This is a genomic window from Burkholderia sp. Bp8986, from assembly GCF_003854225.1.
Classification (GTDB): domain Bacteria; phylum Pseudomonadota; class Gammaproteobacteria; order Burkholderiales; family Burkholderiaceae; genus Burkholderia.
Genome location: NZ_QTQM01000018.1, coordinates 56725 through 111992, shown reverse-complemented (window position 1 = coordinate 111992; position 55268 = coordinate 56725). Strand labels below are relative to the sequence as shown.

General features: G+C 68.2%; 56 protein-coding genes (1 of these 56 running past the window's edge). 20 read left to right on the top strand and 36 right to left on the bottom strand.

What is annotated here, in order from left to right; genetic code table 11:
• Positions 1–163 precede the first annotated feature (163 nt).
• The 4 genes from DID99_RS18220 to DID99_RS18205 form a co-directional block, all read right to left on the bottom strand.
• Positions 164–619 carry a biopolymer transporter ExbD gene (locus tag DID99_RS18220; protein ID WP_044844159.1) on the bottom strand — a complete coding sequence of 152 codons (456 nt, stop codon included), beginning with the start codon at positions 617–619 and terminating at the stop codon, positions 164–166.
• 22 nt (positions 620–641) lie between these two features.
• Positions 642–1310 carry a MotA/TolQ/ExbB proton channel family protein gene (locus tag DID99_RS18215; RefSeq protein ID WP_044844160.1) on the bottom strand — a complete coding sequence of 223 codons (669 nt, stop codon included), beginning with the start codon at positions 1308–1310 and terminating at the stop codon, positions 642–644.
• A 19-nt stretch (positions 1311–1329) separates the two neighbouring features.
• A complete protein-coding gene (gene dapB / locus DID99_RS18210; RefSeq protein ID WP_044844161.1) occupies positions 1330–2127 on the bottom strand; it encodes a 4-hydroxy-tetrahydrodipicolinate reductase in 798 nt (265 codons plus the stop codon).
• 65 nt (positions 2128–2192) lie between these two features.
• Positions 2193–2999, bottom strand: coding sequence for an outer membrane protein assembly factor BamE (locus DID99_RS18205; RefSeq protein WP_124488264.1), 807 nt, complete (start codon positions 2997–2999; stop codon positions 2193–2195).
• 142 nt (positions 3000–3141) lie between these two features.
• On the opposite strand from DID99_RS18205, the gene fur reads away from it, so the two are divergent.
• Complete coding sequence (gene fur / locus DID99_RS18200; RefSeq protein WP_011350926.1) at positions 3142–3570, top strand: ferric iron uptake transcriptional regulator; 429 nt, start codon at positions 3142–3144, stop codon at positions 3568–3570.
• 210 nt (positions 3571–3780) lie between these two features.
• On the opposite strand, the gene DID99_RS18195 is transcribed toward fur, so the two are convergent.
• The 3 genes from DID99_RS18195 to DID99_RS18185 form a co-directional block, all read right to left on the bottom strand.
• Positions 3781–4305: an ureidoglycolate lyase gene (locus tag DID99_RS18195; RefSeq protein WP_124667258.1), complete on the bottom strand. Its 525-nt coding sequence runs from the start codon at positions 4303–4305 to the stop codon at positions 3781–3783.
• A gap of 14 nt (positions 4306–4319) precedes the next feature.
• The gene (gene alc, locus DID99_RS18190) at positions 4320–5327 is read right to left on the bottom strand and encodes an allantoicase (protein ID WP_124488263.1); all 1008 of its coding nucleotides are present in this window, start codon (positions 5325–5327) and stop codon (positions 4320–4322) included.
• Positions 5328–5430: 103 nt separating this feature from the next.
• A complete protein-coding gene (locus tag DID99_RS18185; protein WP_124488262.1) occupies positions 5431–6750 on the bottom strand; it encodes a C4-dicarboxylate transporter DctA in 1320 nt (439 codons plus the stop codon).
• A gap of 202 nt (positions 6751–6952) precedes the next feature.
• On the opposite strand from DID99_RS18185, the gene DID99_RS18180 reads away from it, so the two are divergent.
• The gene (locus DID99_RS18180; RefSeq protein WP_185733788.1) at positions 6953–7675 is read left to right on the top strand and encodes a FadR/GntR family transcriptional regulator; all 723 of its coding nucleotides are present in this window, start codon (positions 6953–6955) and stop codon (positions 7673–7675) included.
• A gap of 57 nt (positions 7676–7732) precedes the next feature.
• On the opposite strand, the gene cynR is transcribed toward DID99_RS18180, so the two are convergent.
• Positions 7733–8623, bottom strand: coding sequence for a transcriptional regulator CynR (cynR, locus tag DID99_RS18175; RefSeq protein ID WP_124488260.1), 891 nt, complete (start codon positions 8621–8623; stop codon positions 7733–7735).
• 314 nt (positions 8624–8937) lie between these two features.
• On the opposite strand from cynR, the gene DID99_RS18170 reads away from it, so the two are divergent.
• Positions 8938–10137 (top strand): MFS transporter, encoded by a 1200-nt coding sequence (locus DID99_RS18170; RefSeq protein WP_124667256.1) that lies wholly within the window; start codon positions 8938–8940, stop codon positions 10135–10137.
• A 95-nt stretch (positions 10138–10232) separates the two neighbouring features.
• On the opposite strand, the gene DID99_RS18165 is transcribed toward DID99_RS18170, so the two are convergent.
• Positions 10233–11291: an L-idonate 5-dehydrogenase gene (locus DID99_RS18165; protein WP_124667255.1), complete on the bottom strand. Its 1059-nt coding sequence runs from the start codon at positions 11289–11291 to the stop codon at positions 10233–10235.
• Between the two features lie 15 nt (positions 11292–11306).
• A complete protein-coding gene (locus DID99_RS18160) occupies positions 11307–12080 on the bottom strand; it encodes an SDR family NAD(P)-dependent oxidoreductase (protein ID WP_124488257.1) in 774 nt (257 codons plus the stop codon).
• A gap of 162 nt (positions 12081–12242) precedes the next feature.
• Here DID99_RS18160 and DID99_RS18155 point away from each other — a divergent pair, with 162 nt between their 5' ends.
• Complete coding sequence (locus DID99_RS18155) at positions 12243–13133, top strand: LysR family transcriptional regulator (protein ID WP_124667254.1); 891 nt, start codon at positions 12243–12245, stop codon at positions 13131–13133.
• A gap of 78 nt (positions 13134–13211) precedes the next feature.
• Here DID99_RS18155 and gap read toward each other — a convergent pair whose 3' ends face one another.
• Together gap and tkt are read right to left on the bottom strand one after the other, a co-directional pair.
• Positions 13212–14222, bottom strand: a complete 1011-nt coding sequence (gene gap, locus DID99_RS18150) for a type I glyceraldehyde-3-phosphate dehydrogenase (RefSeq protein WP_044844172.1) — start codon at positions 14220–14222, stop codon at positions 13212–13214.
• 87 nt (positions 14223–14309) lie between these two features.
• Positions 14310–16382: a transketolase gene (gene tkt / locus DID99_RS18145; protein WP_044844173.1), complete on the bottom strand. Its 2073-nt coding sequence runs from the start codon at positions 16380–16382 to the stop codon at positions 14310–14312.
• Positions 16383–16597: 215 nt separating this feature from the next.
• On the opposite strand from tkt, the gene speE reads away from it, so the two are divergent.
• The 3 genes from speE to DID99_RS18130 all read left to right on the top strand — a co-directional run bounded on the left by speE (position 16598) and on the right by DID99_RS18130 (position 18851).
• A complete protein-coding gene (gene speE / locus DID99_RS18140) occupies positions 16598–17455 on the top strand; it encodes a polyamine aminopropyltransferase (protein WP_044844174.1) in 858 nt (285 codons plus the stop codon).
• A gap of 194 nt (positions 17456–17649) precedes the next feature.
• Complete coding sequence (locus tag DID99_RS18135) at positions 17650–18066, top strand: glyoxalase/bleomycin resistance/extradiol dioxygenase family protein (RefSeq protein WP_044844175.1); 417 nt, start codon at positions 17650–17652, stop codon at positions 18064–18066.
• A gap of 17 nt (positions 18067–18083) precedes the next feature.
• The gene (locus tag DID99_RS18130; RefSeq protein ID WP_124519989.1) at positions 18084–18851 is read left to right on the top strand and encodes a 16S rRNA (uracil(1498)-N(3))-methyltransferase; all 768 of its coding nucleotides are present in this window, start codon (positions 18084–18086) and stop codon (positions 18849–18851) included.
• 191 nt (positions 18852–19042) lie between these two features.
• Here the strand turns inward: DID99_RS18130 and DID99_RS18125 are convergent, their stop codons facing one another.
• From DID99_RS18125 to DID99_RS18115, 3 genes are all read right to left on the bottom strand, one after another.
• Positions 19043–19606: a barstar family protein gene (locus tag DID99_RS18125; RefSeq protein ID WP_044844247.1), complete on the bottom strand. Its 564-nt coding sequence runs from the start codon at positions 19604–19606 to the stop codon at positions 19043–19045.
• A gap of 16 nt (positions 19607–19622) precedes the next feature.
• Positions 19623–20054, bottom strand: a complete 432-nt coding sequence (locus DID99_RS18120; RefSeq protein ID WP_006760307.1) for a ribonuclease — start codon at positions 20052–20054, stop codon at positions 19623–19625.
• A gap of 375 nt (positions 20055–20429) precedes the next feature.
• Positions 20430–22772, bottom strand: a complete 2343-nt coding sequence (locus DID99_RS18115) for an NADP-dependent malic enzyme (RefSeq protein ID WP_311767495.1) — start codon at positions 22770–22772, stop codon at positions 20430–20432.
• A gap of 100 nt (positions 22773–22872) precedes the next feature.
• On the opposite strand from DID99_RS18115, the gene thiL reads away from it, so the two are divergent.
• From thiL to DID99_RS18100, 3 genes are read left to right on the top strand one after another with little or no spacing between them, the layout of a single operon-like run.
• Positions 22873–23907 carry a thiamine-phosphate kinase gene (thiL, locus tag DID99_RS18110; protein WP_124667252.1) on the top strand — a complete coding sequence of 345 codons (1035 nt, stop codon included), beginning with the start codon at positions 22873–22875 and terminating at the stop codon, positions 23905–23907.
• Positions 23897–24442, top strand: a complete 546-nt coding sequence (locus DID99_RS18105) for a phosphatidylglycerophosphatase A (protein WP_124667251.1) — start codon at positions 23897–23899, stop codon at positions 24440–24442. Before thiL ends, DID99_RS18105 begins: the two co-directional genes overlap by 11 nt.
• Before the next feature lie 31 nt (positions 24443–24473).
• On the top strand, positions 24474–24974 hold the full coding sequence (locus DID99_RS18100) for a CinA family protein (RefSeq protein ID WP_044844180.1): 501 nt from the start codon (positions 24474–24476) through the stop codon (positions 24972–24974).
• A 42-nt stretch (positions 24975–25016) separates the two neighbouring features.
• Here DID99_RS18100 and DID99_RS18095 read toward each other — a convergent pair whose 3' ends face one another.
• From DID99_RS18095 to mpl, 18 genes are all read right to left on the bottom strand, one after another.
• Positions 25017–26075 (bottom strand): hypothetical protein, encoded by a 1059-nt coding sequence (locus DID99_RS18095; RefSeq protein WP_044844181.1) that lies wholly within the window; start codon positions 26073–26075, stop codon positions 25017–25019.
• Positions 26076–26283: 208 nt separating this feature from the next.
• On the bottom strand, positions 26284–27111 hold the full coding sequence (gene pyrF / locus DID99_RS18090; RefSeq protein WP_044844182.1) for an orotidine-5'-phosphate decarboxylase: 828 nt from the start codon (positions 27109–27111) through the stop codon (positions 26284–26286).
• 39 nt (positions 27112–27150) lie between these two features.
• On the bottom strand, positions 27151–28215 hold the full coding sequence (locus tag DID99_RS18085; protein ID WP_124667250.1) for an aldose 1-epimerase: 1065 nt from the start codon (positions 28213–28215) through the stop codon (positions 27151–27153).
• Between the two features lie 74 nt (positions 28216–28289).
• Entirely contained in the window at positions 28290–29105 is an 816-nt protein-coding gene (locus DID99_RS18080) for an SDR family NAD(P)-dependent oxidoreductase (protein ID WP_124667249.1), read from the bottom strand.
• A 23-nt stretch (positions 29106–29128) separates the two neighbouring features.
• Positions 29129–30145: an L-arabinose ABC transporter permease AraH gene (gene araH, locus DID99_RS18075; protein WP_044844185.1), complete on the bottom strand. Its 1017-nt coding sequence runs from the start codon at positions 30143–30145 to the stop codon at positions 29129–29131.
• Positions 30146–30225: 80 nt separating this feature from the next.
• On the bottom strand, positions 30226–31746 hold the full coding sequence (araG, locus tag DID99_RS18070; RefSeq protein WP_124667248.1) for an L-arabinose ABC transporter ATP-binding protein AraG: 1521 nt from the start codon (positions 31744–31746) through the stop codon (positions 30226–30228).
• 67 nt (positions 31747–31813) lie between these two features.
• Positions 31814–32809 (bottom strand): arabinose ABC transporter substrate-binding protein, encoded by a 996-nt coding sequence (locus tag DID99_RS18065; RefSeq protein WP_044844187.1) that lies wholly within the window; start codon positions 32807–32809, stop codon positions 31814–31816.
• A 102-nt stretch (positions 32810–32911) separates the two neighbouring features.
• Positions 32912–33691, bottom strand: a complete 780-nt coding sequence (locus DID99_RS18060) for an SDR family oxidoreductase (protein ID WP_124520043.1) — start codon at positions 33689–33691, stop codon at positions 32912–32914.
• A complete protein-coding gene (locus DID99_RS18055; RefSeq protein WP_044844188.1) occupies positions 33691–34368 on the bottom strand; it encodes a 2-dehydro-3-deoxy-6-phosphogalactonate aldolase in 678 nt (225 codons plus the stop codon). The genes DID99_RS18060 and DID99_RS18055 overlap by 1 nt, the downstream gene beginning before the upstream one ends.
• Before the next feature lie 22 nt (positions 34369–34390).
• Positions 34391–35416 (bottom strand): 2-dehydro-3-deoxygalactonokinase, encoded by a 1026-nt coding sequence (locus DID99_RS18050; protein ID WP_124667247.1) that lies wholly within the window; start codon positions 35414–35416, stop codon positions 34391–34393.
• The gene (locus tag DID99_RS18045; RefSeq protein WP_044844190.1) at positions 35413–36312 is read right to left on the bottom strand and encodes an IclR family transcriptional regulator; all 900 of its coding nucleotides are present in this window, start codon (positions 36310–36312) and stop codon (positions 35413–35415) included. Before DID99_RS18045 ends, DID99_RS18050 begins: the two co-directional genes overlap by 4 nt.
• A 347-nt stretch (positions 36313–36659) precedes the next feature.
• On the bottom strand, positions 36660–37064 hold the full coding sequence (locus DID99_RS18035; protein WP_044844191.1) for a hypothetical protein: 405 nt from the start codon (positions 37062–37064) through the stop codon (positions 36660–36662).
• An 84-nt stretch (positions 37065–37148) separates the two neighbouring features.
• The gene (locus DID99_RS18030) at positions 37149–38759 is read right to left on the bottom strand and encodes a S10 family peptidase (RefSeq protein WP_124667246.1); all 1611 of its coding nucleotides are present in this window, start codon (positions 38757–38759) and stop codon (positions 37149–37151) included.
• A gap of 428 nt (positions 38760–39187) precedes the next feature.
• Complete coding sequence (gene mtgA / locus DID99_RS18025) at positions 39188–39925, bottom strand: monofunctional biosynthetic peptidoglycan transglycosylase (protein WP_124520003.1); 738 nt, start codon at positions 39923–39925, stop codon at positions 39188–39190.
• Positions 39926–39939: 14 nt separating this feature from the next.
• Entirely contained in the window at positions 39940–40806 is an 867-nt protein-coding gene (gene aroE, locus DID99_RS18020) for a shikimate dehydrogenase (RefSeq protein ID WP_124667245.1), read from the bottom strand.
• Complete coding sequence (locus DID99_RS18015) at positions 40803–42893, bottom strand: RNB domain-containing ribonuclease (protein WP_124520005.1); 2091 nt, start codon at positions 42891–42893, stop codon at positions 40803–40805. The genes aroE and DID99_RS18015 overlap by 4 nt, the downstream gene beginning before the upstream one ends.
• Before the next feature lie 81 nt (positions 42894–42974).
• Positions 42975–43544 carry a YqiA/YcfP family alpha/beta fold hydrolase gene (locus tag DID99_RS18010; protein WP_124571469.1) on the bottom strand — a complete coding sequence of 190 codons (570 nt, stop codon included), beginning with the start codon at positions 43542–43544 and terminating at the stop codon, positions 42975–42977.
• Positions 43541–44926: a UDP-N-acetylmuramate:L-alanyl-gamma-D-glutamyl-meso-diaminopimelate ligase gene (gene mpl, locus DID99_RS18005; RefSeq protein WP_059689100.1), complete on the bottom strand. Its 1386-nt coding sequence runs from the start codon at positions 44924–44926 to the stop codon at positions 43541–43543. Before mpl ends, DID99_RS18010 begins: the two co-directional genes overlap by 4 nt.
• 232 nt (positions 44927–45158) lie before the next feature.
• Between mpl and DID99_RS18000 the strand changes: the two genes are divergently transcribed.
• The 10 genes from DID99_RS18000 (at position 45159) to DID99_RS17955 (ending at position 53414) form a co-directional block, all read left to right on the top strand.
• Positions 45159–45803 (top strand): UDP-N-acetylmuramate--alanine ligase, encoded by a 645-nt coding sequence (locus DID99_RS18000; RefSeq protein WP_124667244.1) that lies wholly within the window; start codon positions 45159–45161, stop codon positions 45801–45803.
• 7 nt (positions 45804–45810) lie between these two features.
• Entirely contained in the window at positions 45811–46365 is a 555-nt protein-coding gene (locus tag DID99_RS17995; protein WP_124488238.1) for a TlpA disulfide reductase family protein, read from the top strand.
• A 194-nt stretch (positions 46366–46559) separates the two neighbouring features.
• On the top strand, positions 46560–47012 hold the full coding sequence (gene aroQ, locus DID99_RS17990; protein ID WP_040143361.1) for a type II 3-dehydroquinate dehydratase: 453 nt from the start codon (positions 46560–46562) through the stop codon (positions 47010–47012).
• A 64-nt stretch (positions 47013–47076) separates the two neighbouring features.
• The gene (gene accB, locus DID99_RS17985) at positions 47077–47550 is read left to right on the top strand and encodes an acetyl-CoA carboxylase biotin carboxyl carrier protein (RefSeq protein WP_044844199.1); all 474 of its coding nucleotides are present in this window, start codon (positions 47077–47079) and stop codon (positions 47548–47550) included.
• Between the two features lie 85 nt (positions 47551–47635).
• Positions 47636–49003: an acetyl-CoA carboxylase biotin carboxylase subunit gene (gene accC / locus DID99_RS17980; RefSeq protein WP_044844200.1), complete on the top strand. Its 1368-nt coding sequence runs from the start codon at positions 47636–47638 to the stop codon at positions 49001–49003.
• A 2-nt stretch (positions 49004–49005) separates the two neighbouring features.
• Positions 49006–49908 (top strand): 50S ribosomal protein L11 methyltransferase, encoded by a 903-nt coding sequence (gene prmA / locus DID99_RS17975; RefSeq protein ID WP_124667243.1) that lies wholly within the window; start codon positions 49006–49008, stop codon positions 49906–49908.
• Between the two features lie 45 nt (positions 49909–49953).
• Complete coding sequence (locus DID99_RS17970) at positions 49954–51312, top strand: DUF3426 domain-containing protein (protein WP_124667242.1); 1359 nt, start codon at positions 49954–49956, stop codon at positions 51310–51312.
• 72 nt (positions 51313–51384) lie between these two features.
• Entirely contained in the window at positions 51385–51888 is a 504-nt protein-coding gene (gene tpx, locus DID99_RS17965; protein WP_044844203.1) for a thiol peroxidase, read from the top strand.
• A 94-nt stretch (positions 51889–51982) separates the two neighbouring features.
• Positions 51983–52921, top strand: a complete 939-nt coding sequence (locus DID99_RS17960) for a carbohydrate kinase family protein (protein ID WP_044844204.1) — start codon at positions 51983–51985, stop codon at positions 52919–52921.
• 19 nt (positions 52922–52940) lie between these two features.
• Positions 52941–53414: a glycine zipper 2TM domain-containing protein gene (locus DID99_RS17955; RefSeq protein WP_011883213.1), complete on the top strand. Its 474-nt coding sequence runs from the start codon at positions 52941–52943 to the stop codon at positions 53412–53414.
• Between the two features lie 215 nt (positions 53415–53629).
• Here the strand turns inward: DID99_RS17955 and DID99_RS17945 are convergent, their stop codons facing one another.
• The 3 genes from DID99_RS17945 to DID99_RS17935 form a co-directional block, all read right to left on the bottom strand.
• Positions 53630–54340, bottom strand: coding sequence for a histone H1-like DNA-binding protein (locus tag DID99_RS17945; protein ID WP_124667241.1), 711 nt, complete (start codon positions 54338–54340; stop codon positions 53630–53632).
• Positions 54341–54368: 28 nt separating this feature from the next.
• Complete coding sequence (locus DID99_RS17940; RefSeq protein WP_082088468.1) at positions 54369–54695, bottom strand: hypothetical protein; 327 nt, start codon at positions 54693–54695, stop codon at positions 54369–54371.
• An 83-nt stretch (positions 54696–54778) separates the two neighbouring features.
• On the bottom strand, positions 54779–55268 hold the final stretch of the coding sequence (locus tag DID99_RS17935; protein WP_044844206.1) for a ribonucleotide-diphosphate reductase subunit beta. Its footprint extends 722 nt past the window's final position; the window shows 490 of its 1212 coding nt (coding positions 723–1212); its start codon lies beyond the right edge, outside the window; its stop codon occupies positions 54779–54781.

Here is a 55268-nt window from a genome sequence, read left to right as displayed (position 1 = left end):
GGAGGGTCTCCAGGTTACCCGGCGAAACCCTGCCAACCGGGCGAAAACGACGATTATACCGTTCGTGGCGGGCGGTACGGCCGGTCTCGCCGGCCGGCCCGCATTCTTGCCTGCGGGACGACACGGATGGCGCGAGCGCCCGGTGCGTCAGCCGGTCAGCCGGTCAGCGGGTCGCGCCCGCGGCGGCCGGCGCGGCGGCGCCCGCCGGCGGCACGTCGGTGACGAAGCCGATCCGCGTGAGCCCGGCGGCCTGCGCGGCGCCCATCACCTGCGCGATCACGTCGTAGCGGGTCGCGCGCGAGGCGCGCAGCCGCAGCTCGGGCGGCGCGGCGCCCGCGGCGGCGGCCCGGAAGCGCGCCGGCAGCGCGTCGAGTGCGACGGGCGCGTCGTCCCAGTAGAGCTTGCCGGCGTCGTCGATCGACAGCGTGACCGACTGCGGCGTGTCGCGCGCAACGCCGGCCGCGACCTTCGGCAGGTCGAGCCGGATCGCGTGCGTCATCAGCGGCGCGGTGATGATGAAGATGACGAGCAGCACGAGCATCACGTCGATCAGCGGCGTCATGTTGATCTCCGCCATCGGCGCGGACGTCTTGTGGTGCTCCAGCCCGCCGAATGCCATGGTCGTTCCTCCCGGCCGCGCGTCAGGCGCCCTGCGCGCACACGAATACGTGCAGGTCGCGCGCGAAGCCGTCGAGTTCCTCGGCGAGCTGCCGCACGAGCCGCCCGAGGATGTTGTAGGCAAGCACCGCGGGGATCGCGACGACGAGCCCGAACGCGGTCATGATCAGCGCCTCGCCGACCGGCCCCGCGACGTTCTCGATCTGCGCCTGCCCGCTCGCGGCGATGCTGCCGAGCGCGTGGTAGATGCCCCAGACGGTGCCGAGCAGCCCGACGAACGGCGCGGTGCTGCCGATCGACGCGAGCAGCACCTGGCCGAACTCGAGACGCCGCTGCGAGCGCAGCATCGCGTGACGCAGCGCGCGCAGCACGCGTTCGCTGCGCTCGACACGCGCGGCCAGCGCGGCCGGATCGTGTTCGTCGGCCGCATCGCGCGCGGCTTCGGCGAGCGGCACGAACACGCGCTCGCGATCGGTGCCGGCGAGCGCGGCGATGCCCGCATCGAGCGACGGCGCGCGCCAGAACGCGGCGAGCGCGCGCGGCCCCTGCCGCTTCGCACGGACCAGCAGCCAGGCTTTCATGAGGAGGAAGCACCAGCTGGCGACGGACATCGCCAGCAGCACGTAGGCGACGGCGTGCGTGATCGCATCGCCGCTTTCGAGGTAGTGGACAACGCCGGTGGGAATCGCCATCGGAGTTTCCCCGTGAGGGTCAGCGCAGGCCGAGCACGTCCTGCATGTCGAACAGGCCGGCGCCGCGCGCCGACAGGAAGCGGACCGCACGCAGCGCGCCCTGCGCGTAGGACACGCGGCTCGACGACTTGTGCGTGATCTCGATCCGTTCGCCGATCCCGGCGAACAGCACGGTGTGATCGCCGACGATGTCGCCGCCGCGCACGGCCGCGAAGCCGATCGTCGACGGGTCGCGTTCGCCCGTCACGCCCTGGCGGCCGTACACCGCGCAGTCGTCGAGCGAGCGCCCGAGCGCGCCGGCCACGGCCTCGCCCATCATCAGCGCGGTGCCCGACGGTGCGTCGACCTTGTGACGGTGGTGCGCCTCGATGATCTCGATGTCGTAGCCGTGCGAGAAATGCTTCGCCGCGAATTCGAGCAGCTTCAGCGTGACGTTCACGCCGACGCTCATGTTCGCCGCGAACACGATGCCTATCTTGCCTGCCGCGGCCTGCAGCTCGGCCTTCTGCTCGGCGGTGAAGCCGGTCGTGCCGATCACGAGCTTCACGTCGTGGCGCAGCGCGGCCGCGACGTGCGCGATCGTGCCTTCCGGCCGCGTGAAGTCGATCAGATAGTCGGCCTGCGCGAACACGGCGTCGAGGTCGTCGGTCAGCTTGATCCCGGTTTCCTTGCCGAGAAACGCGCCCGCGTCCTGGCCGAGGAACGGCGAATCGGCGCGGTCGAGCGCGCCGACGAGCTGCGCGTCGGAATCGTTGAGAACGGCTTCGATCAGCATCCGGCCCATACGGCCCGATGCACCGGCAATCGCAATCTTCATGGCTTTCTACACGACAGGTCTAAAGGCGGGCGGCGCATGCCGCCCTGTTTCCGCACGCCGGCCGCTTACTGGGCCGGCGCGGTGAGCGGCTGGTTCTGCAGGTTGTCCGAGCCTTGCGGGCCGACCGGCGGCGACGCCTCGTTCGACGCGTTCGGCTGCGGCGGGCGATGGAACTGGAACTGCGGCTGGATCGCCGGCGCGGCGCCCGGCGGCTGGCCGCCCGGCACCGGCGCGCCGCCCGAGGCCTGCGCGGACGGCGTGAAGCGGCGGGCGGTCGTGCCCTGCCCGGACACCTGGTTGGTCGCGCGGTTCGCCGCGCGCGCCGCCTGGGCGTTCGCATCCTGGTCGACCGCCGCGCCGGAAACCGGCTCGACGGACGGGCTCGCGGCAGCGGTCGCCTGCGCGGCGCTCGCCGCAGCCGCGGCAGCGGCGGCTTCGGACGCCTTCTTCGCCGCGGCCGCGGCCTTCGCCTTCTTGCCGCCGCGGTCGCCATCGATATCGGCCAGCAGGTCGAGTTCGGACGGCAGGTTCTCGGCGCCCGTCCAGCTCGCGAGGCGATCGCCCGAGAACGTCAGCACGAGGTCGCGCTGCTGGACGACGGACGTCGAGCCGCGCTTGAAGTAAAAGAGGTAATCCCAGCGGTCGGCATGGAACATGTCCGACAGCAGCGGTGTGCCGAGCAACGCGCGCACCTGCTCGCGCGTCATCCCGGCCTGCAGCTGCGCGGCCTTCTCCTGCGACACGAAGTTGCCCTGCACGACAGTGATCCGATAGGGCGTGATGCTCTGCGCGATGCGCTGCGTCACGCTGTCGTACGACGAACAACCAGCCAGCGCGGCAACGGCGGCGGCAGCGATGATGGCACTCCGCATGCGACTCCTCTGATAGTGCGAAAGGGATTCCGGGAACATTTCCGTCACCGAGCTGGCCCGCGTCGCGGGTCGCGCGTGTTTCTGGAACGGCGAAAAGCCGGTAACATTGAAGCCCTGCATTGTACTCTAGGGATGCCTAGCCATGACCAATCCGACGGATCTCAAGAATATCGGGCTAAAGGCCACCCTACCGCGCCTCAAGATTCTCGAGATCTTCCAGCAAAGCCCGGTGCGTCACCTGACGGCCGAAGATGTCTACCGCAACCTGCTCAACGAGCAGCTCGACATCGGGCTCGCCACCGTTTACCGCGTGCTGACGCAGTTCGAGCAGGCCGGCCTGCTCACGCGCAGCAACTTCGAATCCGGCAAGGCCGTGTTCGAGCTCAACGAAGGTTCGCACCACGATCACCTCGTCTGCCTCGATTGCGGCCGCGTCGAGGAATTCTTCGATGCCGAGATCGAAGGCCGCCAGCAAGCGATCGCCAAGGAACGCGGCTTCCGGCTCCAGGAACACTCGCTCGCGATGTACGGCTCCTGCACGACCGAGAACTGCCCGCACCGCAAGCACTGATCCGCACCCTGCGCGCACGCGCGACGGCCCGGCCGGCAGCTCGCCGCCCGGGCCGTGTTGTTTTCGGGATGGAAAAACGGCCCGCACGTCGCGTGCGGGCCGGGTCGGGAACGTTTTCGGTCGATCGTGCGGGACGAGGCGCCGCGTGTCGCCGGCGCGCGGCGCTCGATCCACTCGAATCCGCTCAACCCCTGACCCTACCTTCGCGCGTCAGGCCGTGCTCGCGCACGCGGGCTCGAACTCGAGCGCCCACGCGTCGTCGAGCGGAATCTCGTCGCAGTTCGGCTGCGGGCCGCCACGGTCGACGATCACGAAGTCGCTGACCGCGTCGAGCGCGAGCAGCGGATGGTGCCAGACGCCCTTCGCGTAGTTCACGCCCTGCCAGCCTTCGGCGAGGAACGCGCGCATCGCGTCGGGCCGGAACTCGCCGGCCGGCGCGACGACGATCGCATAGCGCGACACGGCCGCCAGCGGGATGAACGCCTGGCTGCCGTGCGGATGGCGCTCCATCAGCGTGATCGCCACCGGCAGCGCGCGCGGCTGCGCACGAAACAGGCTGACGAGCGGCCGGCCGCCGTCCGCGCAGACGTCGATCGTCGCGAGATCGTGGAAGCGCTCGGTGGTGCCGCCGTTGATCGGGAAGTGCCGCGCGCCTTCGAGCGCGATCACGTCGCCGAACGGCGCGAAGGCCTCGCGGGTCAGGCGCTCGACGCGCAGGATATGTGGTCCGCTCATGCCGATGCCCTCCTTCAAGCCGGCTCGCCCCACAGACGCAGGCGCGACACGCCGCCATCCGGGAAGATGTTGAAGCGCACGTGCGTGACGGGGCCGAGCGTTGCGAGCTGGTCGAACGTATGCACGTGGTCCATCTGCAGCTTCTGCTCGCCGAGCAGTTCGGCCCAGAACATCGCCTGCGTGACGAGAGAATCGTCGGTGCCGCCGGCGACGTGCGCGGCCTGCAGCGAACAGCGGTCGGGGAAGTTGCCCTTGAAGAACGCCGTATCGACCTCGACGCGCCGGATGATGCCCGGCCGCGCCAGCGCGACGATCGCCCAGTCGTTGCCGGGTTCGCGGCGGCGCCGCGTTTCCCAGCCGTCGCCCATGTTCGCGCCGCGCCCCGGCATCAGCATCTGCGAGGCCGGACCGAAGTGCTGGTTGTTCGCGGCCACCAGGTAGCCGCCGTTCTCGATCGCCGCGAGATCGACGAGTTCGCCCGCCGGCACGTGGCGCCAGTCGCGCTGCGGCTGGCCGTACACGCGCAGCCGCGCGAGCCCGCCGTCCGGATACAGGTTCACGCGCAGGTGCGTGACCGGCTGCGCATCGTCGACGCTCACGTAGTGATGCGAATTGCCCTGCAGCGTCGTCGCGGGGACGATCGTGCGCCATTCGGTGTCGTCCGGCGGCGTGTCGCCGTCCACCGCACAGGCCTCGATCGACGCGGCCGGCGGAAAGTTGCCGGTGAAGTGGCTCGTATCGAGATCGACGCCGTAGATCACGCCCGGCCGCGCGAGCCGGACCACGCAGAAGTCGTGGCCGGTGGTGCGCTTGCGGCGCGTTTCCCAACCGTCCATCCACTTGCCGTGGTCGTCGTACTTGCCGGGAATGAAGACGGCCGGCTCGGGATTCAGCATGCGCTCCTTCGGCGCGAAGAATTCGTCGCTGGCGAAGAGCGCCTGCGCGCCCAGGCGCGGGTCGGCGAGGTTCATGTAGCGCCGCGTGAAGGCCGGCGCGTTCGGATCGAGGATGGGGGCTGCCATGTCGTCTCCATTATTTTGGCAAGGACCGGCGCATCGACGCGCCGGCCGCGGGACATTCGTTCGCGCGAAGCAGCCCGGGAGGCCGCCTCGCGCGCGGGTGCGCTCAGAGCGCGTGGGCCTGGTCGCCGGCGACCGGCGCGGCGCTGCCGGCTTCGTCGGCCACGTAGCGCAGTTCGCGGTTCAGCACGCGCTTCGCACGGGCCCGGTCGATGTCGTTCTCCCACACGGCGACGACCACCGTCGCGACGCAGTTGCCGATCAGGTTGGTCAGCGCGCGGGCAATGCCGACGAACCAGTCGACCGGCAGGATCAGCACGAGGCCGAGCACCGGAATCGCGGGAATCGCCGACAGCGTCGCCGCGAGGATCACGATCGCCGAACCGGGAATCCCGTGCGCGCCCTTCGACGTGACGAGCGACACGAGCAGCACGACGATCAGGTCGTGCGTGGACAGCGGCGTGTTGGTGGCCTGCGCGATGAACAGCACCGCGAGCGTCAGGTAGATCGAGAAGCCGTCGAGGTTGAACGAATAGCCGGTCGGGATCACGAGGCCGACCGTCGAATCCTTGATGCCCATGTATTCGAGCTTGCTCATCACCTGCGGCAGCACCGCGTCCGACGACGCCGTGCCGAGCACGATCGACAGTTCCTCGCGCAGGTAGCGGATCAGCTTGAACACCGAGAAGCCCGCGAGACGCATCACCGCGCCGAGCACGACCGTGACGAACACGAAGCAGCTCAGGTAGAACACCGCGACGAGGTAGCCGAGCTGCTTGAGCGACGCGACGCCGTACTTGCCGGTCGTGAACGCGATCGCGCCGAGCACGCCGAGCGGCGCGAGCTTGATGATGAAGCCGATGATGCGGAAGAACACGTGCGACAGTTCCTCGATCAGCGAATTGACGCGCTGCGCCTTGTCGCCCAGCAGCGACAGCGCCGAGCCGAACAGCACCGCGAACACGAGGATCTGCAGGATGTCGCCCTTCGCGAACGCGTCGATCGCGGTCTCGGGGATGATCTTCATCAGGTAGCCGGCCGTGTCCTTCAGGCTTTCGGCGTTCTTCGCGTACGTCGAGAGCGAGGCCGCGTCGAGCGAGCGCAGGTCGATGTTCATGCCGACGCCCGGGCGCGTGACCCATGCGAGGACGAGCCCGATGCCGAGCGCAAGCGTCGTCATGATCTCGAAGTAGACGACCGCCTTCAGGCCGACCCGGCCGACCTTCTTCAGGTCGCCCGCATTGGCCATCCCGCTGACCACGACGCAGAACACGATCGGGCCGATGACCATCTTGATGAGCTTCAGGAAGCCGTCGCCGAGCGGCCGTAGCGACTCGGCGAAATGCGGGAAGAACGCGCCGAGCGCGACCCCGAGGATCAATGCGACGACTACCCGGCCAAACAGCGAATTGAGGAATTTCGACACGGCGCTCTCCCGATCCAACGGTTGCAGTTTCGTCTGTTCATACTGGTAAGACCAGTGATGTTATGGTGGATAGTAGGAAGCCGATATAGTCGAGTCAAGGACGGACAAAATAGGGATTTCCCGCCCCTGTGCCCCGCACCGTGCGGGGGCGGATCGTGGCTTTCCCGTAGGCCGGTCGTGCACCGCGCGCGTGCGGATTACAATGCCGGTCAGACCGGCCATCGTTCACATCATGAAAAACGTTCCGCACACCGTGACCGACGCCGCCATCGCGACGATCCGCGACCGGATCGAGGCAGGCGTGTATCCGGTCGGCAGCCTGCTGCCGGCCCAGCGCCAGCTCTCCGAGGAGCTGGAGATCAGCCGCGCGTCGCTGCGCGAGGCGCTGTCGACGCTCGAGGCGCTCGGGATGCTGCGCATCCGCGCCGGCAAGGGCGTGTATGTCGAAAGCGCGCAGGCGTCGGCCGCGCATCCGTGGCAATTCGCCGAGCAGTCGTCGCCGCCCGATACGTACCAGATGCGCTATGCGCTCGAAGGGTTCGCCGCGCGGATGGCCGCGCACGTCGTCACCGACGACGACATCGCGTGGTTCGAGGACAACCTCGCCGACCTGCACGTCGCGCTGACCGAGAGTGCGCTCGACGAAGCGTCGCAGCTCGACTTCGACTTCCACATGCGGATCATCCATCTCGCGGGCAACGCGGCGATCGAGTCGGTGCTGCGCAGCAGCGCCGACATCATGAAGGAAAGCCAGCGCATGCCGTTCTACCGGCGCGAGCTGCTGCTGTCGACGTGGCACGAGCACCGCGCGATCGTCGACGCGCTGATCGCCCGCGATGCGGCCGCGGCCGGCACCGCGATCGAGACGCACATCGCGAACGCCGCGCAGCGCGCGGGCATCTTCTTCCCGACGCCGGGCACCTGACGCAGCCGCCGGCCTACGGTCGCGGCCGGCGCGGCAGCGGTTCGCCGGTCGTACCGGTCATCCCCCCGAAGGATCGCGATACGCGAGCGCGCGCTCGATGAACGCGCGCGCCGCGACGCTGCGGTATGCGCCCTTGCGCGTGAGCAGCGCGGCCGTGCGCGACGGCAGCGGCGGATCGAGTTCCAGCGCGCACAAGTCGCCGCTCTCGCGCGCGATCGCGTCGGGCAGCACCGTCGCGAGCCGCCCGCGGCGCACGAGTTCGAGCACCGCGCTGACCGTATTCGTCTCGATCGCGATCCTCGGCTGCACGCCCTGCTCGATGAAATACCGGTCGATGCTCGCGCGCGTCGCGAACGCGCGGCTCAGCAGCACCAGCGGCTCGCCGGCGAGTTCGGCCGGGCTCAGCGCGCGGCGGTGGCGGGCGAGGCGGTGCGCGCGGCCCGTCACCAGGGCGAGCGGTTCGTCCCACAGCGGCAGCGCGTCGATGTCGGGCGCGCGCGGCGGCATGAACGCGAAGCCCGCATCGAGCCGGTCGTCGGCAAGCTGCGCCTCGATGCGCTCCTGCGACATCGCGTCGATCGTCAGCGCGACGTTCGGGAAATCCGCATGGAACGCATCGATCAGCGAGCCGCTCAGGTAGGCCGCGAAGGTCGGCATCATCGCGAGCCGCAGCGAGCCGCTGCCGAGATCGGCAACGTCGTGCAGCGCTCGCTGCCCGGTGTCGAGCTCGTGCAGCGCCGCGCGCGCGTGGCGCGCATAGACCTCGCCGAATTCGGTGAGCCGCACCGTGCGGCCCGAGCGGTCGAACAACTGCACGCCGAGCATGTCCTCGAGCTGGCGGACCTGCTGCGACAGCGTCGGCTGCGACACGTGCAGCGCATCGGCCGCGCGCGTGAAGCTGCGCTGCTCGGCGACGGCCAGGAAATAGCGGATGTGGCGGAGTAGCATGGCGGCCCGGGTATTGGTAGAACCAATGGATACCATAAGGATCCAGTCTTGGACGCTATGGTGCGGTTCCCGCATCATACGCACATCCGCTCCCGAGCACGCCGCCTGGCCGCCGCACCGGAGCGGCCCGCCCGGGCCCGCCTTCCCCCGCCCGCGGCACGACGTTGTGCCGCCGCCTCGACCGGGCACCGGCCACGCGCCGCCCGGCGCGCATCGCGCGCATCGCCGTTCCGTCGACGCCGGCCCCGATTTCCGCAACCCCGCGTTGCCGACGGCCCGCGCCGCCGGCCGGCACCGCTGTTTCTTTCGCGACCATGGAACCGCATCAAGACAACCATCCTCCCCTGACCCGCGCGATGACGCTGCTGTTCGCCTGCGCGTGCGGCATCGTCATCGGCAACATCTATTACGCGCAGCCGCTGCTCGCCGCGATCGCACACAGCTTCGGCCGCCCGCCCGCCGAACTCGGCTATCTCGTCACGCTGACGCAGCTTGGCTATGCGGCGAGCCTGCTGCTGATCGTCCCGCTCGGCGACGCGGTCAACCGCCACACGCTGATCGTGCGGCTGCTCGTGCTCAACGTGATCGCGCTGGCCGCCGTCGCGTTCAGCACGAACTTCACGATGTTCGTCGTCGCGAACATCGCGCTCGGCTTCGTCACCTGCTCGACGCAGCTGCTCGTGCCGTTCGCCGCGTCGCTCGCCGACGCGCGCACGCGCGGCCGCGCGGTCGGCACCGTGATGAGCGGGCTGCTGCTCGGCATCCTGCTCGCGCGCGTCGCCGCCGGCGCGATCGCCGACGGGTTCGGCTGGCGCGCAGTGTACGGCATCGCCGCGGCGATGATCCTCGCGCTGACCGGCGTGCTCGCGGTGAAGCTGCCGAAGGATCGCCGCCACGCGCGGCTCGACTACGCGGCGCTGATGCGCTCGCTCGTCGCGCTGGTGCGCGCGCAGCCGTTGATCGCGCTGCGCTCGGCCTACGGCGCGCTCGTGTTCGCGTGCTTCAGCCTGCTGTGGACCGGCCTCACGTTCCTGTTGAGCCAGCCGCCGTACAGCTATTCCGAAGGGCAGATCGGCCTGTTCGGGATCGTCGGCGCGGTGGGCGCGCTCGCGGCGACGTCGGCCGGCCGGCTCGTCGACCGCGGCCACGGCAACGCAGCGACCGGCCTGTTCGCGGCGGCCGTGCTCGCGTCGTTCGCGCTGATCGCGGCCGGCGCGCATTCGCTCGTCGCACTGATTGCGGGGATCCTGCTGCTCGACGTCGGCGTGCAGGGCATGCACATCTCGAACCAGAGCGTGATCTATGCACTCGCGGGCCACGCGCGCAGCCGCGTGACGACCATCTACCTGACGAGCTACTTCGTCGGCGGCGCATTCGGATCGTTCGCGGCGAGCGTCGCGTACGGCATCGAAGGCTGGCGCGGCGTGTGCATCGCGGGCGCGGCGCTCGCGGGCGTGCTGATCGCCCTGTGGCTCGCGTCGCAGCGCATCGGCGCGCGGCAAGTCACGCAATGATCCGGTTTCGCTCCAGCCGATGAAAAAGGCACGCTCCGCCAATCGCGGGCGTGCCTTCCTTGCCTTGTGCGCCGTCGCGCGCCATCAGCAGGAGATCATGCCGCCGCGTCCGCGAAATCGATCAGCACCTTCATCGCGCGCTGCCGGTCGCCGGCCAGCTCGAACGCGCGGTTCGCATCGCGCATCGGGAACACGCCCGTCACGGCCGGGCGCAGGTCGACGCGCTCGGCATTGATCAACTGCACCGCGAGCGCGAATTCCGCATGGAAGCGGAACGAGCCGCAGATCGACAGCTCCTTCGCGACCACGACGTTCTGCGGCAGGCTGACGTCGCCGCCGAGCCCGAGCTGCACGACGACGCCGCGCGGCCGCATCACGTCGAGACCGTCGCGCAGCGCGCGCGCATTGCCCGAACACTCGATCATCACGTCGAACGTGCCCTTGTCGGCACCGTAGCGCGCGACCCAGCCGGTGTCGGCCGCCGCGTTGATCGTATGGTCGGCGCCGAGCGCGCGGGCGACCTCGAGCGGCGCATCGACCACGTCGGTCGCGACGATCTCCGCCGCGCCGTGCACCCGCGCCGCCGCGACCGCCAGCACGCCGATCGGCCCGCACCCCGACACGAGCACGCGCCGCCCGATCAACGGGCCCGCGCGCGACACCGCATGCAGCCCGACCGCGAACGGCTCGGCGAGCGCCGCGAGCGACAGCGGCACATGGTCCGCCACCTTCACGCACTGCGCGGCATCGCACACGAGCGCGTTGCGAAACGCGCCCTGCACGTGCGGCATGCGCATCGCGCTGCCGTAGAAGCGCATGTCGAGACACTGGTTCGGCAGCCCTTCGAGGCAGTAGCGGCATGCGCCGCACGGGCGGCTCGGATTCACCGCGACGCGATCGCCGACCTTCACCGACGTCACGTCCGGCGCGACCGCCGCCACCGTGCCGGCGACTTCATGGCCGAGCACCATCGGCTGCTGCAGCCGGATCGCGCCGAAGCCGCCGTGCCGGAAGTAATGGAGATCGGAGCCGCAGATGCCGCCCATCGCGACCTCGACGCGCACCTGGCCCGGACCGATCTCGCCCGCGTCCTGCTCCTCGAGCCGCAGGTCGTTCGGCCCGTAGATCACGAGACACATGCAACGCATACGCATGACGTTCCTCCTTTTCTAGACGGCGCTGGTCAGCCCGCCGTCGACGAACAGCGTCTGACCGTTCACGAAATCGGATGCGGCCGACGCGAGGAAGATCGCCGCGCCGCACAGCTCGTCGACCTGCCCCCAGCGGCCGGCCGGCGTGCGCTTGCACAGCCAGTCGGAGAACGCCGCGTCGTCGACCAGCGCGCGATTCAGCTCGGTCTCGAAATAGCCGGGCGCGAGGCCGTTCGCCTGGATGCCGTGGCGCGCCCAGTCGGCGCACATGCCTTTCGTCAGCATCCGCACCGCGCCCTTGGTCGCAGCATACGGCGCGATCGTCGGCCGGGCGAGCTCGCTCTGCACCGAGCAGATGTTGATGATCTTGCCGCGGCCACGCGCGATCATGTGGCGCGCCACCGCCTGCGCGACGTTGAACACGCCGTCGAGGTTCACGCGCATCAGTGCATGCCAGTCGTCCGGATCGAACGCGTCGAGCGGCGCGCGGCGCTGGATGCCCGCGTTGTTCACGAGGATGTCGATCGCGCCGACGCGCGCCTCGAAATCGTCGATCGCCGCGCGCACCTGCGCGTGCTCGGCGACGTCGAACACTGCGTAGTCGGCCGCGAAGCCTTCCTCGCGGAAATGGCGCGCGAGCGTCGCGGCCTTCTCCTCATTGCGATCGTTGATCACGATCGCCGCACCGGCCTCCGCGAGCCCGCGGGCGAGCGTCAGGCCGATCCCGCGTCCGGAACCCGTGATCAGTGCGCGGCGGCCATCCAGGCGGAACCGGTCAAGCGCGTTGTTCATGCATGTCTCCTCGTGCCATCGAGCCGACCGCCGGTCGCGGCCGGTCTCGCGTCGAGGGTATCTTCGACGCTCGGACGGGCGTCGCGCCAATGGTCTTTTTTGATCCGGTTATCATGAAATCCGATCACCGTTCTCTTCACCGTTTGCCGCCGCCCGCCCACCATGGAACTCAAGCAATTGCGCGCCTTCGTCACGCTCGCGGAAGAACTGCATTTCGGGCGCGCCGCGCAGCGCCTGTTCATCGTGCAGTCCGCGCTGAGCATGCAGATCAAGGCGCTCGAGGAGGAGCTGGGCGCACGCCTGTTCGAGCGCGACCGCCACAAGGTCGAGCTCAGCGATACGGGGCGCGTGTTCCTGCCCGAAGCGCGGGCGACGCTGCAGCAGGCCGCGCGCGCGGAGCAGATGGCGCGGCTGTCGAGCCGCGGCGAGATCGGCACGCTGCGCATCGCGTTCGTGTCGTCGGTGCTGCCGGCGCTGCTGCCGGCCGTGCTGCGCACGATGCGCGAGCGTTATCCGCTGATCGCGCTCGAACTGAAGGATTTGCCGACGCCCGACCAGATCGCAGCGCTGCGCGACCGGCGCATCGATTTCGGGATGATCCGGCTGCCGGCCGCGTATGCGGGCATCGACACGCGCGTGGTGCTCGAGGAGGGCTTCGTGGTCGCACTGCCGCTCGACCATCCGCTCGCCGCGCACGACGCGATTTCACCGTCCGCGTTGCGCGGCCAGCCCGCGTTCGTGCTCGCGCGCCGCTACGCGCCCGGCTTTCACGACGACATGCTGCTCGCGCTGAGTCGCGCGGGCACGACGCTCGAGATCGCGCAGGAGTTCGGGGAATTCACGACGATGCTCGCACTCGTCGCGGCCGGCATGGGGATCGGGCTGATCCCGGCGGAAGCCGCGAGCGCGCTGCCGCCGAACGTGCTCGCGCGGCCGCTCGACCTGGCCGGCCACCGCAGCGGCATCGGCCTCGCGTGGACCGACCTCGACAGCCCGCTGAAGCGCGCGTTCGTCGACGCGCTCGAGCAGGTGACGGCGAACGCCGCGCAATAAAAAACCCGGCCGGGAAAAATCCGGGCCGGGCTCGTTCGCCACGCAGGCCGCCGTGCGGCGGCCGTGCGACGTGCGGGATTACTTCGCGTTCGCGAATGCGACTGCCGTATCCAGCATGCGGTTCGAGAAACCCCACTCGTTGTCGTACCAGCTCGACACCTTGACGAGGCGGCCCGACACCTTGGTCAGCGTTGCGTCGAACGTCGACGAAGCCGGGTTGTGGTTGAAGTCGATCGACACCAGCGGTGCGTCGTTGTAGCCGAGGATGCCCTTCAGCGCGCCTTCCGATGCTTCCTTCATGATCGCGTTGACTTCCTCGACCGTCGTGTCGCGCTTCGCGATGAACGACAGGTCGACGATCGACACGTTGATCGTCGGGACGCGGATCGCGTAGCCGTCGAGCTTGCCGTTCAGTTCCGGCAGCACGAGGCCGACGGCCGACGCAGCGCCCGTCTTGGTCGGGATCTGGCTGTGGGTGGCCGAACGCGCGCGACGCAGGTCTTCGTGGTAGACGTCCGTCAGCACCTGGTCGTTCGTGTATGCGTGGATCGTCGTCATCAGGCCGGTTTCAAGGCCGATCTTGTCGTTCAGCGGCTTGACGAGCGGCGCGAGGCAGTTCGTCGTGCACGATGCGTTCGAGATGACGGTGTGCTCGGCCTTCAGCACGTCGTGGTTCACGCCGTAGACGATCGTCGCGTCGACGTCCTTGCCGCCCGGCGCCGAGATGATGACCTTCTTCGCGCCGCCCTTCAGGTGCGCGCTCGCCTTTTCCTTCGTCGTGAAGAAGCCCGTGCATTCCATCACGACGTCGACGCCCAGCTCGCCCCACGGCAGTTCTGCCGGGTTGCGGTTCGCCAGCACGCGGATCTTGTCGCCGTTCACGACGAGGAAGTCGCCGTCGACCGACACTTCGCCCGGGAACTTGCCGTGCGCGGTGTCGTACTGGGTCAGGTGCGCGTTGGTCTTCGCATCGCCCAGGTCGTTGATCGCGACGATCTCGAGATCGTGCTTCTTGCCGTTTTCATAGAACGCGCGCAGCGTGTTGCGGCCGATACGGCCGTAGCCGTTGATTGCGACGCGAATCGTCATGGTCTATCTCCTGATGGCTGAAAAAATTCGTTTCGTGCAGCTTCACGGTGCGACGCGCGCGAGGGGTGGCGCGCGTCGCGAATGCTTTTAGGCCAGCACGGCCTTGGCGGTCTCGACGACGTGCTCGACGGTGAAGCCGAAGTACTTGAACAGCACGCCGGCCGGCGCCGATTCGCCGAACGTGTCGATCCCGACGACGCCGCCTTCGAGGCCGACGTACTTGTGCCAGAACGCGGTCACGCCCGCTTCGATCGCGACGCGGCGCACGCCGTGCGGCAGCACGCGTTCGCGGTATTCGGCGTCCTGGCGGTCGAACACGTTGGTCGACGGCATCGACACGACGCGGGCCGCGATGCCCTGCTGCGCGAGCGGCTCGACGGCCTTCATCGCGAGTTCGACTTCCGAGCCCGTCGCGATCAGGATGATCTTGCGCGCGACGATCTCTTCGTCCCAGTCCTTCAGCACGTAACCGCCCTTCTCGATGTTGGCGATCTGCGCGTCGGTGCGCGGGTTGAACGCGAGGTTCTGGCGGCTGAAGATCAGGCTCGACGGACGATCGGCGGCGACCGCGTGGGTCCAGGCGACGGCCGTCTCGACCGTGTCGGCCGGACGCCAGACGTCATGGTTCGGGATCAGGCGCAGGCTCGACACGTGCTCGATCGACTGGTGCGTCGGGCCGTCTTCGCCGAGGCCGATCGAGTCGTGCGTGAACACGAAGATCGACGGGACCTTCATCAGCGACGCGACGCGCAGCGCGTTGCGGCTGTAGTCGGAGAACGTCAGGAACGTGCCGCCGAACGGCTTGTGGCCGCCGTGCAGCGCGAGGCCGTTGATCGCGGCGCTCATGCCGAATTCGCGCACGCCGTAGTTGATGTGGTTGCCGAGCAGCACGCCCGCGCCTTCCGGATTCGCGCGGACCGCCTTCGATGCCTTCCAGTTGGTCAGATTCGAGCCGGTCAGGTCGGCCGAGCCGCCGAGCAGCTCCGGCAGTGCGGCGGCGAGCCCTTCGATCGCCTGCTGCGACGCCTTGCGGGTCGCGACCGTCTCGGCGCGCTCGTTCGCACCGGCGATGATCGCCGCAGCCTTCTCGGCCCAGTCGGCCGGCAGCTTGTTGGCCATCCGGCGCTCGAATTCGGCGGCTTCTGCCGGGAACTTCGCGCGATAGGCGGCGAACGTCGCGTCCCATTCGGTCTCGGCGCGCTTGCCGGCTTCCTTCGCGTCCCATGCCGCATAGACTTCCTGCGGAATCACGAACGGCTCCCAGGTCCAGCCGAGCGCCGCGCGCGTCTTCGCGATTTCTTCCGCGCCGAGCGCCGCGCCGTGCACGTCGTGGCCACCCGCCTTGGTCGCGGCGCCCTTGCCGATCACCGTCTTGCAGCAGATCAGCGTCGGCTTGTCCGACAGCTTCGCCTTCGCGATCGCCGCGTCGACCGCGTCGACGTCATGGCCGTTCACGTTCGGGATCACGTTCCAGCCGTACGCTTCGAAGCGCTTCGGCGTGTCGTCGTGGAACCAGTTCACGACGTCGCCGTCGATCGAGATGCCGTTGTCGTCGTACAGCGCGATCAGCTTGTTCAGCTTCAGCGTGCCCGCGAGCGAGCAGGCTTCGTGCGAGATGCCTTCCATCAGGCAGCCGTCGCCGAGGAACACGTACGTGTGGTGATCGACGATCTTCGCGCCGTCACGGTTGAACTCGTCGGCCATCAGCGCTTCGCCGAGCGCCATGCCGACCGCGTTCGCGAGACCCTGGCCGAGCGGGCCGGTGGTCGTCTCGACGCCCGGGGTGATGCCGTATTCCGGGTGGCCCGGCGTCTTCGAGTGCAGCTGGCGGAAGTTCTTCAGCTCTTCCATCGGCAGGTCGTAGCCGGTCAGGTGCAGCAGCGAGTACAGCAGCATCGAGCCATGGCCGTTCGACAGCACGAAGCGGTCGCGGTCCGCCCAGTGCGGGTTCGTCGGGTTGTGCTTCAGGTGACGCGACCAGAGCGCGACGCCGATTTCGGCCATGCCCATCGGCATGCCGGGGTGGCCGGAGTTCGCTTGCTGGACGGCGTCCATCGCGAGCGCACGGATCGCATTGGCCATCAGGGTGGTGGAGGCGGGAGACGAAGTCGTCATGTCGAGTCCGGAGAACGAGTCGAGGAAACGGGGGCACGGCGGCATCCGGAAGCTCGAGCGTCAATCGTTCCCGGCGCGCAGTGCGGCGCCTGACGGACGCGAAGCGGACGGAGCCTACGGACGGGGCTGCAAAGCTCGTCATTTTAACAGATGGGCTGACATTTCCCTTGTCGGCGCGTAGTGTTCCGGCACGGTTTTCCGCCAAACCGCCCGCCTCCTATAATTCAGACGTCGGAACTGTCTGCCCGAGCGGCCCGCCCGTGAACACGACCCTTCTCTTCCATCCCACGCCCGACGTCGCGTACGGCTTCCCGAACGCACGCCGGCTCGCGCACGTCGCGTCGCCGCACCAGCACATCGAGGTCTGGGAAACCCCGCAGCTCGGCCGCCTGTTCACGCTGGACGGCCGGCCGATGACGTCGGTCGGCGACGAATACGTGTACCACGAGTGCATGACGCACCCGGCCGCGCTCGCGCACCCGTGCCCGAGGAAGGCGCTCGTGCTCGGCGGGGGCGACGGCGGCGCCGCGCGCCAGCTGCTCAAGCACGCGTGCATCGAGCGGATCGTCGTCGCGGAGCTCGACGACGAGGTGGTCGGCATGGCGCGCCGCTATCTCGACGACGTGCACCAGGGCGCGCTCGACGACCCGCGCGTCGCGATCGTGATCGGCGACGCCGCGCATTTCGTCGCGTCGACCGTCGAGCATTTCGATCTCGTCGTGTTCGACCTCACGCCGCCCGACTCGCCGGCGGCCGGCCTCTATACGCGCGAGTTCTACGCGCGGCTCAAGCGGATCCTCACGCCGTGCGGCGCGATCTCGATGCACCTCGGCTCGCCGGTGTTCCACACGGCGCGCATCGCCGCGCTGCTCGACGATCTGCGCGCGAGCTTCGCGGTCGTCGATCCGCTGTCCGCGCACGTACCGCTGTACGGATCCCAGTGGCTGATGGCGATCGCGAGCGACACGCTCGACGCGGCCGCGCTGTTCGCACACGACATCGACGAACGGCTCGCCGCACGCCGCGTGCAGGGCTTGCGCTACTACGACGCGCGACTCCATGCGGCCCTCTTTGCCCTGCCGCGCGCGCTGCGCGATACACTGGGCGTTCGTCGCTGAGCTGCCGGGCGGAGCATCGCTTCGCGGGCGGGCCACGCTTTCTGCCGGGCCCGGCGCGACGCAGGCGGCCCGCCTGCGTATCCTCTGCACGGCGCGGTGCCGCCCCGGGCACCCGCGCGCCAATATCCGTTGGACTGCAAAGCATGGGACCGGAGTCACCGCTCAAGCGCCAACCCCGTTCGACAGGAGATTTCATGACCGATCCACGTCCGGCCAACGTGCCTTGGTTGACGCCTTACCTGGCCGTGCGCAATGCGCACGCGACCATCGAGTTCTTCAAGGCCGCTTTCGGCTTCGAATTGCGCGACGTCCTCGACGAGGACGGCGCGATCATGCACGTCGAGATGACCTACCGCGGGCAGCTGATCGTGATGTTCGCGCCCGAAGGCGCATTCGGCTCGATCGCGCTCACGCCGAAGAGTGCGCACGCAACCGCTCCGCAGTCTTTCTACCTGTATGTCGACGACGTCGACGCAACCTGGCAGCGCGCGCTCGACGCGGGCGCGCAATCGCTGACCTCGCCGCAAGATCAGTTCTGGGGCGACCGCTTCGCCCAGATCGAGGATCTCGACGGCTACCGCTGGGCGCTCGCGCGCCGCCTGGCTGCATGAACGGAGCCGCGATACGCATGAGTGAAGCCACCACCACCGCGGCCGTGCCGCGTTTCTTCGTCGAAGCGGCGCTGCGCGCCGATACGACGCTCGCGTTGCCGGCCGACGTCGCGCGGCACGCGCAAGTGCTGCGGCTGCAGCCCGGCGACGCGCTCGCGCTGTTCGACGGCAGCGGCGGCCAGTACCGCGCGCGGCTCGTCGAGATCGACAAGCGCGGCGCGCTCGCGCAGCTCGAAGGGTTCGATCCGGCCGAGGCCGAGCCGCCCTATCGCGTGACGCTGGCGCAAGGCATCGCCGGCGGCGACAAGATGGACTGGGTGATCGAGAAGGCCGTCGAGCTCGGCGTCGCGGCGGTCGTGCCGCTGTCGACGGCGCGCGGCGTCGTGAAACTGTCCGGCGAGCGCGCGGACAAGCGCGTCGCGCACTGGCGCGGCGTCGTGCGCGCGTCGTGCGAGCAATGCGGGCGCAACCGCGTGCCCGACGTCGCGCCGGTACGCGGCTTCGGCGCGTGGCTCGATACGCTGCCGGCCGCGCCGGCCGACGGCGAGCTGCGGTTGCTGCTGTCGCCGCGCGCGAGCATCCCGTTTGCGTCGCTGCCCGACGCGCCGCCCGCGGCGGCCGTCACGCTGCTGATCGGGCCCGAAGGCGGGCTGTCGCCCGACGAGGAACACGCGGCCCGCGCGCACGGGTTCACCGCGTTGTCGCTCGGCCCGCGCGTGCTGCGCACCGAGACGGCCGGCGCGGCCGTGCTGGCGGCGCTGGCCGCGCGCTGGGGCGGATGGTGATGCGTCGGGGCGCGGCCGGCGTGGCATGCGCCCGAAACGACCGACGCCGGCCCGATGCCTGACGCACGTTCGGACCGACGCCGCGCGTGACTTCCCGGCGCCCATCGGCCGGAACGCAGACGCAAAAAAGCCCGCGCGATGCGGGCTTTTTGCCGAATCGGCCGCGCTCGGGCGGCCAGTGGATCCGCGCTTTACGCGAACGAATAGAACACACGGAACGCGACCTTGCGCTCGGCCCAGAACTCGGCGGCTTCGCGGAACACGTCGAGCAGCGTCTCGCGCCCTTCCTTGTCGAATTTCTGCGCGATCGGCAACCCTTCGAGAACGATCACGAAACCTGGCTGCGCGCCGGCCTTCGCGACGAGGTCGGTCAGGCAGTCGTACAGCGCGTCGTAGTTCTTGCCGAAATGCTTCGGAAACAGGAACGACGTCGCGATCGTCTCCATCACTTCCTGCTTCGACTGCGCGGCACCGCAATACGCGTACAGGAAATGCTGGCCGAGCCGGCCGGCTTCGTCGGCGAGATCCTGCACGCGGAACGCGCGGATCGACTGCACGAGATTGGGTCGCACGGTCGTGAAAAGGCTCATAGGCTCCTCGTTCGATGAAAGCCCGGGCTCGGCTTCCTGTTGCTCCGCCGCGACGCCTGCCTGTGCCGCCGCGTGAAGTTGGATCACGCGCTGAAACAGGTTGCCGTCGCCGGCCGCGAACAGTTCCGCCGCCGCCGTATCGTGCGCGTAGATGGAGTCGCTCATGCCGTTCATCCCGAAGTCATTCAACAATACGTTTAAAACTGTTGTAGTGGTCGTCCGTGTAATAACAGTTGTCGATCCGGCGCAATGGCCCGCCACAGACGATCCGGCGCGCGCCGCGATTGCGCGCGCGCGGCGTCGGCACCGTGTACTCGTGGTAGTAGCCGCGCTTCGCCTTCGGCAGGATCCGCTCGCGGTTGCCGAAGACGACGCCGTCCTTCTCGTACGGATAGGGGCCACCGGCGCCGATCAGGCCAAGCGTGGTCACGGCCTCGCGCGGCAGGCGGGCGGTCGGGATCGTATCGACCCCGCCGACGGCCAGGTCGGCCGAAACGGCCTGCCGTGCGTAAGCGGCGGAAACCAGACTGCCCGTCGGTGTACCGACGATACCCATCGCGAACATCGCGAAGACGGACGCGAGCGCGCCGTTGCGGAGCCACTTGCGTGCCATGAACCAGGGTTCCCGCTGTTAAATCAAGTAGTTGACGACCAACCAAAGGCGTTAGCGTAGCGCTATTGTCCGCGCGAATCAATGTTCGTTTGGGAACCGAAAGGCTGGCTCCGCCCGGAATCGCGCATTTTTTACCGAAAAAAGACTACATTTATCTTACATGAGATAAAATATCCGCGGCATCTCTCGCATGGCAAGACCTGCCTCCTTGCCACGCTCGCTAGCCTAGGGGGAGAGATGCCGCTGTTGCTTATGGGAAGCGCGTTTGCGCCCTGCCCGCGGCGTGCCCATTGCGGGCACGCCTCTTTTTGCTTTTGTTTACAATTTTGCCCGCCGCGCGGCAGCGGTTCGACCGGCGCCGCGCGTTCATTCCGCTCAGCGTGCGGCGTTCACGTCGGCGACCAGCAGCGCCGCCATGTTGACGATGCGGCGAACGGTCGCCGATTCGGTCAGCACGTGCACCGGCTGGGCCGCGCCCAGCAGGATCGGCCCGATTGCGATGTTGTTGCCGGCCGCCGTCTTCAGCAGGTTGTACGCGATGTTCGCGGCATCGATGTTCGGCAGGATCAGCAGGTTCGCGTCGCCTTCCAGCGTCGATTCCGGCAGGATTTCCTTGCGCAGCGCCGCGTCGAGCGCGACGTCGCCGTGCATTTCGCCGTCGACCTTCAATTCCGGCGCACGTTCCTGCAGGATCGCGAGCGTATCGCGCATCTTCTGCGCCGAAGGCGCGTTGCTCGTGCCGAAGTTCGAGTGCGACAGCAGCGCGACCTTCGGTTCGATGCCGAAGCGGCGCACTTCCTCGGCAGCCATGACCGTGATCTCGGCGAGTTGCTCCGGGGTCGGATCCACGTTCACGTGCGTGTCGACCAGGAAGATCTGGCGGCCCGGCAGCACGAGGCCGTTCATCGCCGCGTACACGCTGCAGCCCGGGCGCTTGCCGATCACCTGGTCGATGAAGTGCAGGTGGCGGTGCGTGGTGCTGATCGTGCCGCAGATCATCCCGTCCGCCTCGCCCTTCTTCACCAGCATCGAGCCGATCAGCGTCGTGCGGCGGCGCATCTCGACACGGGCCAGCTGCTCGCTGATGCCCTTGCGCGCCATCATCTTGTGGTACGTCTGCCAGAAATCGCGGTAGCGCTCGTCGTGCTCGGTGTTGACGACCGTGAAGTCGGTACCCGGCGTGAGGCGCAGGCCGTAACGCTGGATACGGTGCTCGATCACCGACGGACGGCCGATCAGGATCGGCTTCGCGAGTTTCTCGTCGACGATGATCTGGACAGCGCGCAGCACGCGCTCTTCCTCGCCTTCCGCGAACACGACCCGCTTCTTCTCCGCCGGCGCGCTGCGCGCGAGCTGGAAAATCGGCTTCATCGTCGTGCCGCTGTGATACACGAATTGCTGCAGGTGCTGCTTGTACGCCTCCATGTCCTCGATCGGGCGCGTCGCGACGCCGCCGTCCATCGCGGCCTGCGCGACGGCCGGCGCGATCTTGACGATCAGGCGCGGATCGAACGGCTTCGGAATCAGGTATTCGGGCCCGAACGACAGGTCCTGGATCCCGTAGGCAGTCGCGACGATGTCGCTCTGCTCGTGCTGCGCGAGTTCGGCGATCGCGTTGACGGCCGCGATTTCCATTTCACGCGTGATCGTCGTCGCGCCGACGTCGAGCGCGCCGCGAAAGATGAACGGGAAGCACAGGACGTTGTTGACCTGGTTCGGGTAGTCGGTGCGGCCGGTCGCGAGAATCGCGTCGGGGCGCACTTCGAGCGCCAGTTCCGGCAGGATTTCCGGCGTCGGGTTCGCGAGCGCGAGGATCAGCGGGCGCTCGGCCATGCCCTTCACCATCTCCTGCTTCAGCACGCCGGCGGCCGACAGGCCGAGGAAGATGTCCGCGCCGTCGATCACCTCGGCCAGCGTGCGGGCTTCGGTTTCCCGGGCGAAACGCTCCTTGTCCGGATCCATCAGCTCGGTGCGGCCCTTGTAGACCACGCCGGCCAGGTCGGTCACCGTGATGTTCTCGAGCGGCAGGCCGATGTCGACCAGCAGGTCCAGGCAGGCCAGCGCGGCCGCGCCAGCGCCCGACGCGACGAGTTTCACCTTCTTGATGTCCTTGCCGACGACCTTCAGGCCGTTCGTGACGGCCGCGGCCACGACGATCGCGGTGCCGTGCTGGTCGTCGTGGAACACCGGGATCTTCATCCGCTTGCGCGCTTCGCGCTCGACGATGAAGCAGTCGGGCGCCTTGATGTCTTCCAGGTTGATCCCGCCGAAGGTCGGCTCCAGCGCGGCGATCACGTCGACCAGCTTGTGCGGGTCCGACTCGTTCAGCTCGATGTCGAACACGTCGATGCCGGCGAACTTCTTGAACAGTACCGCCTTGCCTTCCATCACCGGCTTCGACGCGAGCGGGCCGATGTTGCCGAGCCCCAGCACCGCCGTGCCGTTCGTGACGACGCCGACCAGGTTGCTGCGCGCGGTGAAGCGCGCGGCGTTCAGCGGGTTCTCGACGATCTCCTCGCACGCATACGCGACACCCGGCGAATACGCGAGCGCGAGGTCGCGCTGGTTGATCATCTGCTTGGTCGGTGCGATCGCGATCTTCCCCGGAGTCGGGAATTCGTGATAGTCGAGAGCGGCTTCGCGGAGCTTGGCTTTGGAGGAGGCTTGGGTCGACATGTGTCTCGTGGCGGGCGGATTAGAATGACTGTTCGACGGCATTGTAGCGCCAATCGAAGGCCGTCAGACCGGCGATTCGGGTGCGACAGCCGCGACATAAATGTACTGAACGGTGCAGGAACGGCACCGCTCGCTGCGTACAATGCCATTCCTTTCACCGTTTCCGGGTTCCTCCGCCGTGCCAGCCGCCCTGTCCGAGTTTTCGCTGATCGATCGCTTCTTCGCGCGCCGCGCGGCCCGGGGGGCGCGTGCGTCGACGCTCGGCATCGGTGACGATTGCGCGCTGATCGCGCCGCGATCCGGCAAATTGCTGGCCATTTCGACGGACATGCTGGTCGAGGGCCGCCATTTCTTCCCCGATGTCGCGCCCGACGCGCTCGGCCACAAGACGCTCGCGGTCAACCTGTCGGATCTCGCGGCGATGGGCGCCGAGCCGCGCGCGTTCACGCTCGCGTGCGCGCTGCCGCGCGCCGATGCGGCGTGGCTCGAGGCGTTCAGCAACGGCCTGTTCGCGCTCGCCGAGCGGTTCGGCTGCGAGCTGATCGGCGGCGACACGACGAGCGGGCCGCTGAACCTGTGCGTGACCGTGTTCGGCGAAGTCGCGCCGGATGCGGCGCTGCGGCGCGACGCCGCGCGCGACGGCGACGACGTCTGGGTGTCCGGCACGCTCGGCGACGCGCGCGCGGGGCTCGGGCTCGCGCGCGGCGAATGGAGCGCCGGCGCGGACGAAGCCGCCGCGTTCCGGCAGGCACTCGAGCGCCCGGAGCCGCGCATTGCGCTCGGGCTCGCGCTCGCGGGCGTCGCGCATGCGGCGCTCGACATCTCGGACGGCCTCGCCGGCGACCTGCGGCACATCCTGACCCGCTCGAACGTGCGCGCCGAGATCGACGTCGACGCGGTGCCGCGCTCGGCCGCGCTCGCGACGCTGCCGCCCGACGTGCAGCGACGCTGCACGCTGGCCGGCGGCGACGACTACGAGCTGTGCTTCACCGCGCCGGCCGCGGCCCGCGCCGCGGTCGAGGCAGCGGGCGCGAGCGCCGGGGTTCCGGTCACGCGAGTCGGTACAATACATGCGTTGTCCTCGCCGTCGGAGCAGCCCGCGATCGCGTGGCGCGACGCCGCCGGCGCGCCCCTGACTCTCACGTTGCACGGTTTCGACCACTTCCATGCAGACTGACCCGACGACCGCGCAATCCGCGGCCGCGCCAGGCGCCGCCCGCAACGCGCCGCGGCGCGCCACCGTGCGCTTCATGCTGTCGCACCCGGCTCACATCGTGTCGCTCGGCTTCGGCAGCGGGCTCGCGCCGTTCATGCCCGGCACGTTCGGCACGCTGTTCGGCTGGCTCGCGTTCGTCGTGCTCAACCGCTACCTGACGGTGCCCGAATGGTGGGCGCTGATCGCGGTCGGTTTCGCGGCGGGCACGTGGGTCACCGGTTTCACCGCACGCAGGATGGGCACGAGCGATCCGGGCGCCGTCGTCTGGGACGAGATCGTCGCGACCTGGCTCGTGATGCTGTTCGTCACGCCCGCGACCTTCATCGGCCAGTTGTGGGCGTTCGTCGTGTTCCGCTGCTTCGACATGCTCAAGCCGCCGCCGATCCGCTATTTCGACCGTCGCGTGAAAGGCGGGCTCGGCATCATGGTCGACGACCTGATCGCCGCGTTCATGACGCTGCTCGTGATCGCCTTCTGGCGCTCCGTCGTCGGCTGACCGATTTCCCGACTCCCGTTTCTCGACGCGCATGCCAACCGATTCCGTCGTCCATCAGCTTGCGATCCGCGCAGGCAACAAGCTGCGTGACGAGCACCTGTCGCTCGCCACCGCCGAATCCTGCACGGGCGGCATGATCGCCGCCGCGATCACCGACATCTCCGGCAGCAGCCAGTGGTTCGAGCGCGGCTTCGTCACGTACTCGAACCAGGCCAAGATCGAGATGATCGGCGTGCCGCCCGACCTGATCGAGAAACACGGCGCCGTCAGCGAGCCGGTCGCGCGCGCGATGGCCGAGGGCGCGCTGCGCAACAGCCGCGCGCAGGTCGCGCTGTCGGTCACCGGCATCGCCGGCCCGGCGGGCGGCAGCGAGAAGAAGCCGGTCGGCACCGTGTCGTTCGCATGGAGCAACCGGCTGCATACCGACGTCGAAACGCTCGTGTTCAAGGGCGACCGCGAGCAGATCCGCACGCAGGCGGCCGCGCACGCGCTGCGCGGGCTGCTGAAGCTGCTCGACGAGCGCGAAGGCTGATTCCCCCGCGCGACGGCAGGGGCGGCCGCCGCCCCTCGCCGCTTACTGGATCGCGTCGGGCTTCACGACGATCCAGTTCTTGTCCGCCGTGACCGGCTGGCCGAGCGCCTTCTGCTGCGCGGCCGATTCGTCCGACCATGCGCGGATCTGCGCCATCTGCTTGTCCTTCTTGTTCACCCACACGCGCACGCCGCCGCGCGCGACGTCGGTCGCGTTCAGCAGCATGTAGCCGTCGGATTTCGGCGTGTCGCCCGCGACGAGCACCGGCTTCTTCCACTGGTCGATCCAGCCGGCGATCGAGCCGAGCTTGCCTTCGTACCACGTCATCGGGTTCATCAGGAACGGCGTGATCACGAGATTGCGGTTCGCGGCCTCGTCGTACTTGCCGGCCTTGATCTGCAGCCGCGACGTGGTCAGCGCGCCCGTCGCCGGGTCGCGCAGCAGCGTCGTCACGCCGATCACGTTCTGCGGCTTCACGTTGTAGCCGTATTTCGGATCGGACAGCACGAGCCGCGCGAGCTCCTCGTGCGCGGCGGTCATCACGTACACCTCGATCCCGTTCTCGCGCAGCGCGTTGTACAGCTCCTGCATGCCGCGGAAGAAGCGCGGCGGGTTCGCGGTGCCGTCGACGACCTTGTCGCCCTGCCAGTAGCGGATCGGCACCGGCTTGCCGTCGGCGAGCATCGCGTCGACGTGGCGCTTCAGGTCGGCCAGCGACAGCCCCGCGAACGCCTGCGCGATCCACGGGTAGCAGACCAGGTCGTCGATCTCGCAGAGCCGGTAGTAGTAGCTCGTCAGCGACTCCTTGTAGTCGGCGGAATCCTTGAACGGGATCAGCTTCAGCGACGGATCGAGCGAGTCGCGCGTCAGCACGCCGCGGTTCTCGAGATACGGCAGCAGCGACTCCTCGAGATCGTAGCGATAGGTCGTGTTGTCGGCGTCGAACACCGCGTAGTCGCCGCGGTTCGCGTGCGCGGCGATCATCGCGTTCAGCGCCTTCGCGCTGTCCGCCGGCCAGTGCGACAGGTCCGCCGCGTGGGCGAACGACATGCACAACGACGCGGCAAGCGCGCTCAGAAGACGTCGGGACAGCTTGGGCATGGCGCCGCTCCTTTTATGACATTCTGGTGACGGATCGATGACAAGCGGCAGCATCGCGCGATTGTGGCGCGGGCATGCGGTGCGCAAGCGACGGGAAGTTGTTCGCGTGCGCCAGGACGGCAAACACGCGAGGCAGGCGCGCGGCCCGCAGATGCGGGTTCGGCATTGAAAGGCCGCCCGGGCGGGCGGCCTGTGGCTCAGCGATATTTCAGCGATGCGCGTTGATCGTATCGCGCGTCTTCTGCGCGGCGAGCGCGGCGGCTTCGGCGAAATCCTCGCCCTTGCTCGCGTACAGGATCGCGCGCGACGAGTTGATCATCATCCCGGTGCCGTCGGCGGTGCGGCCCGCGTTGACGGTCGCCTGCACGTCGCCGCCCTGCGCGCCGATGCCGGGGATCAGGAGCGGCATGTCGCCGACGATCCCGCGCACGATCTCGATCTCCTTCGGGAACGTCGCGCCGACCACGAGGCCGAGCTGGCCGTTCTTCGCATTCCACTTGTTCGCCGCGAGGTCGGCCACGACCTGGTACAGCGGCCGGCCACCCGTTTCGAGGAACTGCAGGTCCGACCCGCCCGGGTTCGACGTGCGGCACAGCACGATCACGCCCTTGCCTTCATGCTCGAAGTACGGCTCGACCGAGTCGTAGCCCATGTACGGGTTCACGGTGACCGCGTCCGCGCGATAGCGCTCGAACGCTTCGCGCGCGTACTGCTCGGCGGTGCTGCCGATGTCGCCGCGCTTCGCGTCGAGGATCACGGGCAGGCCCGGATGCTGGAGGTGGATGTGCGCGATCAGCCGCTCGAGCTGATCTTCCGCGCGATGCGCGGCGAAGTACGCGATCTGCGGCTTGAACGCGCTCGCGTACTGCGCGGTCGCGTCGACGATCTGCCGGCAGAACTCGAAGATCGCGTCGGGCTGGCCGTCGAACTGCACGGGAAAACGCGACGGCTCGGGATCGAGGCCGACGCACAGCAGCGAATTCGTGCGCTGCCACGCGGCGCGCAGCGATTCGATGAAAGTAAGCGGGGAAGACATGGCGGATACTCGCGGCAAACCGTTGATAGACCGCGTATTTTACCCGCGTCGCCGGCGGCCTTCGCGCACGGCGGCGTCGACCCGTGCATCGGCCCGCTCGACGGTGAACGCGAAACGCCGCGTGAGCCGCTCGCCCGGCGCGAGCAGCGTCATCCCGTGCGCGGCCGCGCCGCCCGGCAGGTTCACCGCATTGATCGGATGATCGACCGGCTCGAAGCAGAAGAACGGCTCGCCAGGCGGCGTATAGAGCACGTACGCATCGGCGTCGGCCGCGATCGTCAGCAACAGCCCGCGGCGCGGCCAGCTCACCGTCGCGTGGCCGCCCCAGCCGGTGAACGCGTGATTGACGAGCGTCGCCGGCAACGGATACGCGACGCCGAACTGCCACGCCGGCGGCACGCACACGTGCCGCACCGGCAGGAAATCCGCGCCCGACAGCCACAGGCCGCCCGCGGCCGCGGCCAGCTCGGTCGCGTCGTCGCGCACCAGGAACGGGTGCAAGCCGAGCCCGAACGGCAGCCGTGCGCGCCCAGCGTTCTCGATCGTCAGCGCGATCGACAGCGTCGTGTCGTCGAGCGCGAACGACTGGATCGCACGAAACGCGTACGGCGCGCCGCTCGCGCGATCGAGCGACAGCTGCAGCGTGGTGTCGGTCGCGTCGTCCACCTGCCACGGCGCGAGCCAGCCGTCGCCGTGGATCGGCAGCGGCTCGTCGCGGCGGTTGCGCGGCACCGCGACGCTGCGCCCGTCGCATTCGAAGCGGCCGTTGCCGATCCGGTTCGAATACGGCAGCAGCGGATAGCACGCGAGTGCGTTCGGGTCCGTCGCCGTCTCCGGGTGTTCGCAGCGTCGGAACACCGGCACCAGCGCACCGTGGTCGCCGCGCCAGTCGAAGCGCGCGATGCCACCGCCGAGGTGGGGCAGCACGTCGAGCCGCAGCGCCGCGTTCGACAGCGTGACGGCCGCCGCATGCGTGGCGCCGACGCCCTGCGCGAACGTGGCGGTCTGCGGGCCGGCGCTGACCGGCTGCGCGGCGGCAGCCAGGCGCGCACGGCGCGACTGGCTCGTGGACGACGACGATGCGCGCGAGGACGTGGCGGTCATGGTGAACTCCTTTGCTTCGTCGATGAAGCGATACGGATCGTCGCGCGGTGCCGCGCGAACACGGACATCGGCAATCAGGCCCAGCCGCCGTCGACCACCACGTCCTGCGCGGTGATCATCCGGCTGTCGTCGGCCGCGAGAAACAGCGCCATCCGGGCGAGATCGTCCGGCAGCAGCTCGGCGTCGATGCACTGGCCGGCCTTGATCGCCGCCCGGCCCGCGTCGTCGAGCCACAGCCTGCGCTGCTTGTCGGTCATCACCCAGCCGGGCACCAGCGAATTCACGCGGATCCCGAACGGGCCGAGATCGCGCGCGAGCCCGCGGGTGAGGCCCTGCACGGCTGCCTTCGCCATCACGTAGACGGGATAGCCGCCGTTCTTCAGCATCCAGCTGATCGAGCCGAGATTGATGATCGCGCCGCCGCCGCGCTGCTTCATGTCGTCGATCACCGCCTGCGCGGCGAAGAACTGGTGGCGCAGGTTCACCGCGATGCCCGCGTCGAACGACGCGGGCGTCACGTCGCCGATCGCGTGGCGCGTGTCGTTCGCCGCGTTGTTCACGAGCACCGCGATCGCGCCGATCCGTACGCGGATCGTGTCGATCGCATGGCGCAGCGCGTCGATGTCGGTGAGGTCGCACGGGAGGAACAGCGGCGCGTGACGTACGTCCGCCGCCTGCGCGAGGCTTTCCGCGAGCGCCTGGCCCGCCTGTGCGTCGAGATCGACGAACGCCACGCGCGCGCCCTGCCGCGCGAAGTGCTCGACGAACGCCGCGCCGATGCCGGTCGCGCCGCCCGTGATCAGCACCGCGCGATCCTCGAGGCTCGGGTAGCGCGCATAACGCGCGTCGCTCGCGGCGCGCGGATCCGGCGCGGAAGTTTCGATGCTCATGCGAATCGTCTCCGTGGAATCGGTCAGTCGCGTACGCCGCGGTTCTTCAGCTGGTCGAGCAGCACGGCCGCGAGCAGGATCGCGCCGCGCACCAGGTACTGGTAGAACGCGTCGATGTTCAGCAGGTTCATCACGTTCTCGACGGTGCCCATGATCAGCACGCCGATCACGACGCCCGAGATCGTCGCGCGGCCGCCCATCAGCGACACGCCGCCGAGCACGCACGCGGAGATCACGTTCAGCTCGAAGCCCTGCGCGGCGTTCGGCTGGCCCGACGTGATGCGTGACGCGAGGATCACGCCGGCGAGCGCCGTCACCGCGCCCTGGATCAGGAAGATGTACACGCGCGTGCGTTCGACGTTGATCCCCGCGAGACGCGACGCCTCGGGGTTGCCGCCGATCGCGAGCGTGTTGCGGCCGTAGACGGTCTGGTTCAGCAGCACGCCGAACACGATGAAGCACAGCAGCGTGACCCAGATCGGCAGCGATACGCCGAAGAGCGTGAGCCCGCCGAGCGCGATGAAGGTATCCGACGACACGCCCACCGCCTGCCCCTTCGACACGATGAAGCCGAGCCCGCGCACGATTTCCATCGTCGCGAGCGTCGTGATCAGCGCGTTGATGCGCAGGTACGCGATCACCGCGCCGTTCACGAAGCCGATCGCGGCGCCTGCCGCGACCGCCGCGACGATCGCGACGAACGTGTTGTCGGTCGCGTTCAGCACCATCGCGCACAGCACGCCCGAGAACGCGACGGTCGAGCCGATCGACAGGTCGAAGTCGCGCGACGCCAGACAGAACATCATCGTGCACGCGACCATCCCGATCTGCGAGATCGACAGCGCGAGGCCGAGCATGTTGTCGATCGAGAAGAAGTGATCGACCGTCAGCGACATCGTCAAGAACATCACCGCGAAGATCGCAATGAGGCTGTATTCGGTGAGGTGCTGCCACCACTTCTGGCGGTCGCTCTGCTGTGGAACCAGCGCGTCGGCCGACGGCTTCACGGCTGCGCTGGCGAGGTTTTCCCTGACTTGCATGGTTGTGTCTCCTGCTCCTGCATCGCGCGGCCCGCGCCGCGCGTGATCGATTCGAATGTCCTGCGTCGCCCGCGGCGACCTCACACTGCGTCAGCCGCCTCGACGACGCTCGTCTGCGGCAGCGCGAGGCTCAGCACCGCATGCTCGTTCGCCCGTTCGCGCGGCAGCTCGCCCGCGATGCGGCCTTCGCGCATCACGACGATGCGGTCGGACACGCCGAGCACTTCCGGCAGCTCCGACGACACCATCACGATCGCGCAGCCGCGCTCCGCGAGCCGGTAGATCACGTCGTAGATCTCGTGCTTCGCGCCGACGTCGATGCCGCGCGTCGGCTCGTCGAGGATCACGACCTTCAGGTCGGGCTCCGCGAGCCAGCGCGACAGGATCGCCTTCTGCTGGTTGCCGCCCGACAGGAAGCGGATCTTCTGCCGCCGGTTCGGCGTCTTGATCTTCAGCCGCTGGATGAAGCGGTCGGCCGTTTCGCTCTCGGTCTTGCGGTCGATGAACAGGCCCGCGCGCAGCGAATGACGGCGGCAGCTGATGTTGATGTTCTCCGCGACCGACGCCATCGCGATGATCCCTTCCTCCTTGCGGTCTTCCGGACACAGCACGATGCCGTGACGGATCGCGTCGCCGGTGCGCTTCACGTCGATACGCCGGCCGTCGAGCGTCAGCACGCCCGCGCGGCGGCGGTCGGCACCGTACACGAGCCGCATCAGCTCGCTGCGGCCCGCGCCGACGAGGCCGAAGAACCCGACGATCTCGCCCGCGCGCACCGAGAAGCTCGCGGGTTCGCGCAGCGCCGGACCATCGACGCCTTCGGCCGACAACCGCACGTCGCCGAGCGCGCGCGGCGCGTAATGGTAGATATCCGAAATTTCACGCCCGACCATCTCGGCGACCAGCCGCTCGCGCGGCACGTCGGCGAGCGATTCGTGCGACGCGATCTTGCGCCCGTCGCGAAAGATCGTGCACGCATCGCACAGCCGGTAGATCTCGTCCATCCGGTGCGAGATGTAGATCAGCGCGCGGCCCTGCGCGCGCAGGTCGTCGACGAGCTTGAACAGCACCTCGGTCTCGCGATGCGACAGCGAGCTCGTCGGCTCGTCGAGCGCGATCACGCGCGCGTTGCGCATCAGCGCCTTGCAGATCTCGACCATCTGCCGCTGCGCGATCGACAGCCGGCCGAGCTTCGCATCCGGATCGAGATCGACGCCCATCGCCGCGAGCCGCTCGCGCACGTGGCGCTTCGCCTCGCCCTTCCTCACCCAGCCGAGCGCATTCGGCAGGCGGCCGAGCAGCAGGTTCTCCGCGACCGTCAGGTCGGGCACGTACTGCAGTTCCTGGTGAATCACCGCGATGCCGGCCGCGATCGACGCGGCCGCACTCGAGAAATGCACGGGCTGGCCGTCGACCAGCACGCTGCCCGCATCGGGCTGGTATTCGCCGCCGAGAATCTTCAGCAGCGTCGACTTGCCCGCGCCGTTCTCGCCCATCAGGCCATGCACCTCGCCCGCGTGCACGTCGAACGAGATGCCGTCGAGTGCGCGCACGCCGGGAAATACCTTGCCGATATTGTCAAAACGCAGTGCCGCTGACACGTCGTCTCCCCACTTGCAGATCCATCGATCGCCGGCCGCCGCATCGCCGCGGCGGCCGGCGTGCCGCTTACTTCGAGGCAAGCCCCATCTCCTCGCGCACCTTCGACACGTTGTCGCGCGTCGCGAGCATGCCGGTGGTCAGCGTGAGCGGCGCCGGCGCCTTGCCCTGCGTGATCCACGTGTACATCAGCTCGGAGGTTTCCTCGCCGTGGCGCTTCGGGCTGATGATCACGGTGCCGTAGAAGCCCGTCGGCTGCGGCTTCTTGAACTCGTTCAACGCCGAATCGGAACCGCCGATGCCGATGCCGATCATGTTGTCCGCCTTGAAGCCGCGCCCTTCGGCCGCGCGCACGGCGCCGAGCACGGCCTCGTCGTTCAGGCCGTAGGCGACCCAGTGCTTGAACTGCGGGTTCTTGGTGAGCGCGATGTTCGCCGCGTTGAACGCATTCTCGGTATCGGTCTTCGCCTGCGGCGCCGCGATCACGTTCGCCTTCGGAAAGCCGGCGGCCACCAGCGCATCGGTCGCGCCGCTCGTGCGGTCGTGCGCGGTCGGCAGCTGCTCGTAGGTGATGTCGATCGCGCCGACGTCCTTCATGTTCCAGCCGCGCTTCTTGATCTCGGCCGCGATGCCGTCGCCGACCTGCTTGCCGATGTTGTACGCGGAGATCCCCATGTGCGGCACCGCCTCGATCGGCTTGCCCGCGCCGTCGACGAGGCGGTCGTCGACCGTCATCATCTTCAGGTTGTGCGACTTCGCCTTCGCGACGATGCCCGGCCCGAGCTTCACGTCGGGCGTGCAGATGATGAAGCCCTGCGCCTTCTGCGCGGACAGGTTGTCGATCGCGCTCATCACCTTCTCGCCCGACGGCGCGCCGATCTTCACGAGCGTGAAGCCCTTGTCCTTCGCCGCGATCTCGGCGAACTTCCATTCGTCCTGGAACCACGGCTCTTCCGGCTGCTTCACGAGGAAGCCGATCTTGACCGGGTCGGCCGCGTGCGCCACCGGGCTTCCCATCACCACCGCGGCCGCGGCGGCCAGCGTTACGAACGTTCTGCGTTTCATCTCCAGTGTCTCCTTGTCTTCATCGAACGGAATGCAGCCGCTTGTTGGTTTCGACGCAGCGTGCGCGCGGCCGTCGCACGTGCGCTCTGTCGAATCGTTGCGTCAGTCGTGGTACAGCGCCGCCCGCCCGCCGTCGACGGTGATGCACGCGGCATTGATGAACGGCGCCTCGTCGGACGCGAGGAACACGGCCGTCATCGCGACTTCCTCCGGTTTGCCGATCCGCTTCATCGGCTGCAGCGCGAGCGTCTCGGCGCGCGCCGCGGCCGGGTCGGCCTGCGCATCCCACCAGTCGCGCGTGAGCTGCGTCTCGATGTAGCCGGGCGCGATCGCGTTCACGCGCACGTTGCGCGCCGCGTATTCGATACCGAGCGCACGCGTGAGGCCCAGCACGCCGTGTTTCGCGACCGGATACGGAAAGCAGCCCGGGATGATCCGGAACGCATGCGTCGACGCGATGTTCACGATGCTGCCGCGGCCGCGCTCGACCATGCCCGGCAGCGCCGCGCGGCAGCCGTGCCACACGCCGTCGAGGTCGACCGCGAAGCAGCGGCGCCAGTCGTCGTCCGTCATCGTCAGCGGATCGGCGAACACGTTGATGCCCGCGTTGTTCACCAGCACGTCGAGCGGGCCGAAAGCCGCTTCGGTCTGCGCGAGCGCGTCGCGTACCGAGTCCTGCCGCGCGACGTCCGCATGCAGCGCCAGCACGCGCGCGCCGTCGATGTCGTCGGTGATCGCCGCGGCCGTGCGCTGCGCCTGCGCGAAGTCGAGGTCGACGAGCGCGACGGCCGCGCCCTCGCGCGCGAACGCCTGCGCGATCGCGGCGCCGATCCCGCGGCCCGCGCCCGTCACCATCGCGACCTTGCCCGCGAGGCGTTCCATCATGCGGCTCCGCCGCGCGCCGCGCGCAGGCCGGCCTGGAACGCGCGTGCGTTCGCCGCGGTCGTGTCCGCCGACTGGCCGGGCCGGTACAGCGCCGAACCCAGGCCGAAGCCGTTGGCGCCTGCCGCGAGGAACGGCTGCATGTTGTCCGGCGTAATCCCGCCGACCGGAAGCAGCGGCACCGCGCGGTCGATCACCGCGCGCCACGCCTTCACGACGGGCACGCCGAGCTGCTCGGCCGGGAACATCTTCAGCACGTCGGCGCCGTTCGCGAGCGCGGCAAACGCCTCGGTCGGCGTCGCGACGCCCGGTGCGCTCGCGAGCCCGCGCTCGCGCGCGCGGCGGATCACCGCCGCGTCGCTGTGCGGCATCACGATCAGCGTGCCGCCCGCATCCTGCACGCGGTCGACGAATTCGGCGCGCAGCACGGTGCCCGCGCCGACGATCATGTCGTCGGGCAGCGCGCGGCGCAGCGCCGCGATGCTGCCGAACGGATCGGGCGAGTTCAGCGGCACCTCGACGATCCGGAAGCCGGCTTCATGCAGCGCAAGGCCGTGGTCGACAGCTTCCGCGGGCGCGATGCCGCGCATGATCGCGATCAGCGGGCACGCGTCGAACGCGCGCATCAGCGCGGCGTGCGGCGTGTACGGCGCGGGCAGCGTAAGGTCGGACGACATCGGCAGTTCCTCTTCAATCGGTTCATTGGTCGGCGCAGACGGGTTCGCCGTCCGCGCGCACGAGTCCGGCGCGCGACGCGATCCACCACAAGCCGCGCTCGGTCGCCTGTGCGACGACGCGTGCATGCGTGCAGCCGAATACGCTCAGCGCGTCGACGTAGCGCGCGCACAATCCGTCGTCGCCGATCAGCAGCAGCGGCTGGTTCGCGAGCGCGACACCGCGCTCCGCGAGCATCGCGTCGAGCGCGTTCAGCTCATGGCCGATCAGCAGCCCGGACAGATAGTCGCCCTGCGCATCGGGCGCGAGCCGGTCGGTCAGGCCGAGCGTGCGCGTGCTGAAGATCGTCGCGAGCAGTCCCGCGCGCTGCGCGCCGCGGGCCACCGCGACGCCGCGCGCGAACGCCGCGCGGTCGGGCGACGCGCTCGCGCGCATCGTGCGGCCGAGGATCGTGTGATCACGCAGCGCCGCGAACAGCTCGCCCGTCATGAAGGTCTGGAAGCGCTCGATGAGACCATCCTTCACCCATGCCCACTTCGCATGCGTGCCCGGCAAGCCGATCAGTACCCCTGAACGATCGGCATCAAGCATGGGATCGTTCGCGAGTGCGCCGAATATCTGCGTTTCTTCGCCGCGCATCACGTCGGGCAATTCGCCCGTCGCGATCACGCCCGGCACGATCGACACAGTCGTGCCGCGCGCCGTCGTCACCGTGACGAGCCCCGCGACGAGCGCGTCGGCGCCGGCCGGCACCGCGACGTACGGCGCCTCGCGCCAGCCCTGCGCGCTGCCGACCATCCCGGCCGCCAGCACCGGCACGCCCGGCGCGCGGTCGAGCCAGTCGCCGCACGCTTCCTCGAACACGACGTCGAAGGCACGCGCGCCGCCAGCCGGCACGTGCATCACGCCTGCCGCGCGGCTGCGCGTGTCGAGCAGCGCGCCGTGCGCGTCGAACAGATACGCGCGCAGCGACGTCGTGCCCCAGTCGAGCGCGATCAGCGACTGGGTGGCGGTGTTGGCGTCCGGAGCGGTCCGGGTCGAGTGGGTCATCGTTTGATCCTGCGGGTACCCTGCGGCGGGCTCCAGCCCAGTTCCGCGGAAATGGCTCGCGCTTCGCGCTGCACGAGCGGAATCAGTTCGTCCATCCGGTCGTGCGGCATGTACGGGATCGTGCTCGCGACCGATACGGCGGCGACGATCGCGCCCGACGCGTCGCGGATCGGTGCGGCCACGCAACGGATCGATGCTTCGTTTTCCTCGAGGTCGAACGTGTAGCCGCCGGCCGCGTAATGCGCCATGCGCTGCAGGAACGCGCTCGTCTCGGGCCGGTTGTCCGGCTTGAAATTGACGCCGGCCAGCGCGCGCCGCGCGGCTTCGAACAGCGAGCGCCACCGGTCCGGATCGAGGTCGAGCATCATCGCCTTGCCGATGCCGGTCGACGCGAGCGGCATCCGGTGGCCGACGCGCGAACGCATCTCGAGGCCGCGCGTGCCGGGAATCTTGTCGATGTACAGCACGTCGTCGCCGTCGCGCACACCGAGGTGGATCGTGTCGAGCGTCGCTTCGGCGAGCGCCTCGAGGTGCGGCCGTGCAACCGCCGTGAGCGGCATCTGCTCGAGCGCGATCGTGCCGAGTTCGATCAGCTTCGGGCCGAGCAGGTAGCCGCCCTGCACCTGGCGCAGGTAGCGCGCCTGCACGAGGCTGCTGACGAGACGGTGCGTCGTGCTGCGCGTCGTGCCGAGCGCGGCGCCGATCGCGCGCATGTCGCGCGCGCCGTTCGCGATCGCTTCGAGGATCGCGAGGCCGCGCAGCAGCGTCTGCGTGCCGGCCTGCTGCGCGGCGAGGTCGAGCGGCGTGCTGGTCGCGCCGATGCTGTCGGTCAGCGGCGCATCGTCCGGCGTCGCGCGCCGGGCGTCGAGAGCAAGGGTATCGGGCATCTTGGTCATGGAACGGGCTTCTTCAGCGGAATCGGTCTAGCCGCTGTCGCGAGGCCGGAACGAAGTCCGGCGTCGCGGCAACGCGGCGGTCGATGCACCGAGGAAAGCGCCCGGCGAACGTCATGGAAGGTGTCTCCGTGTGCGTCGGGCGCCGCGCGATGCGTGGGTCCGAAGCTGTCGATGTGCTTCGGATTGTAGGAGCGCACGCACTCGCCTCCAATATTTGAGTGCGTTGTCCAGATAATGAGAAAAGCGACGGAAGCCGCGGCATTCGGCGCGGAACCGCCGCGCCATGCGCACGGGGGCGGAACCCGACACGTTGCGGGTCCCGCCCCCGTTATCCGCGCGCGGCGCGCTTACTGCTGGTTCGTGCTGCGCGCCTGCATGTAGCGCTGCACGTCGGAGAACGACACGCGGCCGCTACCGTTCGCGTCGATCTGCCGGAAGTGGTTCGCGACGTAGCCGAGGCCGGCCGCGCGCGCCTGCGCTTCGGTGATCGAGCCGGTGTTCTGCGTGTCGGCCGCGCCGAACTGCCGCGCGAGCTTGCGCACCACCTGCGCGTGCAGCGCGGCGCCCGTCGTCTGCGTGCCGGCGGTCGGCTTGCGCGCGGCCGGCGGCACGTATGGATCGCCGAGCTGCGCCTGGCGCGCGCGCGCCGGGGTGGCGGCGTCGCTCGCCTGCGCGAACGCGGACACCGATGCGGATGCTGCAACCCCGGCGCATGCGAGCGCCGCGGCAACGACGATGAAACGTTTCTTCATGTCAGGCTCCAGTCTGGAATGAGGTCGTCGACGGCCGGCGAACGGCGCCGCCGCGGGCGCGCGTCGCCAGGCCCGCACATCGCATCAGTGCGCGGCCGCGTTGTAGAAAGTCACGAGGTCGGCTTTCTCCTGCGGACGCGACGTATCGTCGAGATAGACCATGTGTCCACCCTGATAGTCCTTGATCGTCAGGTTCGGTTGCGTGCCGAGCCGCGCGAGGTCGAGCTCGGTCTGGTAGAACGGCGTCGCGATGTCGTGATACCCGTTCAGCGACAGCACCTTCAGCGACGGATTCAGCGTCAGCGCAGCCGCGAGATCGGGAATCGTGTCGGGCATCGCGAGGCCGTCGTGCGTCCAGTCCCAGGTCTCGATCGCATTGCTGCTGAGCGAATACGCCGACTGCGCGCTGTACTTCAGCACGTTCGGCAGGTAGCTGCCGATCGTGTCGGTGAACGGCTTCGTGATGAACGTGCTCGACGGGTCCCCGTCCGCCGCGAGCGGGCTCGACGACGGCACGTTCACGCGTGCGTCGTAGCGGCCGATCAGCGTGCCCGGGATCAGCGCTACCTGGAAGCTGTTGTCGAAGAAGGTCGGGACCACGTTGAAGTCAGCATTCCAAAGCGACTGCTTCACGCCGGTCGAATTCACCATCGTCGTGACGAGCGCAGGCGGAGGCGGCGTGTGGCTCGCGAGATAGGCGTTCACGGCGGGCGTGTAGCTGCCGGCCGTCAACTGGCGCATCTGGTCCGCGTACTGCGGCAGGCTCGACGGGTTCGGATTGTCGAGCTGGTAGTACGCGCCGACGGTGCCGTAGGACGGCACGAAGCCCGCGCAGCTCACCGGGCTCGCCCCGTTGTTCGAGTTGCCGACATAGTCGCTCGCCATGTCGCAGTTCGCGTTGTAGTTCAGGATCGACGACTGCAGCACGATGCCGTCGAGCTTCACGCCGGCCGTCTCGAGCAGGTTCGCGAGCACGTCGGTGCGCGGCGTGCCGTACGACTCGCCGAACAGGTATTTCGGCGAATCGTTGCGCTGGTTCACGGCGATGTAGCGCATCACGAAGTCGCGGAACGCGCCGCCGTCCTGGTCGACACCCCAGAACGTCTGGTTCGTGTTCGGCGCGATCGCCTCCGAGAAGCCGGTGCCGATCGCATCGACGAACACGAGGTCGGTCGTATCGAGCAGGCTTTCCGCGTTGTCGACGAACGGGAACGTCGAGGCATTCGCGTTCGGGTCGCCCGTCTGGATCCGCTTCGGACCGAACGAGCCGAGATGCAGCCACACCGATGCGGAACCGGGGCCGCCGTTGTACAGGAACGTGACGGGCCGCTTCGCCGCGGGCTGGTTGTCCGCGGTGTACGCGATGTAGAAGAACGAGGCTTCGGGCGCGCCCGTCCGCGGATTGCGCGCGACGAGATGGCCGGCGGTGGCCGTGTAGCGAATCGTCTTGCCGTTCAGCGTGATCTGGTGATGGGTGACGGCGGCCTTTTCGACCGCGGCGGACGCGTCGAGCGATGCGCTCGCGCTCGATGAATAACTGTTGGGATCGTTGTACGACCTGTCCACCTGAGCGGCGGGATCGGCTGAATTGGCGGTACCTGCTGCCGAGGACGGGGTCACGTCGTCGTTGCAGGCCGCCAGAATCAGCGAAGAGAACACAACTCCCAACCACAGCTTCGCTTTGCTCGCTGGCATCGTTGCTTTCCTTCTCTCGAATGTTTTTTTGTGTCGAGCAGCCGGGTGAGCCGCCCCCCGCCTCGATTGCGGCCGATAAGCCGAGGCGCCGGCCAATATACGCGAGCGGGTCGGCTTTGAAAAATTTGGAAATATTCGATCGATGGCCGGTGCAGTGCACACCTTTCAGGAATGCTTCGATTCGCGAACCGTCGCTTTTCAGTCGCCTTTCGATTGCTTTCGTGTTTACTCCGGAGCACTAAAAATCACGCGGATTTCGTGCCATATCGACAAACAAAATTCCGCGCGTGCGGGCATTGCTCAGCAAAGCGAAATAGACGAATTCGTCTAATGGATGCGGCCCGAAATGCGGGCATCACGAATGCGCTGCAGTGCACCAATGGCGCACCGGCAACGGAACGGACAATGCGACGGCGCGGGTGCGCCGCTCACTGCGATTGCGGAAGTTCGGCCGCGCCCATCCGGCGGGCAATGACGGCCGCGCGCTGCGCCTGGTAGGCCGAGCCGCGGTGCGCGTCGAACCAGCGCGGCTTCGGCAGCATCACCGCGAGGCGAGCCGACTGCCATGCGCCGAGCCGGCTCGCGGGAATCCTGTAGTAATAACGGGCGGCGGCCTCGGCGCCGTACACGCCGCGACCCCATTCGACCGAATTCAGATAGATCTCGAAGATCCGCTCCTTGTCGAGCACCGTCTCGAGCATCCACGTGATGATCAGCTCCTGCCCCTTGCGGATGTAGCTCTTCTCGCGCGACAGGAACAGGTTGCGCGCGAGCTGCTGGGTGATCGTCGAACCGCCCGCGACGATCCGGCCGCGCGCCTTGTTCTTCTCCCATGCCTGCAGGATCGCGTCGACGTCGTAGCCGTTGTTGGTCGCGAAGGTCGAATCCTCCGACGCGATCAGCGCGCGCTTCAGGTTGCGTGAGATCTGGTCGTACGGGACCCACTGGTGCTGGATCCGCGCGGGCGGCTTGTCGCGCGACAGCCACCATGCGTCGGTCCGCATGAACGCGGTCGAACCGGGATTGATGAACGACCACGCGGCGATCTGCACGAGATAGAACAGCTGCGTCGCGAGCCATGCGCCCGCGAACACCGAACCCGCATAGACGAGCCAGCGCGTCGCGCCGACCGTGCGCGTGCGCTGCGTGCCGCTTACCGCCACCACGTGCCGCGCTCCGCTCAGGCGGCCGCGAGCGCCTGGCGCAGCGCGGCCAGCACCGGTGCGCCGTCCGGCCGCACGCCGCGCCAGATGAAGAACGATTCGGCCGCCTGCTCGACCAGCATCCCGAGCCCGTCGGCCGTGCGCGCGCCGAGCGACGCCGCATGCTGCATGAACACCGTCGGCTGCGCGCCGTACATCATGTCGTATGCGAGCGTGCCCGCGCCGAACGCGGCCGCGTCGCACGCCGGCAGCGCCGCATCGAGGCTGCCTGCCGTCGCGTTGACGATCACGTCGTACGGCTCGGCACGCACGGCGTCCGGGCCGCCGCCCGACAGTACGCAGCCCGCATCGTGCACGGCCTGCGTGAACTGGCCGACGAGCGCCTCGGCCTTGCTCGCGGTGCGATTCACGATCGTGATCGACAGCGGCGCGCGCTCGAGCATCGGCAGCACGACGCCACGCGCCGCGCCGCCCGCGCCGAGCAGCAGGATGCGCGCGCCCGCGAGCGACACGCCGAGATTCGATTCGATGTCGCGCACGAGGCCGACGCCGTCCGTGTTGTCGCCGTAGATGCCGCCGTCGGCATCGATGCGCAGCGTGTTCACCGCGCCCGCCGCCGCCGCGCGCGGCGACAGCGTGTCGGCGAGCGCGTGCGCGTCGAGCTTGAACGGCACCGTCACGTTCGCACCGCGTCCGCCTTCGGCGATGAACGCGCGCACGGCGGCCTCGAAGCCGTCGACGGGCGCGAGCCGGTGCTCGTAGACGATCGCCTCGCCCGTCTGCGCGGCAAACTGCGCGTGGATGAACGGCGACTTGCTGTGCGCCACCGGGTTGCCGAACACCACATAGCGGTCGGCGCCGCTCGTCGACGCGGCTGCGTTCACGATGCGCGCCCCTCTTCGCTATCTTGGCCGTTGGCGGTCGCGGCCTCGTCGCCCGCGGCCGTCGCGCCGTCCGCTTCGGCCAGTGCTTCAGCCTCGGCTTGCGCCGACGCGTCCTGCGCATCGACCAGCGTGTCGTCGCCGCCTTCGTTCTCGTCTTCGTCGTCGGACGCGTCGCCGCTCGTCACGGTCGGCGCGTCGAGCACGTTAAGCAGCCGCACCGACGCCTCGATCGTCAGCTCGTCGAGCGACATCACGTCGAGCAGCACGCGCGTGCCGCGCGCATGCACGCCGAGCCCCGGCACGTGCAGCAGCAGCGGAATTTCCTCGAGGCGCACCAGGTCGCCCTTCACGACGCTCGCGACGACCTGCTTCTTCTGCTCCTGCGCGAGCCAGCGCAGGCACCAGAAGTACTCCATCCGGCGCTGGTAGTCGGCGTACGCGGTATAGGTGTCGTCGAAGCCCTGCACGACCGCGTACAGGTCGGCGTCCTTCGGCTTGAACGGCGCGGCGAGCTTCGCGGTGACGCCGTGCTGCACGCATGCCAGCAGTTGCCACTGGTTCACGAGGTCGACGTAACGGCGCAGCGGCGACGTGCTCCACGCGTATTGCGCGACACCGAGGCCTTCGTGCGGCGCGGCCGTCGTCTGCATCCGCGTGCGCTTCGGGCCCGGCGCGCCGAAGCCGCGCTGCGAGCGATAGATGCCGGGCACCGTGTGATCGTGCAGGAACGCGCCCCACGTCGAGTTCGCGAGGATCGCGAGCTCCGACACGATCAGGTCGAGCGGCGAGCCGCGGCGGCGCGGCGTGATCGTCACGTGCTCGCCTTCGACGTAGAAGTTGTAGTCGGTGTTGCGCTGCACTTCGCGCTTCAGGCCGTAGCCCGCGCGCGCGACCTGGCGCTTCTCGAACAGCGCCTGCGCGAGCGGCCACAGCACGGCGATGTCGTCCTTGTGCGGATAGTCGCCGGTGCCGGCGGCGAGCGTCTCTTCGTTGACGAGCTCGTCGAGCGTGTTGTGGCGCAGGTTGTTCTTCACGAACACGAGTTCGGCGCGCGTCTCGTTCGCGACGATCTCCTGCGTCTCGCGGTTGACGATGATGTACAGCGACAGCGCCGGGCGGTAGTCGCCTTCCTTCAGCGTGAACACGTCGACCACGTCGTCCGGCAGCATCGTGATCTTGTCGCCCGGCATGTAGACGGTCGACAGGCGCGCGCGCGCGATCGCGTCGACTGCGTCGCCGCGCACGATGCCGAGCGCCGGCGCCGCGATGTGCACGCCGATCCGCACGCGACCGTCGGACAGGTGCTCGACCGAGAACGCGTCGTCGATTTCGGTCGTCGTGATGTCGTCGATCGAGAACGCCTCGACGTCCGCGCGCGGCAGGTCGTCCGGCAGCGGGCCGACCGTGACGGCCGGGAAGCCCGTGCCGTGCGGGAAGAATTCCGCGAGGAAGCGCGCCTCGTGCAGCGCACGCGGCGACGCGATGCCGCCGCAGTCGAGCATCAGCCGCGCCGGCGACACGCCGCGCGCGCCGGCCGCCGCTTCCATCGCCTTGTATTCGATCGCATTCTTGTCCGGCCGCGTGAGCAGCCCGAGCACCTTGCCCGCGAACGCTTCCGGCAGCTTGCCGGCCTTCAGCTCCTCTTCGTACTGCGCCTGGACGAGCGCCTGCTGGCGCTTGCGCTCGAGCGACGCGAGCGCCATCTTGAGCTGCTCTTCCGGCGCGCGCTGATACTGGCCGCGCCCCTTGCGGCGGAAGTAGACGGGCGAGCCGTGCAGCCGCAGCACCAGCGCCGCGCGCTCGACCGGGCCGTAGGTCGCGCCGAAGTATTCCGCGGCCAGCGCCGTATACGCGAATTCGTCGGCCGGCGCGCATTCCCACAGGAAATCCAGGTCGATCTGCTGCGCGGCCGTGTCGGCTTCCTGCATCAGCTCGCTCGCGGCCGGCTTCTCGAATTCGATCAGCACGTCTTTCGCGCGCACCTTCGCCCGCCGCCCGCCGGGCAACTCGACTTGAAACGCGTCGCCCTGGCGCGACAGCACGCTGCCCGCCTTGAAACTGCCCGATTCCTCGAAGAAAACGTTCACTCAGTACTCTCGTTCAGACTGCCGGGCGCCGCATCGGCGGCGCCGCATGATGATGGGAATTCGATCGGCATGACGCCGGGTTCATGACGTTCGGTCGTCGCAAAAGGCGAGAACGTCGTCGACATAGTCGGCAAATTCGCTGATTCCGTGGTCGCTGCCTTCGATCACGCGCGTTTTCGCGCCCGGGTAGTGGGCGAGCATCTCGCGGTAGTCCAGCACTTCGTCGCCCGTCGCCGCGAACAGATAGTAGCGTTCGGGCCGCGAAATCGCCGGCACGCGCAGCGCGTCGAGCTCCTGCAGGTGATGGCGTTCGACGACGATCGATCCGCCGCCGTGCCACAGCGGCTGTTCGCCCAGATGCTGCTCGAGGTCGCGCTGCGGCACGATCGCCGGATTCAGCAGCACCGCCTTCCAGCCGTGCTTTTCGGCGAGCCAGGTCGCGTAGTAGCCGCCGAGCGAGCTGCCGATCACCGTCACGTCGCGCACCCCGGCCACCTCGGCTTCCGCGACGGCGATCGCCTCGAGCGGCGACACCGACAGCGACGGGCAGCGCCATTCGGGCGTGCGGCCGAGCTCGGCCATGCGCGCGGCGAGGAGCCGCGACTTCTGCGACTCCGGCGACGACCGGAACCCGTGCAGGTACAGGATCACGCGCGGCTCCCGAGCGCGTCGAGCAGCTTCTGGTGCACGCCGCCGAAGCCGCCGTTGCTCATCACGAGCACGTGGTCGCCCGGACGCGCGGCCTCGACGACCGACTTCACCAAGAGATGGAGATCGTCGAACGCGCGGGCCTTGTCGCCGAGCGGCGCGAGCGCGTCGCCGAGGTTCCAGCCGAGCGCGTCGCGCCCGGTCGGCGCGCCGTAGCCGAACACCAGGTCGGCGTCGGCGAGACTGGCCGGCAGTTGCGCCTTCATCACGCCGAGCTTCATCGTGTTCGAACGCGGCTCGAGCACGGCGAGAATACGGGAGTTTTGGCGGCCGATGCGTGCACGAAGGCCGGCGATCGTGGTTTCGATCGCGGTCGGATGGTGCGCGAAGTCGTCGTAGACGGTTACCCCATCCACGCTGCCGCGCACTTCCATGCGCCGCTTCACGTTGCGAAACGATGCGAGCGATTCGGCGGCCTGCGCGGGCGGCACGCCGACGTGGCGGGCGGCGGCGATCGCCGCGAGCGCGTTCATCCGGTTGTGGTCGCCCTGCACCTGCCACGCGACCTCACCGACACGCTCGGCCTGCGAATACACCGCGAAGCGCTCGTCGACCGGCACGCCGTCCTCGGCCGGCAGTGCCTGCCAGCCGCCGTCGACGCCGAAGCGCTCGACCTCGCTCCAGCAGCCGCGCGCGAGCACGCGCTCGAGCGCGTCCGAGCGGCCGTTGGTCACGATCCGGCCGACGCCCGGCACGGTGCGCACGAGATGATGGAATTGCGTTTCGATCGCGGCGAGATCCGGGAAGATGTCGGCGTGATCGAATTCCAGATTGTTGAGCACCGCGGTGCGCGGCCGGTAATGAACGAACTTCGAGCGCTTGTCGAAGAACGCCGTGTCGTATTCGTCGGCCTCGATCACGAAGAAACTCGAATCGGTCAGCCGCGCCGACACGCCGAAGTTCAGCGGCACGCCGCCGATCAGGAAGCCCGGGTTCAGGCCGGCATCTTCCAGCAGCCACGCGAGCATCGACGACGTGGTCGTCTTGCCGTGCGTGCCCGCGACCGCCAGCACCCACTTGCCTGCCAGCACGTGTTCGCCGAGCCATTGCGGGCCGGATACATAAGGCAGGCCGCGATCGAGGATCGCCTCCATCAGCGGGTTGCCGCGCGTGACGACGTTGCCGATCACGAACAGGTCTGGCTTCAGGTCGATCTGCTCGGCGCCGTAGCCCTCGATCAGCGTGATGCCCTGCGCCTCGAGCTGCGTGCTCATCGGCGGATAGACGCCCGCGTCGCAACCCGTCACCGTGTGGCCGGCCTCGCGCGCGAGCACGGCGAGACCGCCCATGAAGGTGCCGCAGATGCCAAGAATGTGGATGTGCATAGATGAATGCTTTCGCGCCGCCGGGCGCCGTCGATTCGGAAAGATGGTCTGCGGCACGCCGGACAGGCCGCCCGGCCAACGACTTTCGCCGCGACACAAAGACCGTCATTGTAACTGACGGCCCGCCGTGCCCGGCGGCCCGAACGACGGATCCGGATGCCGCGCGGAACGGCGGACGACGCGCGGCCGCACCGCGTTCGGCCGCCGCACGATCGAGTATGATTGCCGGATCATGTCTCGCAAACCTCTTGTCGACCCGCGGCGTGCCCGCGAGGAAATCGCCCAGTCCGCCGCCCGCCTGATCGCGGAGGACGGCCTCGATTACGCCAGCGCGAAGCGCAAGGCCGCGCGCCAGCTGTTCGGCGATACGCGCGTTGCCGGCGAATGGCTGCCGGATAACGACCTGATCGAGGAAGTACTGCGCGAGTACCTCGCCCTGTTCCAGAGCGACACGCAGCCGGACGAACTGCGCCGCCTGCGCGAGATCGCGCTCGACTGGATGCGCCGGCTCGCCGAGTTCAATCCGTACGTGACGGGTGCGGTGCTGAACGGCACCGCGAACGCGCATTCGGACATCCATTTGCAGATATTCACCGACAACCCGAAGGACGTCGCGATCTACCTGCTGAACCAGAACGTTCAGTACGACGTGTCCGAGACGCGGCATTTCGCCGGTCGCGCCGACGTCGAGACGCTCAGCTTCCTGTGGCGCCCGCGGCGCGACGTGGACGCGATCGGCATTCACGTCGCGCTCTACGCGAGCGACGACCTGCGCGGCGCGGTCAAGGCCGACGCGCGCGGCCGGGTCGCCCGCGCGGACGCCGCCGCATTGCGTGCGCTCGTCGAAGCCAGCAACGCCCCTTCCGAACCGGAATGATTCAACGATGATGATGAAACGCATGTTGCCGCTCGCGGTGGTCGCGGCCGCCGCCGTCGCCGGCGGGCTCGCCGCCGGCCACTGGTTCCGCGGCGGCAGCGCCGATGACGGCGTCGCCGTCGCCGCGCCCGCTGCGCAGGGCAGCCCGGTCGACCAGCTGTGGGCCGCGTCGCTGACCGGCGTCGACGGCAAGCCGGCGTCGCTCGCTTCCTTCAAGGGCCAGAAAGTCGTGGTCAATTTCTGGGCGTCGTGGTGCGGCCCGTGCGTCGAGGAGATGCCGGAGCTCGTCGCGCTGTCGCACCAATACAAGCAGAAAGGCATCCGCTTCATCGGGATCGGCGTCGATTCCGACCAGAACGTGAAGAACTTTCTGCAGAAGGTGAAGGTCGACTATCCGGTTTTCGTCAGCGGTTATGCGGGCGCCGATCTGGCCCGTAATTTCGGAAATACCGCCGGCGCGCTGCCGTTTACGGTCGTCATCGACGAAACCGGCAAGATTCGCGAGACAAAATTAGGACAAATCCAACCGGCCGAGCTGAAAAAGACCCTCGACGCGTTGTGATCGCCCTGAACGGCGGCCCGCACGTTGGCAGCGATTTGTACGTCGATCGCCGCAATTTCACGTGAATTCGCTGATACTTTGCAGCCGCACCGGTAATTCTTGCAGGTCCGGCGCGCCCGGCCGTTCGGCAAAACTAGACAAATTTCTCTAAATAGCGCTAAAGTTCGCGCAATTCCGCAGAAATAGAAGCGACCATGACACGATTGCTGGTGCTGCACGGCCCCAACCTGAACCTTCTCGGCACCCGGGAACCGGAGGTGTACGGCCGCGTCACGCTTGCGCAGATCGATCAGGCGCTTGCCGCGCGAGCCCAGGAAGCCGGCGCCGAACTGTCGTCGTTCCAGAGCAACCATGAAGGCGCGCTCGTCGACCGCATTCAGGCCGCGCGGGAGGAACAGACCGATTTCATCCTGATCAATCCCGCCGCGTATACGCACACGAGCGTCGCGATCCGGGACGCGATCGCCGGCGTCGGCATCCCGTTCGTCGAGGTTCACCTGTCGAACGTGCACCGCCGCGAAGCGTTCAGGCATCACTCCTACTTTTCCGACCAGGCCGAAGGCGTGATCTGCGGGCTCGGCTGGAAAGGTTATCTGTACGCGCTCGAGTACGCGCTGGACAAGCTGCAAGGCGCGTCGCGCGGCTGATTTCGCGATCTAGATTCAGCGCCGGTCCCACCGGCGCTTTCACGTATTGAAAGGGGAATTCCCGATGGATCTTCGTAAGCTGAAAACTCTGATCGACCTCGTTTCCGAATCCGGCATCTCCGAGCTGGAAGTCACGGAAGGCGAAGGCAAGGTGCGTATCGTCAAGAACGCGCCGCCGGTCTACGTGCAGCCGACGGCTGGGTATGCCCCGCAAGTCAGCGCGCCCGCTCCGTCGGTCGCGCTGCCGACCGAAGGCGCTGCCGCGCCGGCAGCAGGCGCCGCCGCCGCACCGGCCGCCCCGCAAGGCCACGTCGTGACGTCGCCGATGGTCGGCACGTTCTATCGCGCGCCGTCGCCGGGCGCGGACCCGTTCGTCCAGGTCGGCGACACGGTCAAGGAAGGCCAGACGATCTGCATCATCGAAGCGATGAAGCTGCTCAACGAGATCGAGTCGGACAAGGCCGGCGTGATCAAGGAAATCCTCGTCGAGAACGGCCAGGCCGTCGAATACGGCCAGCCGCTTTTCGTGATCGGCTAAGTCCGCCGCGCGGCCCGTCCGGCCGCGCGCCGCCGATGCTCGCCAGGCGCCGTTCGCGCGCCCCTCGAAGAGACGAATACTCGCTATGTTTGAAAAAATCCTCATTGCCAACCGCGGTGAAATCGCGCTGCGCATCCAGCGCGCGTGCCGCGAGCTCGGCGTCAAGACGGTGGTCGTCTACTCGGAAGCCGACAAGGAAGCCAAGTACGTGCGCCTCGCGGACGAAGCCGTCTGTATCGGCCCGGCCCCGTCGAACCTGAGCTACCTGAACATGCCGGCGCTGATCAGCGCCGCGGAAGTCACCGATGCCGAGGCGATCCACCCCGGCTACGGCTTCCTGTCCGAGAACGCCGACTTCGCCGAACGCGTCGAGCAGTCGGGCTTCACGTTCATCGGCCCGCGCCCGGAAACGATCCGGATGATGGGCGACAAGGTCACCGCGAAGCAGACCATGATCAAGACCGGCGTGCCGTGCGTGCCGGGCTCGGAAGGCGCGTTGCCGGACGATCCGAAGGAGATCGTGAAGATTGCGCGCGCGATCGGCTATCCGGTCATCATCAAGGCAGCGGGCGGCGGCGGCGGGCGCGGGATGCGCGTCGTGCACACCGAAGCCGCGCTCGTGAACGCGGTCAACATGACCCGCGAGGAAGCCGGCCGTGCGTTCGGCAACCCGCAGGTGTACATGGAGAAGTTCCTCGAGAACCCGCGCCACATCGAAATCCAGGTGCTGTCGGACGCGCACAAGAACGCGATCTGGCTCGGCGAGCGCGACTGCTCGATGCAGCGCCGTCACCAGAAGGTGATCGAGGAAGCGCCGGCGCCCGGCATTCCGCGCCGCCTGATCGAGCGCATCGGCGACCGCTGCGCGGACGCGTGCAAGAAGATGGGCTACCTCGGCGCAGGCACGTTCGAATTCCTGTACGAGAACAACGAGTTCTACTTCATCGAGATGAACACGCGCGTGCAGGTCGAGCACCCGGTGTCGGAGATGATCACGGGCGTCGACATCGTGCAGGAACAGATCCGCATCGCTGCCGGCGAGAAGCTCGCGCTGCGCCAGCGCGACATCGAGTTCCGCGGACATGCGATCGAATGCCGGATCAACGCGGAAGATCCGTTCAAGTTCACGCCGTCGCCGGGCCGGATCACGTCGTGGCATACGCCGGGCGGCCCTGGCGTGCGCGTCGACTCGCATGCGTACAATGGCTATTTCGTGCCGCCGAACTATGATTCGATGATCGGCAAGCTGATCACCTACGGCGCGACGCGCGACCAGGCGATCCGCCGGATGCGCATCGCGCTGTCGGAAATGGTCGTCGAAGGCATCCAGACCAACATCCCGCTGCACCGCGAGCTGATGATCGACTCGAAGTTCGTCGAAGGCGGCACCAGCATCCACTATCTCGAACACCGGCTCGCCCAGAAGCAGCAGGTCGCACCGGAAGAAGCGTAAGCATGAGCTATCGCGAACTCGTCGTCGAACTGGCCCGTGAGCATGCGGAGGCGCTGTCCGACGCGCTGCTCGACCTCGGCGCGCTGTCGGTGTCCGTCGAGGACGCCGACGCCGACACGCCCGACGAACAGCCGCTCTTCGGCGAGCCCGGCCTCGTTCCCGAACGCACCGCGTGGCAGCACTCGCGCGTGATCGCGCTGCTGTCGCCCGATCACGACCCGGCCGTGCTGCTCGCGGCGGCCGCGAACGAGATCGGCGTCGCCGAGACGCCGAAGTTCGGCGTGCGCGAAGTCGAGGAACAGGACTGGGTGCGGCTCACGCAGTCGCAGTTCGAGCCGATTCCGATCGGCGAGCGGATCTGGGTCGTGCCGTCGTGGCACGACGCGCCCGACCCCGACGCGCTGATCCTCGAACTCGACCCCGGTCTCGCGTTCGGCACCGGCAGCCACCCGACCACCCGCCTGTGCATGGAATGGCTCGAACAGTCGGTGAAGCCCGGCCAGTCGGTGCTCGACTACGGCTGCGGCTCGGGCATTCTCGCGATCCTCGCGCGGAAATGCGGGGCGAACCCCGTGGTCGGCATCGACATCGATCCGCAGGCGGTCGAATCGGCGCGCCAGAACAGCGAACGCAACCATGCGGAAGTCACGTACGGGCTGCCCGATGCGTGCCCGGCCGGCGAATTCGACATCGTCGTCGCCAACATCCTGTCGAACCCGCTGAAACTGATGGCATCGATGCTCGCATCGAAGGTGAAACCGGGCGGGCGCATCGCGCTGTCGGGCGTGCTCGCGCGCCAGGCGGACGAAGTCGCGGCCGTCTATGCGCGCTACGTCGACATCTCGGTCTGGCGCGAACACGAAGGTTGGGTATGCCTCGCCGGAACGCGGCGGGAAAGCCATTAGAATAGCGCTGTCCTTCACTCTGGCCAGCAGGCCGCCCGGCTCGACATGCTTCTTGCGACGCGCTGCCCTCATTGCGAAACCGTCTTCCGGCTGCAGCAGGAACAGCTCGCGCTGCATGACGGGCTCGTGCGTTGCGGACACTGTCAGCAGGTCTTCAACGCATCGCAGTCGCTCGTACCCGATCCGGCACCGCCGGAATCCGCGCTGACCGAAGCGGCGCCGGTCGAGCCGGCCGCCGCCAACCCGCAACACGACGCCGCGCCCGCGCGGCTCTTCACCACCGACGCACCGGTCGAACCGGCAGCGGGTTCCGATTACCAGCCGGAAGGCTGGGACATGTGGGCGCCGTGGCTCGATGGCGGCGTCGACCCGTCCCTGCAGCACAGTGTCGAGACCGTGCGCGCCGAGCCGCTGATCCCGCTTGCGCTGCCGTCGACGGAATCCGGTGTGGTTCACCTGTCCGGCACGCCGGCGCCGATCGCATCGCAGCCGGCCGAGTTGCACGCCGTCGCCGCGCGATCGGCCGGACCGGATGCAGTGCCGCCCGAAACCGACGAACCGCTCACGCCGCTCACCGAACCCGACCTGCGTGAACCGCGCTTCGTCGCGCCCGCGCCGTCGATCGAACCCGCCGCAGCAGCGCCCGTCGAACCGGTCGGCAACGCGCGCTTCGCCGTGCCCGACGACGAGCACGCGCCACGCGAACCGCGCTTCGCGTTCAGGCCGGTACAAGCCGAGCCCGGACTCGAACCGAAACCCGAACCCGACACCCACGCCGAACGTGCCGCCGCACCGGCCGCAGCCGCCAGCGAACCCGGTGCCGAACCGGACGTACAACCGGCCGCCCCCTTCCCCGCCGCACTGTCCGACGACGACCGCCCGCCCTTCGCCGTGACGCGCGAGCCGCGCGCGCAGCAGCGACGTGGAACGCTCGGCGGCTTTTTCGGCGGCCTCGTCGCGGCCGTGCTCGCGGTGCTGCTCGTCGCGCAGCTCGCGTGGTGGCAGCGCGAAACCGTGATGATCTACTGGCCCGTCACGCAGGGCTGGTTCCGGCAGGCGTGCGCGCCGCTCGGCTGCAAGGTGACGCCGCCGCGCGCGATCGACGGCCTGCGGCTCGACGCGGCCGACCTGCGCCAGATCGACGGCCCGCGCGTGCTGGAGTTGAAGGTGCCGCTGACGAACCGCTACCGCGTCGCGCTCGCCTACCCGTCGCTCGAGCTGACGCTGCTCGACGACACGAATCACGTGACCGTGCGCCGCGTGCTCGCGCCGCGCGACTACGTGCGCCCGGGCATGCCGATCGACGCCGGGCTGCCGCCCGGCACGACGCAGACGATGGTCGTCCGTCTCGACACGAACGGCGCGCCCGCCTCGAATTTCCGCGTCCAGATCTTCTATCCGTGACGCCCCGCGGCGCGCGCATGCGCGCCGTCTCAACCCGCGCGCCGCTGCGGCGCGCTATTTCGGAGCACGAACATGAGCAAAGTTACGCTGGGTGGCAACCCGATCGATCTCGCCGGCACGTTCCCGGCCGTCGGCTCGCAAGCCCCCGACTTCAAGCTGGTCGGCAAGGACCTCGCCGACCTGTCGCTCGCCAGCTTCGCCGGCAAGCGCAAGGTGCTGAACATCGTCCCGAGCCTCGATACGCCCACCTGCGCGACGTCGACCCGCAAGTTCAACGAAGCCGCGTCGTCGCTCGACAACACGGTCGTGGTGGTCGTGTCCGGCGACCTGCCGTTCGCCGCCACGCGCTTCTGCACGACCGAAGGCCTCGCGAACGTCGTGACGGCTTCGACGTTCCGCGGCGGCCGCGCGTTCGCGAACGCATACGGCGTCGACGTGACGAGCGGCCCGCTGAACGGCCTGACGGCCCGCGCGGTCGTCGTGCTCGACGCGCAGGACAAGGTGCTCCACGCGGAACTCGTCGGCGAGATCAAGGACGAGCCGAACTACGACGCAGCGCTCGCCGCACTGAAGTAACCCGCAGCCGCCCGGCCCTGCCGCGCGAGGCCCGACGGCCTGCGCGCGCCGGCCGGGCAGCCGCCTCCCTTTGCTCTCTACAGGAACGCACGCCTTGACTACGCTGATTTGCGGCTCGCTCGCCTACGACAACATCATGACCTTCGAAGGCCGGTTTCGCGAGCACATCCTGCCCGACCAGGTTCACCTTCTGAACGTGAGCTTCCTCGTGCCGACGATGCGTCGCGAATTCGGCGGTTGCGCGGGGAACATCGCCTACGCGCTGCACATGCTCGGCGGCGACGCGCGCATCATGGCGACGGTCGGCGCGAACGACGCCGATCGCTATCTCGAGCGTCTCGACAGCCTCGGCCTGTCGAAGGCCAGCATACGCGTGGTGCCCGAAACGCACACCGCGCAGGCGATGATCACGACCGATCTCGAGAACAACCAGATCACCGCATTCCACCCCGGCGCGATGATGCAGTCGCACCTGAACCGCGCGGACGAAGTGTCGGGCGTGAAGCTCGGCATCGTCGCGCCGGACGGCTTCGACGGGATGGTCCAGCACGCCGAGCAATTCGCGAAGGCCGGCATCCCGTTCATCTTCGATCCGGGCCAGGGCCTGCCGCTGTTCGACGGTGCGACGCTGCGCCGCATCATTGAACTTGCCACCTTCGTTGCGGTCAACGACTACGAGGGCAAGCTCGTCAGCGACAAGACAGGCTGGTCCGAACAGGAAATCGCCAGCCGGGTTCAGGCGTTGATCATCACGCGCGGCGAGCGCGGCGCCACCATTCTTCACAAAAACGGCGAAGAACAGATTCCGGTCGTGCAAGCCGAGCGTGTCGTCGATCCGACCGGCTGCGGCGACGCCTTCCGGGGCGGCCTGCTGTACGGCATCGAGAATGGCCTCGACTGGGCAACCACGGGCCGCCTCGCGAGCCTGATGGGCTCGATCAAGATCGCCCACCAGGGGCCTCAAACTTACGCACTGACGCGCGCCGAAATCGACGCGCGCTTCGAGGCTGCCTTCGGGTACAGTCTCAAATGAATATTGTGGGAGAGCAAAGATGTTGACCAAGAAAACCCTCACGCTCGCTGCCATGCTGACGGCCACGCTGACGCTCGCCGGCTGCTTCACGGCGCCGGGCTCGGCAGATGTCTATAGCGTCGGCCAGGCGCAGCGCGAGCAAACCGTGCGCATGGGCACCGTCGAAAGCGTCCGTGCGGTGCGCATCCAGTCCGATGGCGGCGGCAGCGCGATCGGCACGCTCGGCGGCGGCGCGCTCGGCGCAGTCGCGGGCAGCGCGATCGGCGGCGGCAAGGGATCGATCCTGACGGCCATCGCGGGCGGTCTCGTCGGCGCGGTCGCAGGCAACGCGGTCGGCGAAAACCTCAGCACGGCGAACGGTGTCGAAATCACCGTGCGCCTCGACAACGGCGACCTGCGCTCGATCACGCAGGCGGCGAGCGGCGAAGTGTTCCGCGCCGGCGAACGGGTGCGACTGCTGTCGAGCGGCGGCGTCACGCGCGTCACGCACTAACGAGCATCCTCAGCACGCGGCGCAAGCCGCGGTCGAACGCATGTGCGAAGCTGCACATGCGTTTTTTTTCGTCCGTGCCCGGCAGCCGGCCGGCCCATCGATGCAGAGGGACGAAAAAAATCCCGCCACCTGAGCCAGATGGCGGGATCGATTGAGTAGCGCTACTCAACCCGCGGACACCGCGTGAGTGTCCGGGTAGTGCTGGTCAGCCGCGATTACGGACGGCTGCCGGTCGGGAACGGCCATGCCGCTGCCGGGTTGAGCGCGGTCTTCACGCCCGATGCCGGCGCGACCGATGCGGTCGACGCGGTGGTTGCCGGTGCAGCCTTCTTCACGACGGCCTTCTTCGGAGCAGCAGCCTTCTTCGGTGCAGCGGCCTTCTTCGCCGGTGCGGCAGCCTTCGGAGCAGCGGCAGCCTTCGGAGCAGCGGCAGCCTTCGGTGCAGCAGCAGCCTTCGGTGCAGCGGCAGCCTTCTTCGCAGGGGCAGCCTTCTTGGCAGGCGCAGCCTTCTTCGCAGGCGCAGCCTTCTTGGCGGCAGCCTTCTTCGCCGGCGCGGCCTTCTTGGCAGCGGCCTTCTTCGCCGGTGCTGCCTTCTTCGCAGCAACCTTCTTCACCGCGACTTTCTTGGCTGCAACCTTCTTCGCAGCGGCCTTCTTCGCCGGTGCTGCCTTCTTCGCGGCAACCTTCTTCACCGCGACTTTCTTCGCAGCAACCTTCTTCGTTGCGACCTTCTTTGCCGCGACCTTCTTCGCAGCAGCCTTCTTCGCCGGTGCTGCCTTCTTCGCGGCAACCTTCTTCACCGCGACCTTCTTCGCAGCAACCTTCTTCACCGCAGCGGCCTTCTTCGCCGGAGCAGCAGCCTTCTTCGCAACGGTCTTCTTGGCAGCAACCTTCTTAGCAGCCGGTTTCTTCTTGGCAGTAGCCATGTTGTTCTCCTTCAGGTTCAGATGAGAGTCAGTTCAAACTACACCCTTCGTCAAAACCCGCTTCCCGCGGACGCTGTTCAGGACGTGCGCTTCGAAGCGGGCTATTCATCGGCGTACGCGGATACCACGCGCTTACGCTAATGAATACGGTATGGCGCGCGTGACCCCATGGCCTCGCGCGCCAAATCAAGTCGGTAGCCGGCGCGCCTCGCGCCGCCACCCCTAATCGCTTGATCAAGCGGACCGCCACACGGCCGTCCGCTTTTTCCGGAGGGAAGTTTGCCCATCCCACTGAAGGGTTCGCAAAGTGCCGATCATGTCGTTGGGCCGTTAAGGCACCGGGCATGCTTTGCATCAGGCGTTCTTGCTCCTAAACCTTGGGCCGGGGCCGAGAGGCCGCCGGCTGCTCACATCATGTGACGGGTTCGCTGCTGCGGGTTATTCCCAGGACAGCGCGCCGCCCGTCTGATACTCGATCACACGCGTCTCGAAGAAGTTGCGTTCCTTCTTCAGGTCGATCATCTCGCTCATCCACGGGAACGGGTTTTCCTCGTTCGGGAACAGCGGGTCGAGGCCGATCTGCTGGCAACGGCGGTTGCTGATGAAGCGCAGATAGCTCTTGAACATCGACGCGTTCAGACCCAGCACGCCGCGCGGCATCGTGTCCTCGGCGTAGCGGTATTCGAGTTCGACAGCCTGCTTGAACAGCTCGCGGATCTCGGCGCGGAATTCCGCGGTCCAGAGATGCGGGTTCTCGAGCTTGATCTGGTTGATCAGGTCGATGCCGAAATTGCAGTGCATCGACTCGTCGCGCAGGATGTACTGATATTGCTCTGCAGCACCCGTCATCTTGTTCTGGCGGCCGAGCGCGAGAATCTGCGTGAAGCCGACATAGAAGAACAGGCCTTCCATGATGCAGGCGAACACG

What these genes read in the sequence shown, in the direction of transcription:
- thiL (WP_124667252.1), top strand. Translation starts at nt 22,873, where the DNA reads ATGCCATTCCTTTCACCGTTTCCGGGTTCCTCCGCCGTGCCAGCCGCC.
- mpl (WP_059689100.1), bottom strand. Translation starts at nt 44,926, where the DNA reads ATGCACATCCACATTCTTGGCATCTGCGGCACCTTCATGGGCGGTCTC.
- DID99_RS18120 (WP_006760307.1), bottom strand. Translation starts at nt 20,054, where the DNA reads ATGGCACGCAAGTGGCTCCGCAACGGCGCGCTCGCGTCCGTCTTCGCG.
- tpx (WP_044844203.1), top strand. Translation starts at nt 51,385, where the DNA reads ATGAGCAAAGTTACGCTGGGTGGCAACCCGATCGATCTCGCCGGCACG.
- dapB (WP_044844161.1), bottom strand. Translation starts at nt 2,127, where the DNA reads ATGAAGATTGCGATTGCCGGTGCATCGGGCCGTATGGGCCGGATGCTG.
- DID99_RS18160 (WP_124488257.1), bottom strand. Translation starts at nt 12,080, where the DNA reads ATGAACAACGCGCTTGACCGGTTCCGCCTGGATGGCCGCCGCGCACTG.
- DID99_RS18155 (WP_124667254.1), top strand. Translation starts at nt 12,243, where the DNA reads ATGGAACTCAAGCAATTGCGCGCCTTCGTCACGCTCGCGGAAGAACTG.
- DID99_RS18115 (WP_311767495.1), bottom strand. Translation starts at nt 22,772, where the DNA reads ATGCCGTCGAACAGTCATTCTAATCCGCCCGCCACGAGACACATGTCG.
- DID99_RS18030 (WP_124667246.1), bottom strand. Translation starts at nt 38,759, where the DNA reads ATGCCAGCGAGCAAAGCGAAGCTGTGGTTGGGAGTTGTGTTCTCTTCG.
- DID99_RS18080 (WP_124667249.1), bottom strand. Translation starts at nt 29,105, where the DNA reads ATGAGCATCGAAACTTCCGCGCCGGATCCGCGCGCCGCGAGCGACGCG.
- DID99_RS18045 (WP_044844190.1), bottom strand. Translation starts at nt 36,312, where the DNA reads ATGACCAAGATGCCCGATACCCTTGCTCTCGACGCCCGGCGCGCGACG.
- araH (WP_044844185.1), bottom strand. Translation starts at nt 30,145, where the DNA reads ATGCAAGTCAGGGAAAACCTCGCCAGCGCAGCCGTGAAGCCGTCGGCC.
- DID99_RS18170 (WP_124667256.1), top strand. Translation starts at nt 8,938, where the DNA reads ATGGAACCGCATCAAGACAACCATCCTCCCCTGACCCGCGCGATGACG.
- DID99_RS17955 (WP_011883213.1), top strand. Translation starts at nt 52,941, where the DNA reads ATGTTGACCAAGAAAACCCTCACGCTCGCTGCCATGCTGACGGCCACG.
- DID99_RS18050 (WP_124667247.1), bottom strand. Translation starts at nt 35,416, where the DNA reads ATGACCCACTCGACCCGGACCGCTCCGGACGCCAACACCGCCACCCAG.
- DID99_RS18095 (WP_044844181.1), bottom strand. Translation starts at nt 26,075, where the DNA reads ATGCCCAAGCTGTCCCGACGTCTTCTGAGCGCGCTTGCCGCGTCGTTG.
- DID99_RS17945 (WP_124667241.1), bottom strand. Translation starts at nt 54,340, where the DNA reads ATGGCTACTGCCAAGAAGAAACCGGCTGCTAAGAAGGTTGCTGCCAAG.
- DID99_RS17995 (WP_124488238.1), top strand. Translation starts at nt 45,811, where the DNA reads ATGATGATGAAACGCATGTTGCCGCTCGCGGTGGTCGCGGCCGCCGCC.
- DID99_RS18180 (WP_185733788.1), top strand. Translation starts at nt 6,953, where the DNA reads ATGCCGGTCAGACCGGCCATCGTTCACATCATGAAAAACGTTCCGCAC.
- gap (WP_044844172.1), bottom strand. Translation starts at nt 14,222, where the DNA reads ATGACGATTCGCGTCGCAATCAACGGCTACGGCCGTATCGGCCGCAAC.
- DID99_RS18100 (WP_044844180.1), top strand. Translation starts at nt 24,474, where the DNA reads ATGCCAACCGATTCCGTCGTCCATCAGCTTGCGATCCGCGCAGGCAAC.
- DID99_RS18125 (WP_044844247.1), bottom strand. Translation starts at nt 19,606, where the DNA reads ATGAGCGACTCCATCTACGCGCACGATACGGCGGCGGCGGAACTGTTC.
- DID99_RS18060 (WP_124520043.1), bottom strand. Translation starts at nt 33,691, where the DNA reads ATGGAACGCCTCGCGGGCAAGGTCGCGATGGTGACGGGCGCGGGCCGC.
- prmA (WP_124667243.1), top strand. Translation starts at nt 49,006, where the DNA reads ATGAGCTATCGCGAACTCGTCGTCGAACTGGCCCGTGAGCATGCGGAG.
- DID99_RS18205 (WP_124488264.1), bottom strand. Translation starts at nt 2,999, where the DNA reads ATGCGGAGTGCCATCATCGCTGCCGCCGCCGTTGCCGCGCTGGCTGGT.
- DID99_RS18130 (WP_124519989.1), top strand. Translation starts at nt 18,084, where the DNA reads ATGAGTGAAGCCACCACCACCGCGGCCGTGCCGCGTTTCTTCGTCGAA.
- accB (WP_044844199.1), top strand. Translation starts at nt 47,077, where the DNA reads ATGGATCTTCGTAAGCTGAAAACTCTGATCGACCTCGTTTCCGAATCC.
- DID99_RS17940 (WP_082088468.1), bottom strand. Translation starts at nt 54,695, where the DNA reads ATGCAAAGCATGCCCGGTGCCTTAACGGCCCAACGACATGATCGGCAC.
- tkt (WP_044844173.1), bottom strand. Translation starts at nt 16,382, where the DNA reads ATGCCGCCGTGCCCCCGTTTCCTCGACTCGTTCTCCGGACTCGACATG.
- aroQ (WP_040143361.1), top strand. Translation starts at nt 46,560, where the DNA reads ATGACACGATTGCTGGTGCTGCACGGCCCCAACCTGAACCTTCTCGGC.
- DID99_RS18085 (WP_124667250.1), bottom strand. Translation starts at nt 28,215, where the DNA reads ATGACCGCCACGTCCTCGCGCGCATCGTCGTCGTCCACGAGCCAGTCG.
- DID99_RS18055 (WP_044844188.1), bottom strand. Translation starts at nt 34,368, where the DNA reads ATGTCGTCCGACCTTACGCTGCCCGCGCCGTACACGCCGCACGCCGCG.
- DID99_RS18135 (WP_044844175.1), top strand. Translation starts at nt 17,650, where the DNA reads ATGACCGATCCACGTCCGGCCAACGTGCCTTGGTTGACGCCTTACCTG.
- alc (WP_124488263.1), bottom strand. Translation starts at nt 5,327, where the DNA reads ATGGCAGCCCCCATCCTCGATCCGAACGCGCCGGCCTTCACGCGGCGC.
- cynR (WP_124488260.1), bottom strand. Translation starts at nt 8,623, where the DNA reads ATGCTACTCCGCCACATCCGCTATTTCCTGGCCGTCGCCGAGCAGCGC.
- DID99_RS18065 (WP_044844187.1), bottom strand. Translation starts at nt 32,809, where the DNA reads ATGAAACGCAGAACGTTCGTAACGCTGGCCGCCGCGGCCGCGGTGGTG.
- DID99_RS18220 (WP_044844159.1), bottom strand. Translation starts at nt 619, where the DNA reads ATGGCATTCGGCGGGCTGGAGCACCACAAGACGTCCGCGCCGATGGCG.
- DID99_RS18035 (WP_044844191.1), bottom strand. Translation starts at nt 37,064, where the DNA reads ATGAAGAAACGTTTCATCGTCGTTGCCGCGGCGCTCGCATGCGCCGGG.
- DID99_RS18105 (WP_124667251.1), top strand. Translation starts at nt 23,897, where the DNA reads ATGCAGACTGACCCGACGACCGCGCAATCCGCGGCCGCGCCAGGCGCC.
- DID99_RS18195 (WP_124667258.1), bottom strand. Translation starts at nt 4,305, where the DNA reads ATGAGCGGACCACATATCCTGCGCGTCGAGCGCCTGACCCGCGAGGCC.
- fur (WP_011350926.1), top strand. Translation starts at nt 3,142, where the DNA reads ATGACCAATCCGACGGATCTCAAGAATATCGGGCTAAAGGCCACCCTA.
- DID99_RS18215 (WP_044844160.1), bottom strand. Translation starts at nt 1,310, where the DNA reads ATGGCGATTCCCACCGGCGTTGTCCACTACCTCGAAAGCGGCGATGCG.
- accC (WP_044844200.1), top strand. Translation starts at nt 47,636, where the DNA reads ATGTTTGAAAAAATCCTCATTGCCAACCGCGGTGAAATCGCGCTGCGC.
- DID99_RS17970 (WP_124667242.1), top strand. Translation starts at nt 49,954, where the DNA reads ATGCTTCTTGCGACGCGCTGCCCTCATTGCGAAACCGTCTTCCGGCTG.
- DID99_RS18165 (WP_124667255.1), bottom strand. Translation starts at nt 11,291, where the DNA reads ATGCGTATGCGTTGCATGTGTCTCGTGATCTACGGGCCGAACGACCTG.
- DID99_RS18000 (WP_124667244.1), top strand. Translation starts at nt 45,159, where the DNA reads ATGTCTCGCAAACCTCTTGTCGACCCGCGGCGTGCCCGCGAGGAAATC.
- pyrF (WP_044844182.1), bottom strand. Translation starts at nt 27,111, where the DNA reads ATGTCTTCCCCGCTTACTTTCATCGAATCGCTGCGCGCCGCGTGGCAG.